Here is a 56,613-nt window from a genome sequence, read left to right as displayed (position 1 = left end):
AAAAACTTCGAAGACACCGTTTCTCCCATTAAAAATCATAGAGACGAAGTATATAAAATAGCCGTGTCATATATTGAAGATCCGGTTGAGCGAGACATTTACGAAACCTACATCATCAATAAACTTCAAGCCAAATACAACATCGACAAAGTTTTCTTTAAATAAATAGGGAGGTGCCTGTCACTCCCCGGATTTTGTCGACAAGACCGCTGCATTTCAAAAGGCAGCGGTCTTTTTTATGTTAGATAAAATAGTCTTTGTAGTAAAAGAAGGTTAGGGCAGCAGCTACTACAGTGTAGAAAATCGCAGCATAAAAAGAAATCGTCGGATAAAATTTTTGTTTCTTTTGCTGATCCACTTTGATTCCCGTTTGTGACTGGATTTTCATTTCAACGTTTCTGCTTGCAATCCCTCCCGAGGTGTTAAAGAAATACACGGCAACCATTCCCATTAATCCCACAACAAAGGAATAGTCTATGAATGGGACATCGAATGCTTTCATGATGATATAATTCATGATAGCCAGTATTACAATAGTAACAATAAAACAGAGTAACTTTTTCACAATACTCCCCCTTTTAACTTAGCTGTTCTCATTTTCTTTTCAGATAAATGTAACTGAAAATTACAAATATTACAAATTAATTACACATTAAAATGCTGACCTTTACAAAACTTTACCTTTTCTCATTAAATGAACCTCCAATGAAAAATATATTGAAATAACTATTTTGTTAATCTTTATATTTTATTTGTTATTTATATGACACAATATGCGAAAAAAAGATGAAATGGAAATTATTTTTCCTTTACATTTAATTCACATAAATTCCATTTTGATACCTATTTTGTAATGATTAACTTACAATATTGAATCTTTTGTGACATAGCGATTTTTCAATTGTCTTTTAAATCAAATGCGAATAATATATATGACACAGATATATTTCAATTAATTTACATCTATGATCCATAGAGAATTATTGTGAAATATTTAACAATTTAAACTTATTGTTTGACAGTGATTCATTATGTTTAAGGAAGGAGTACACAATGAAGATGAAATGGGCTTTTTTATTCGTTATTTTCACTATTTCCACAGTGCTTACAGGTTGTGGAAATTCTTTGATGGTCTTAGATCCAAAAGGACCATCTGCCAAGACACTATCTGATACGATTATTTTGTCAATCATCGTAATGGCAGGTATCTTGCTAGTTGTTTACGTGCTTTATGCGTATGTACTCACAAAATACCGTGCTTCAAAACTAGATAAGGATTATGAACCTCCGCATGAGGAAGGAAATCACTGGCTGGAATTGACTTGGACTGTTATTCCAATCATTATCGTTATTTTCTTATCTGTTGTGACTGTAAGAACAACAAATGAAGTGGAAACTACTCCAAAAGGCTATGCCAATGAAAAGCCGTTAGTGATCTATGCTTCATCCTCTAACTGGAAATGGCATTTCAGCTACCCTGAAGAAGGAATTGAAACGGTGAACTACGTAAACATTCCAACTGACCGACCAGTTGAATTCCGATTATATTCATTTGGCCCAATCACTAGCTTCTGGATCCCACAATTAGCTGGACAAAAGTATGCGATGAGTGACATGGTCACAAAAATTCACCTTGCTGCTGATACTCCAGGATCTTATATGGGTAAAAACTCGAACTTTAACGGTGAAGGATTCGCCCACATGGAGTTTGAAGCACAAGCAATGCCAAAAGCTGATTATAAAGAATGGGTAAGCGATGTAAAAGAAACAGCACCAAAATTATCAGAAAAAGAGTTTGATAGTCTTTTAGAAGCCGATCATGTAGGACGCAAAACGTATACATCTACTCACTTAGAGTTCCGTCCGGCTCCAGAAGGCGAACATGCTGGACATAATCATGGAACAAGCGCGAAGGAGAAAGAAACATGTCCTCCGACTGCAAGCAACAACATGCCTCAAGATGAACAAAAATAATAACTTTTATAGAGCACGAAAGGAGTCACACAGATGAAATGGGACGAATTTTTCGTAACCGGTGAACCGATGATCTATGCTGCGATGGCTAGCATTGTCTTGGTTTCCGTTGCTATCGTTGCCGGGCTCACCTATTTTAAAAAATGGGGATACCTTTGGACCGAATGGTTAACGACTGTCGATCATAAACGTATTGGTGTCATGTACATCATAGCTGCTTTATTAATGCTTTTCCGTGGAGGCGTTGATGCCGTATTAATGCGTGCACAAACAGCTGTGCCGGAAAACGGACTTTTAGATGCACAACATTACAACGAGATTTTTACAACACATGGGTTGATCATGATTCTATTCATGGCAATGCCTTTTATTATTGGATTGATGAACGTCGTTATTCCGCTTCAAATCGGAGCGCGTGACGTAGCATTTCCGCGATTAAATGCCGTAAGCTTTTGGTTATTCTTTTTCGGGGCGATGCTATTAAACATTTCCTTCGTGATCGGTGGATCACCAGATGCAGGTTGGACAGCATACTTCCCTCTAGCTGGTACAGAATTTAGTCCAACAGTAGGAAATAACTATTACGCTATTTCTCTGCAAATCGCTGGTCTTGGTACATTAATGACAGGTATTAACTTCATTGTCACGATTTTAAAAATGCGTGCCCCTGGCATGACATTAATGAAAATGCCAATGTTTACTTGGTCTGTATTAATCACAAACGTCATTATCGTATTTGCTTTCCCTGTATTAACGGTTGCACTTGCACTAATGACACTTGACCGTCAATTCGGCACACAATTTTTCGCGATGAGCAATGGCGGAATGGATATGCTTTGGGCCAACCTTTTCTGGGTATGGGGACATCCTGAAGTATATATCGTTATCCTTCCAGCGTTCGGAATTTACAGCGAAGTCATTTCTACTTTCGCTCGTAAAAATCTATACGGCTATAAATCAATGGTTGCCAGTATGGTTGTTATCTCTTTATTATCTTTCATTGTATGGGCGCACCACTTCTATACAATGGGACATGGAGCGATGGTTAACAGCGTCTTCTCCATTACAACAATGGCGATTGCGGTGCCAACTGGGGTTAAAATCTTTAACTGGCTATTCACATTGCGTAAAGGAAAAATCAGCTTTACAACGCCAATGCTTTACTCATTAGCCTTTATTCCGATCTTTACGATTGGTGGAGTAACTGGGGTTATGCTTGCAATGGCAAGTGCCGATTATCAATATCATAATACAATGTTCTTAGTTGCTCACTTCCACTATGTATTAATTCCTGGTACGGTATTTGCCGTGATTGCCGGATTCCATTTCTGGTTCCCGAAAGTATTCGGTTTCCGTTTAAATGAACGTCTTGGCAAAATTGCATTCTGGTTTATTGCTATCAGCTTTAACATCACATTCTTCCCGCTGTTCATTCTTGGACTAAACGGAATGACACGCCGGATGTTTACGTATTCAGCTAGCACAGGCTACGGCCCATTAAATATGCTTTCATTTATTGGTGCCATCGGTTTAACAATCGGGTTCATCGTTCTTGTATACAATATTTATTGGAGCATCCGTTATAGCCCACGCGAAACAACTGGTGACCCTTGGGATGCAAGATCATTGGAGTGGAGTACACATAGCCCTGTTCCATTCTATAACTTTGCAAAAGTGCCAAAGATCAATTCTCTTGACGCATTCTGGTTCTCTAAGAAAAATAACGAGCCGCTCACTGATGATGGTCCATATGAACCGATTCATATGCCAAACAACAGCGGACAACCATTTATTATGGGTGTAGCCTTCTTCTTCTTAGGATTCTTTATCGTCTTTAGCTGGTGGGTTCCAGCAATCCTTGCTGCACTAGTTGTTTTTGGAACAATGGCCTACCGCACATTTGAACAAGATCACGGCTATTACGTTTCTGTTGAAGAAATTGAACGCACTGAAAAAGCATTGCGAGGTGAAGGATAATGAAAATAGATAACTCGCTACCTTTAGAATATAGTACAGAGGAGAATAAATTAAAGATCTTAGGATTTTGGATCTTTTTAGGGGCAGAAATTGCCCTCTTCTCCACCCTCTTCGCTGTCTATTTTGTTTTAGAACATCGAACAGGAAATGGTCCGGCTGGTTCTGAAATTTTTGAAATGGGACCAGTTATGCTTGAAACGATTATCTTATTAACGAGTAGCTTTACAATCGGCCTTGGTATCAACGCGATGCGCCTTGGTGCGAAAAAAGCGATGATGACCTTCTTTGGTATCACTCTTGTTTTAGGCTTAGCCTTTTTAGGAGTAGAAATCATGGAATTCGTCACATACGTTCACGAAGGAGCTACAATGCAAACAAGCGCCTTCTTATCTAGCTTATTTACTTTGCTTGGTACTCACGGAGCCCACGTAACATTCGGCTTCCTATGGGGAACAGCGATTTTAATGCAAGTGAAAAAGCATGGATTAACGCCTGAAACAGCCAATAAATCGTTTATCTTTTCTCTATACTGGCATTTCCTTGATGTCGTATGGATCTTTATCTTTAGCTTTGTATACTTGAAAGGATTGATGTAATGATGAAACAATACTTCCCAAGACATCATGTGATGGGATTCGTTTTCTCACTAGTCCTTTCACTTGCTGCCCTAACAGTTTGGTACTTTGACATGACATTTACAGCTGGCATGACCGTACTGCTCGTTACAGCAATCGCTCAAGCTAGCGTTCAATTATTACTATTCATGCACATTGGAGAAACATCTGACCGAGCTACTCTCTACACAAATATCGCCTACGCTCTATTTGTCGGAGTCGTAACAATCCTTGGCTCAATGTTCACAATGATTTGGGGTTATATGTAAGTTGCCTTTCCCCAGACTTTGATCAACACCCATCGAAAAAACCGCCAATCCTTCGCTAGGATGGCGGTTTTTTTAATAGAGAAATCAATGATACTCGAAAACTACTTATATTTACTAAAACAAAATTAGATCTCCCCCTGTAATCCAGAAGCAATTATCGGTTCATTGAATGGACAACCGACAACGAATCAGAGCACTCGTTATCAAATTGCTGATGCAGCTTTCGGATTAGATCAAACACCAGAATGGTATATTAACTCACCTACACGCGGCATTTATGATTATCAAGGTCTTCCAGGAATCACGACATTTGATGATACCAGAAAATATATGAATGAACAGATCCCAGATGCTGGACGAAACGTGCCAAATCATGGATTAAAATTCCAAGTAATTGGTGAAGCAAAAGATAACTCAGCGGGTGCTGTCTGGATTCGTAAATAATAACCAAATAGGCTGACTTACAAAGAATGTACTCCTGCCACCTTCAACAACTTAAGCTTTTTGAGCAGTGAAGGTGGCAGAAATCTATCCCTTTTTAAGTCAGCTTTTTGACGATCTATCTTAACTAAAGATCTTTCGTTTTATGTATGTTCAGCCAGTCCATTTAATATCTTTCGCTGAAAGCTTCTGTCTCTTGAATCGAAACGAAGAAACAATGATAGCTGTAATGACCACCATACCGAGATAACCGACGATTGGATAAAGCGTGCCGACTAGCTTGACAAAGCCCACGAAACTAGCACAAAAAGCAACAAGAGTAAATAAACTGACGGACAGTTTAAATGATTTATGTTGAGCGGGAACCATTCTAGCTGTAAAAGCGTAAATCATGCCAACTGTTGTATTATAAATCATAGCCAATAATACAAAAGACATGAAATATCCGATAACCGGAGAAATCTCATTAGCGATATAAACAATAGGCATATCTACAGATTGAATCTCTTTAAAGTTCATGAGCATTGAGACATTAATAAGCAAGATTAAGATTCCTAGTCCCGCTCCTCCAAAAAGCCCTCCTAAACGAGCTTTTCTTTCATTTTTTTCTGCTCCTCCAATTAGAGTTAGCACGGCAGCACCGGCAGCAATATTGTAAGAAACATATAATACCGCACTAACCATCCAATTAGAGGTAGCTGTGTTTTCTGTTTTTCCTAATTGAAATAGCTCTACATCTCCTCCATATTGCATGAATGAATACACAGCAACAATTCCAATCATGATAAATAAGAAAGGTGTCATTAAGCTAATAACTGCAATCATTTTTTGAAAGTTAAAACAAACCGTAATAATTGTCAAAAGTGTCATCAACAGGCTGCCATATAGCGGAGGGATACCAAATTGCTGCTGAAAAATAGAACCGCTCCCTGCGATCATGACAGCAGCGACACCAAATAAAAAAAATGTAATGACAACATCAACCCCTCTGCCTAATACTTTCCCACAAATCAAATCAATCACATGTTTATGAGATTGTGTTTGAAGTCTCGAACCAAGTTGTAAAATTTGCATCCCTAAAAAAGAAAATAGTACAGTCGCAACAAGCGTTCCTAAAATGCTTATCCAACCGAAGCTTGTGAAAAACTGCAAAATTTCTTGTCCCGATGCAAACCCTGCCCCAACTAAAATACCAATATAAGCCCCAGCAATTTGCAAAACTTTTTTCATGATAACCCCTCTTTTTGTTTTGAATATTCTGACTAATGTTCATTTAAGAAACACCCGGAATTCCCAGGTGCTATTTATACCTATATCCTTAGTATACTTTCTTCTTTAGCGTAAATTGTTCTACAGCCTCTAAATCGATCTCATAACCAATTCCCGTTTCTTCTGGAACAGTAATTAATCCATCATGCACAGTGACTTCTGGCTGAATAATATCTTTCTCCCAATAGCGAGAGGAAGCAGCTGTATCCCCTGGCAATGTAAAATTACTCAACGTCGTTAATGCAATATTATGGGCTCGCCCGACTCCCGCTTCAAGCATTCCACCGCACCACACATCAATTCCCTTCTCCTTACATAAATCGTGAATTTTCTTCGATTCGGTTAAACCGCCTACTCGGCCGACTTTAATATTAATAATTTTGCAACTTCCTAGTTGAATAGCTTTACGGGCATCTTCACAAGAATGAATGCTTTCATCTAAGCAAATCGGCGTATTTAATTCTTTTTGAACCGTTGCATGATCAACGATATCATCCGATGCTAACGGCTGTTCAATCATCATTAAGTTAAATTCGTCCAGCTGCTTTAATAGTTCTAAATCTTCTAATCGATAAGCGGAGTTGGCATCAGCCATGAGAGCTATATCTGGATAAATGCGGCGAATTTCTCGAATCACATCGACATCCCATCCTGGCTTAATCTTTACTTTAATCCGTTTATATCCCGCCTCAACATGCTTTTTCACAATGGCAAGTAACTCTTCAACAGAATCTTGAATGCCAATACTGATTCCAACTTCAATAGACGTTCTTTCACCACCAAGACATTTGTACAAAGGCATTTTTTGTCTCTTCGCATATAAATCCCAAACGGCTCCTTCAATTGCTGATTTAGCCATATTATTTTTTCGAATAGAGGCAAATAGTTCAGATAATTCATCCGGATGAGAAATCTCTGTTCCTTTTAGCATAGGAATCAAAAAATCTTCTAGCATATGCCAATTTGTTTGAAGCGTTTCTTCGCTATATAAAGGTGACATAAAGGCTACAGACTCCCCCCAGCCCGATACACCTTGCTCATCTTTTACTTCTACTAAAATAAACTCTCTCATTTGTATCGTGCCAAAGCTAGTCGTAAAAGGAAACTTCAATTCCATCTTTAAATGTCGTAACACAACTTCTTGAATGTTCATATTATCCTTTCCTCTCTAAATCAATTAAATTCTTTTGGACAAATAAATAATAATGCACCGGCTCATCAGGCCTTTGGAGTAGCTTAACAACGGCATATCCTTCAGCAAACAGCTGCATAAAGATCTTTCGCATGTTCATCCGCCAATCCATGGCTAAATCCTTATCTTTCGCTTTCATTTCCTGAAAGCTTTTCGTCACAGGAACGAGCACATGATTTTTATTGCTTATATCTTCAGAATGAATCCGTGATATTTTCGGAAAGCCCGCTGGCGTTATTTCATAATCAGCGAAGGTTGTTGCTTGCTCATCAGTAAATGTTTGATCTCCATTTACATAAGCGCTTTGAATCCACCAGTCTACTTTCAAGCGATCAGTAGGCAATCCTTTATTTAATCCATCCTTCATTTCACCGTAACAGTTCACTTTATATGTATCGCAGATGGCTTTTAATTTGGTTAAGTTTAAGTAAGCATTCACGCTTTCTAATGGGTCAAACGTCCATGTTAACAAATCATAGCCTAATTTCATGGCTTCTTGTTTTTGGGCATCCTTTAAGGCTTTACCGATACCTGTTTTTTGATAATCAGGATCAATCGCTAGCATATGTGAGCATAAGTAAGTATGACCATTCGAAAATCCCGTGAAGCCATAACTAAAGCCAATTAACTTTTCTTCTGCAAAAGCACCAACTAATAAGCCTCCATGCTGATGAACAGTTAATGTTTGCGGAATAGGCGTCGGTTCACTTCCCCATACCTTTTGTTCTAACATTTGCATTTGTTCAAAATCAGTTCGATCTTGGAATGGTCGAATCACGTAATTGTTCAACATACTCATCCTTCCAGTTGTTCAAATGTACTCATGATGGTTTGCGCCAATATTTCAATGCCTGAATAAATCACTTCTTTGTTAAACGTCATATGAGGGTGATGTAGCCCCGGTTGCAAATCGCAGCCAAGCCCGAGCATCGTTGCCTTTAATTTGGGATTTTTCAATGTGTAAAAATGAAAGTCTTCTCCTCCGGTCGTCACAATCGGCGCGACAACATTCTTCTTACCAAGCACTTTAGCAATAGCTTTTCCCATAATGTCAGACGCTTCATCTGATACCATCGCTGCGGCCGTTGTTGATTTCGTTTCAAGCTGAATCGTTGCCTGATGAATCCATTCTAATCCCTTACATACTTGAACGACTTTCTCCGTTAATTCATCCATCACTTCATTTGTTTGTGCACGAAGATCTAAAGAAAAGGAAGCTTTTCCCGGGATAATATTACTTGATTCACCCCCACTTTGAAATTTTGTCATTTTAATCGAAGAGGGAATCGCCGGATCGATATGAATTTGACTTAAAGATTGCACTAAATCAGCACCAATCTCAATCGCATTTTTTCCGAGATGCGGTCTCGCTGCATGGGCATCTTCCCCAATAATTTCTCCGGAGATAAACTTAGCAGCCCCATGTTGAATGCCCGAAGATGCCTTCCCATGTGACAATTCTTGAATCGGTCGTAAATGAACACCATATAAATAATCCAGCTCATCTATTACACCTTTTTCAATCATTTTTAAAGCACCGGTTCCTTGTTCCTCAGCCGGTTGAAAAATGACCACTAATTTTCCTTTTGGCTGATAGGACAATTTCTTTAACAGCAATAAAGTCCCAACAGCCATTGTCATGTGAGCATCGTGCCCGCAAGAATGGTTAGCAGTGAAAACTCCATCCACTTCCTGCCATAAAGCATCGATATCACAACGTACTCCAACAGCGGCTTCCCCTTCTCCCACTTCAACCACTAACCCCGTGCAATCATCAAATGTTTGCGGGTGAAATCCGTAACTCGTTAATAGGTCAGCTAAATGCTTGGTCGTCTCTATCTCTGCCCAGCTAGTCTCAGGATGAGCATGTAGATGATGATACAGTTGCTCAATAGCTGGTTTTAACTCTTCTAGCTGTTTCTTCACAACAAGACTTCCTTTCTCTCCTCTATTGAAAAAATAAATAATCGGAACTAAGCCGTTCGTATTTTTCTTGCCGCTCTTTGATTGATTCAGCGTACTTTACAGAAATACTCGCCATTAGAGCATTTAACAATGAAAAAAGTGGAGGAAACACATCTAAAGTAGCATCTTTTCCCTCTCCGATAACGAATGTCCTATCACAAAATCGTGCAATTGGAGCTAGTTCAGAATCCGTTATACTGATGACAAACGCTCCTTGCTCTTTGGCCATTTCAGCTAGCTTCACTGTTTCCTTTACATAGCGATGAAAAGTAATAGCTACAAACACAGATTGTGAATTCAACTGCTGAAGCACAGCCATTAAATCATCTGTCGCTGGCTGATATAAATGAACATCATCCCGGGCTAAACCTAACACAAACGAAAGCCATTGAGCGGGCGCGAAAGACGTTCGCATGCCGGTAATATATACTTTATTAGCTTCCATAATCTTCATTACGGCTTGCTCCATATCCTCTTCCCGGATACTATCCCGCGTTTTTCTAATATTCTCTGCATCTTTCTCCATCACCTGTGCGTATAAATGTGGCTCTCGAGCCATCTCTATTTTGGAAGAATAATAGTTGTTTAAATGGCTTTTTTGATGAATCAAATGCTCCCGCACCATTGCTTGCAACTGCGAATATCCGCTTAAACCTAGTGAATAACATAAGCGAATGACCGTCGTTTCACTCACACCGATGCGATGACCAATTTGACTTGCAGGCTGTAGCGCAATTTCTTCCGGATATTTCAGCAAATACTCACCAACTTTTTGCTGTCCTTTAGATAGCTGTAAATAATTTTTCTTTAATTCACTAAATATCTCCATATTCAGGCTCCCTTATATGAAGTCTAAATTACATTTAACCAATTATGAAGTTCAAACTTCATAATTGATTAATAACTTATCACATTCATTTTGGATAATCAATATTTTTTCTGAAAATTCCGTTTTATAAATTAAGAGAAGGTGCTAACAGATTCCTTTGTTTTTCTTGTTTCTATGCTTACAAGAAAAAATGACTTTAGCAATGAAAACTAAAGTCATTTTCCTTAAATTATGTATGCGTTTCTATTTCATTTTTCTTCTTGACGCTTTATCTAAAAAGATATTCATACATCCAAACTCTCCTTTTCGAATGGGAACGCTCCCAAATAAAACAGCTGAATTCCATCTAGCATGACTTCAGATACGGCTCCATTAAATTCAAAATGATAAATTAACAGAGCCATATTCACGCTTTCCGTTAATTGATCATCGAAGCGCTGAAGCAGCTTGGGCAAAAAAATATCAGAATAAGAGTGTTCCTCTAACAAGCTAGCAAGTGACTGAGTGAAAGCTTGAAACGAAACCTCAACAAAATCCTCATCTATATAAGCATCATCGATTCCGCTAATCCGCAAAAATTCTGAAGGAATCGCCTCTCCCTCTTCATCATAAGCATACTCCATAAGCTTATCTACCTTCTCTTCGTCTTCTACTCTGCCAATCCAAATGGAGACCATATGATTCTCTTCCATTAACATCGTTTATTTACCTCTTCAAATATCAAACTTCGTACGGCCATTAAACATCCACCATGTCTCTTGCTCTTCTGCTTTCATTTGCTCTAATAATTGCTCGCTACCATGCTCCATCGCATAGTGATATTCTTTTTCTGTTAAAGGAATCATCCATAACAAGTTAATATCATCTCCTCGAAACGGTTCAAGCGAAATTTTTTGGGATGTTTTTGGAGCGTTAGCCAATAAAATAGCAGAGAAATGCTCTTGATCCGTTTGGAATTCGTCGCAAACCAGTGTATGACCATGCGCTAAAAATGTGATAAAGTGCCACGGGACACTTGTCTGTGCACTGATGTACTGAAGAATTCCTTGTTCATTCTTTTTCAATAAAGTAGTTGGAATGGCTAATGCCAATTCAAAGCGCCGATACTTGTCGGGTTCCTCAACATAAAGTTCGACTTGAGGCTGCGAAAGAAGCGAAGTGCCAAGCGTTACCGCGTATGTGATCTCTTCCTGTTCAAACGTAACAAGTGCTCTCGGCGGCCAGTATCCACCATCAATCGCATAATATTTTGTATGCTTTCCTAGCTTGCTTTCGAGCGCTTGCAATTGACTTGTTTGAAAATGGGACCAGCTGTTTTCATCCCAGCTATTCCAATAATCTTGCGCTTTTTCTATCCGTGCAAATAATACATTTTCAGATGGGTCCCCTAAAGGCAGGGCATAATGATAAATATCTGTACAATCTCTCGCATAACCAGGGTATTGTTCTGTGCCGCCCCATCCAGGAATGACCGCTAACACTTCTTGCTCATACAGTAAAGCCGCTCCATCACCTTCTTCAAACCAGATCAGTTCAACCTTCTCTGGGTCTAACTTTTCTGCTCCATTTGGATGGGCACAAACAGAAGCTGGCAGCAACGGCGGTAATCCTTCACGCATATCTTCAACCTCTAATTGTTCAGGCGCTTCTCCATAATTGCGTACCCATACAGCTCGGATATTTTGTTCTTCTCCTTGATCTTCTATTAAATAAAAATAAACACATTCATTTGCTTCTTCAACTAATGCTGTAATTGGGCAAAGCGGCGATTGTTCTTCCAATAAAATAACCTTCTCCATCGTATCATCCTTTTCATCCTATTTTTCCCTTATTAAATTTTCGCCATCTTTCCCCATTTTTCCTGCTTATGTATCCAAATGAAAATGAGGGTGTCTTCCAAAGCGACACCCCCATTATGTTACCTTTTTGTATTGCTATGTTTCGCTATATTTTCTAAGCGTGACTTTGGACTAGTATCTCCTTTGCCTCCACCAGAATATCCTTGAGGATTGACACCGCTGACTGGATTGCCTCGATTTTTACTTTTTCCCACAAGAAACACCTCCTGCTTTTACTATTTACCAAAAATCGATTGATAATCCGAGCGAAAAGCGGAAAAACTATGGAGGATGGATTTCATCAATTTCCGAGTGAGGAGATGGTTCATGTGGCAACAAGACAAGCGGTTGAACAATTTTTGGCTCAATGTAAGGAAACGCTCCACTTGGCAGAAGAACAATATAAAGAAGCTTCTACTCAAGAGCATGACAATGACACCGAATTCACCCAGTCGCAGCTTATGCTTGAACAATCCATCAATGAGCTGGATAAATTAAGCCATAGTGCCAATGCTGAGCAAAAAGAGCAACTAAGACGGATGAAGCTGCAAATTCAGCAAATGCAAAATCAAATGATCTTGCTCGATCACTAACTCCATCTCTCCCCTCTTTACTTCGGAGGGGAGGTTTTGTCACCAACATAAAAAACATTTAATAAATCCGTTGGTTCCACTTTGACGTTTGCTTAATAAACCCAGCAATAATTTTTAACAACGTCGTTTTGCCAGCTCCATTTCGCCCAATTAAACCGGTAATTTTGTTTTCCTCAATGGCAAACGATATATGATTCAAAGCTTTAGATCGTCCAAAAACTTTCGTAACATTCGTACATTCTACTGCTTTCACTCTTCCCCCTCCTCGTGTTTTGCGGCCTTAATCATAGCGATTAATTCCTCTTCGCTGACATGAAGCTGTTTCGCTTCCTTGACGATATCCGACACTAATTTCTTTAATGTTTGATTTTTTCGTTTGTCGATAATCGAGGCTTTCGCTGTAGCTGCAACAAACATTCCAAGACCACGCTTTTTGTATAAAATATGTTCATCCGCCAATAAATTGAGTCCCTTGGCTGCTGTCGCTGGATTAATATTGAACATTTCTGCTAATTGATATTGGGAATACATTTTTTGATCTGTTTCAAATTTTCCATTTAAGATTTCCACTTCAATCCATTCGGAAATCTGTACATAAATAGGTTTCATTCCATCTGCATCTAATATCAAGTATCTGTCACCACCCTCTACCACAGTAAATTACTGTTGTAATGGACTATATATTCTATGAGCAAATAAATCAAGATATATCCAAATATTTTTAAATTTTTTCCCTGAACTAGCAGACAAGATATAAAAGTCTAAACATTTTAGCTAGCATTTCATACTATGTATTATTCCAATCTTCAAGGAGGTGGAAAGTATGGGTTACGGTGGCGGATACGGATACGGCGGCGGCTTTGCTTTAATTGTTGTGTTGTTCATTTTGTTAATTATCATTGGCGCTTCTTTCTTCTACTAATAAGATAAACCATAGCTCACACTCTTTGTTATCCCTTCGCTATTAAAAGGATTAGGCTTCTTCAATGCAGAAGAGCCTAGCCTTATTTTACAGAGAACACATCTTGTTCTCTTTTCATTCCTTCAATGAGTGAAAACTCCATATTACGCTGAGACAAAGCAATAAAAAAACACGACCGCTACAGTCGTGTTTTTTTATTGCTTCAAATTCATCCATCCTTGTAAGGAGTGAATAGAAAATCCGCCAAAGCTAGAGAAATGTTTGTAAGAAGATTGGACAATTTGTAATTGTTCCCACATGTATTCTTTCCCTTCTTCATAGAAAGAGATAAACTCTCCTTCTTTTGAAGGCAGTGTTTCCACACCGATGGACACTCTTTTATTTACAGATGCGGCATAGTTGATTTCATCTTGAACTAATTTGATGATGCCATTTGAACCAAGTGCTTGATCGCGGTACGCCATAATTGTGACAGAGTTGACATGAGTAATCACCCAGTCAGACAGCTTCCCTGTTCCGAATTGATTATCATAAAATCGCTTATCAAACCAAAATGGAATGTCTACCGCTAAAGGCACTCCTAACTGCTGAGCAAATTGATTAGCTTGTATCAGCAATGATTGATAAGATCGAACAGTTTGTTGATATTGCTTTTTCCACCCTTTATATAAGTAAGGCTCTACATCTAAATGAACACCTGAAAATCGCTCTTCAGGTAAAGCGTGTAATTGATAATTATTTAGCCAAGTAAAAAACCTTTCTTGGTAAACAACCCCATTGCTAGATACCCAGGATGGTGCCCCATCTAAAGCATGAACCTTTATGTGTTTGGCACTAGCCTGCTTAATAAAAGCTTTATAAGCACTTGCCGAAATGTCTTTATTTATTTGTAAATAGACATCTGTTACTTGATTTTGCTGCATAAAGTTTAACAATGACTCTTTATTCGATACAATCTCTTTTGTATGCCATAACCATGTTGCCTTTGATAGCGGTTGTTCATTTGCAGCAGCACGTGGCTTCACCATAGCAAAACCTGCACTTTCTAAAACGAATACAGCAATCAGCACCCATATAAACTTTGTTAACTTATTCATGTTGCCCATCTCCTCATTAAAGTTGCCATCTCACTTCAAAGAGGAGAATGGCAGCCCGGCGGCCATACAGCTGTAGCTGCTTAGGTCCGTGGCTTTGCGTCCTTGACTTTCATCAAGTTTGCCTTTTACACTCTTCATATCGGCATAAACAAGCAGTTACTTTATACCCTTAGCTAACATTTACAAGTTTTATTTTGTGAATTTCTATGGCTTATTGTTAATTCGTTCTAATTCTTTCTTTAATAACTCTACTCCGTTTGGACTTAAATGGATTTTTCCATCAAATAAACTAATATTTTCAGAGGTTACTTCCCCCGTAATGATACAAGCCTGTTCAGCTTTATACTTTCTTAAAATGATTTTATCCTCATCTACAAAAATTTCCATGGCATCTTTTATATCGATCGATAAATTTTTTCGTAATTCTTTCGGAACAACAATTCTTCCCAACTGGTCTACTTTTCTTACAATTCCGGTTGACTTCATTTCTCGTCCCCCCTTTGCATTCATTATGGAAATTATATCATATTTTCTACTACAACTGTAAATAAAAAGCAATTCATACAACAAAAATTTCTAGCAAAAAATGAATGTTAATAGAAAAAGAGCTGACTATAAGTGTCAGCCCCTTAGTTCCTAAATTGACTATTCTTTTATTTTGGTTGCATGCGAATGGCTCCGTCTAATCGAATCACCTCTCCATTTAGCATGGAGTTTTCTGCGATCGCCTGCACTAATTGAGCGTATTCTTGCGGCCTTCCAAGTCTTGATGGGAAAGGAGTCATCGCTCCAAGCGCCACTCGTGCTGCTTCCGGTAAAGTGTTAAACATCGGTGTTTCGAATAGCCCTGGTGCAATTGCCATGACTCGAATACCGTCTTTGGCCAATTCTCTGGCAATAGGTAATGTCATGGCGACTACCCCGCCTTTAGAAGCACTGTAAGCCGCTTGACCAATTTGACCTTCAAAAGCAGCTACAGATGCTGTGGAAATAATTACTCCGCGCTCTCCGTTTTCATTTACTTCATTGAGGACCATTCGTTCTGCCGCTAGTCGAATGACATTAAAGGTTCCAACTAGGTTCACTTGAATGATTTGATTGTAATCTTGTAAACTAGTGGCTCGCCCTTTTGATAACACTTTCTGCGGTGTTCCAATTCCGGCACAATTCACAACAAGATTAATCTTTCCAAAGGCTTCAATCGCTTGGTCCAAAGCATGTATAACCTCTTTCTCGTTCGTCACATCTGTTTTTACGAATATAGCATGTTCACGCCCTAGCTGTTCAACAAGAGCCGCTCCATTCGCTGCATTCATGTCTAAAATAACGGCTTTGCCACCATGTTCCACAACATGTCTAACTGTCGCTTCGCCTAAACCTGAACTTCCACCCGTTACAATTGCCACACTTTGATTCAATTCCATCTTCATTCCCCCTTTGTTCTTTATTAGACAAGAAATTAATCGATCCGCTCAATGATCGTTGCATTCGCCATGCCATGCCCCTCACATACCGCTTGCAAGCCGTAACGGCCATTTGTTCGTTCTAATTCATTCATTAACGTAATCATCAATTTTGCCCCTGTGGCACCAAGTGGATGGCCTAAAGCGATCGCTCCGCCGTTCACATTTAACTTTGCTGGGTCTGCACCCGTTTCAGCTAACCAAGCGAGTGGAACAGAAGCGAACGCCTCATTCACCTCATATAAATCAATGTCATGGATCGTTAGTTCGGCTTTTTCTAAAGCTTTTGCCGTCGCTTCAATCGGTCCTGTCAGCATCAAAGTGGGATCGGAACCGACGACGGTACGGGCCACGATTCGAAAGCGAGGCTTTAACTGTAGCTGCTCGGCTTTTTCTCGAGACATGATCAGCAAGGCAGCAGCTCCATCACTCATTTGGCTCGCATTTCCTGCATGTATCTTCCCATCTTCTTTAAAGACAGGTTGTAAACTCTGTAATTTTTCGATCGTTGTTTCTTTTCGAGGACCTTCATCTTCACTAATCATTTGCTTAGATCCATCCTCAAGTGTGACCTCAATCGGCAAGATTTCGTTATTAAATCTACCTTCCGCTTGAGCCTGGAGTGCTTTTTGATGGCTATTGTAAGAAAACTCATCTAGTATCTCACGGCCCAAGTCCCATTGATCAGCTATTCTTTCAGCTGATAAGCCTTGATGAATAATTTCGTGCTTAGAAGTGAGTTTGTCGCTCCATTCAGCCTCTAATCGATTAGAAAACATTGGTACTCGTGTCATGCTTTCTACTCCACCAGCAATAACAATATCCATGTCACCCGATGCGATGGCCTGAGCGGCAAAATGAATGGCCTGCTGACTTGAACCACATTGACGATCAATCGTTGTTCCTGGAACGCTTACCGGAAAATCTGCCATCAATGAAGCAAGCCTGGCGATATTAACGGATTGCTCGCCTACTTGTGACACACAGCCAAAGATCACATCCTCTACCATATCCGCTGAAATACCTGCCCGAGAAACAAGTCCTTTTAATACTTCTGCTGCCAAATCATCTGGACGAGTGCGACTAAATGCTCCTTTTCGTCTGCCGACTGCCGAACGAACACCTTCAACAATGACTACCTCTCTCATTTCACTGACACACTCCTTTTATAATTCAAAATTTTTAGCAATGATTTGCTTCATGATTTCATTCGTGCCTGCGTAAATCGATAGCACAGGTATATCTCGATATCTGCGAGCGATTGGATATTCTTCCATATAACCGTATCCTCCATGCAGCTGCATGCACTCTGCTGCTACTCGCTTCGCCATATCTGTCGTCCACCATTTCGCCATTGATACTTGATTGATAACATCTTTTCCTTCCATATGATTGACGATTAAATCATCGATAAATGTACGGCCAATTTGAACCTCCGTTGCCATTTCTGCTATTTTAAATTGCGTATTTTGAAATTGGCTAATTGATTTTCCAAATGCTCTTCTGCTCTTCACATAGTCAATCGTAAGCGCTAACATTTCTTCAGCACTAACAACAGCTTCAATCGCAACGACGAGACGTTCTTGCTGAAGTTTATTCATCATGTAATAAAAGCCCTTACCTTCTTGACCAAGTAAATTAGCAACAGGAACTTTGGCATCCTCAAAAATTAATTCCGCCGTATCTTGTCCCCATTGACCGATTTTCTCTAGTTTTTTCCCTCTTTTAAAACCTGGTGTCCCTCGTTCAACGACAATTAAGCTAATTCCTTTATAACCAGGCTGTATCTTTGTATCTGTTTTGCAAGCTACAATAATTAAGTCCGATTGAATTCCGTTCGTGATAAATGTTTTTTCTCCATTAATAATATAATGATCGCCTTCTCGGACAGCGGTCGTTTTAATGTTAGCTAAATCAGACCCTGCTCCCGGTTCCGTCATCGCCAGCGCTGTGATGTATTCTCCTGTTACACATTTCGGTAACCAGCGCGCCCTTTGCTCGTCATTTCCATAGGCTTCAATATAAGGTACGACAATATCATTATGTAATCCGACACCGACTAAACTCGTACCTATTCTCTCTAACTCCTCTGTAATGACAACCGAGTAGCCAAAGTCCGCATTCATCCCGCCGTATTTTTCATCAACTGCCGGGCATAAAAAACCTTGTTCTCCTAACTTCGTCCAAAATTCACGAGGGATGATCCGGTTCTTTTCCCACTCTTCAAAGTGAGGTTCTGCTTCCTTCTTTAAAAACTTTCGAAATGACTCGCGCAATATTTGATGTTCTTCCGTCAAATAACGATGGCTCATCTAGCTCTCCTCCTATCTGAAATATAGATGCACCAACAAGCATTCTCACTTGTTGTTCCTAACTACTCTTTTATTTGCAAATTCCATGCCAATTTATTTTCTACAAAAACTAGCTAGAAAGACGTCTTCAATGTATAAATATCGGACACCGTTGCACAATTTCTGTATACTTTCAAAGCAAAAACGATGAAAGCACTGGAGACAATTTCTCAGTGCTTTCATCGTTTTCATCAATGATATGCAAATCACCATGTGAGAGCTGTTGATGGACTTAAATAAGATAAAGAAAGATTTATCATTTATTCGTCTGCTAACCGCCGTTGAAAAGATTCATTAACTTTACTTGCATACAACAGCCGTTCATATTCCTCTATGTGCCTTTGATGCTCGGCGTACTCTATTACTTCTAAAGGTAAACAATCGATATGATACTTGTGAAATGAACGAATATCGGAAATAGGGTAAAAAGTCGCTTCTTGTTGACAATGAGGGCATACTTCTGTAACAGCACCCATAGACTCTCCTTTTAACAAACGATCATAATGAGCAAGTTCTCGTTGGTAATTTCGGCTGAAACGACCACAGTAGTTGCATGCTTTCACTTCATTTAACTTATCTACAGTCGTTTTCACCTTCTCCTTGGTATCCAACCACCCCATCCAACGGTCAAGTAATGTGTATACAATGATTCCAGCTGCAGGCATAGCTAACAAAAGTATCATCCATCCTGGCACCAGTCCCCCTCCTCGTCTGTGCTCACTTTATTTTTTCACATCTATTACTTCAAAACGCTCACAAACTAATATCTTTTTCATTTAGTATAACACAATACTTAACAAAAAAAGGAACCTGCTCCTTTAATAGGCAAGTTCCTTCATTTATGATTTAAGTCTCTTCACTTGTCGTTTGATTGGCGGCCATCATACGGTCTTGAGGGTCCGTATTCATTGTGCCGTTGGGGCGTTTAGAAGCATTTTTCGATTTCGCTCTTGCTTCTCCCGCTTCGCCTTTCATGCTCTTGATTGGAAAATCCTTCGCTTTATTTCTCATAGAACCTCCTCCTAGTTCCTCGATTAAGGTTTGCGCTGATACATCCACACTCGATCCCGATTTGTAGTGTCCGGAAAGTGATCACCTGCTTCAAGCTTCACTTTCTTTGGATCATTGACCATGCTTCCCGTTTGACCAATTTCGATATAGGATCCGTTATTAGGAGCCTTTTGCCCAGGCTTAAAAATGTGATTTTGTCCCACATCATTCACTCCTTTTCAACGTTACTTTTTTAGCATATCCGAATAGCGACTTCTTTATGAAAAACGAGCAAAAATGTATAAATCACGCTTTCAAGAACAGATTATAAGGTGAAACTTCAATCAGTGGAGGTGAACGTTGTGGGTAAAGACCGTCAAGAAAAAAAGCTTAAAAACAAAAGGCAAGTGGAATCAGACCGGGATCAAGCCCTGCATTATGGAGGCGCCACTCGCTTTGAAAAGGAAGGAGAAGCAGGAAAAAGCATTCGGGAATAATAAGGTCAAACGGAGAAGTTCACTGAACTTCCCCGTTTTATGAAAAAAATTTATTGGATCTTTAAAGACCTTTCTCCAAGTTTCTCTAACATTTGCTTATCAATCTTTCCAACATGTGTTTTCGGAAGTTCTTCAATGAAAAGAAATTGTTTAGGGATTTTATATTTGGCAAGAGCTTGCTCGCAATGTTTCTGAATATCTTCAAGAGGGACTGGTTGCTGATTGACTGTAACAAGGAAAGCCACCATTTTCTCGCCCCACATTTCATCCGGTAATCCGATCACAGCTACTTCTTCAATACAAGGAAATTGCAATAAACATTGCTCGACTTCCAGAGGGTAAATATTCTCTCCGCCTGAAATAATCATTTCCTTTTTCCTTCCAACAATAAAGCAATAACCTTCTTCGTTCACCTTTGCTAAATCTCCTGTATACAGCCAATCATCCCGCAACACTTCAGCTGTAGCTGTGTGATTATTCCAGTAAGTAGAAAATATATGCTGACCTTGGATTAACAGTTCACCAATCTCTCCCACTCTTGCTTCCGTCCCATCTTCTCTCAACAATTTAATTTGATTAAATAACATCGCCTTTCCGACTGAACCTCGATGTATTTTTGCTTCTTCCGGATCAATATAAAAGTTATTCGGCCCCGCTTCTGTTAATCCGTACCCTTCTTTAAAAGCAATTCCTTTTTTTACAAATGCATCATACACATTGAAGGGACAAGGAGCTCCTCCAGATAGAAATACCTTCATTGATGGAAATGAACTTTCAGCAAATTCTCGCTCGTGAATCATCATTTGATACATCGTCGGAACGAATAGTGCAATGGTGCAATGATATTGATTTAGCGCTTGAATCGCCTCAAGCGGATCAAACTGGCTTCCGATGACCACTGTGCCGCCGGCCATCAAAAGCGGTGTCGTTAGCGCATTCAGCCCTCCTGTGTGAAACATTGGCAAATACGTAAGTGTCGTGTCTTCCGCTGTTACATTCCAGCTAACAGCTGTGTTCAGCCCATTCCATAAAATGGCCCGATGAGACAAGACCACCCCTTTTGGTTTTCCCGTTGTTCCGCCTGTATAAATCATCATGAATGGATCTTCCTGTTCCATGGAAAGAGACAATAACAACGGCTCTTCATACTCGCTCATTCTTTGTTCGTATTCAAGAGCTGAAACACAAAAACAGCATCCTTGATGAAAAGAAAGCTTATGAATCATCTCTGTAAACCGATCATGATAACCGACTAACTTTGGTGAACAATCCGCTAAAATATCGTTCAGTTCTCGGCTTGACAAGCGCCAATTAATCGGTACAAAGATTGCTCCGATTTTGGCACAAGCAAACATTAAATCAAAATAGCTTATATGATTAGGAGAGATTAAAGCGATACGATCTCCTTTTTCCACGTTTTGTTCCAGTAAAAAATGAGCCAAGATTTGCGCTCGGCGGTTGATTTGCTGATAATTCCATTGCTGATTTGATCCGGCATGAATCACCGCTGCCTTCTCTGGCGTTAATCTTGCTCTATTTTCAATCCAATCTAATTGCCATTCCACATTACTCCCCCTCACTTCCACCAAAAATATCAGCCATTTTTTCATCCTATGATGGATTCATCATACCGTTTAGGAGTTACAGCAAAGTTACAAGCGGAGGAGGGTTGCTACCCTTTCATGCGGCACAAAAAAACAGAGGAGAACCCCTCTGCTTTTTAAACTAAATTTTCACATCATAATTCCGCCATCGACATGAAGCGTGATTCCATTCACATAATTGGACTCATCAGAAGCAAGAAACAGATAGGCGTTCGCTACATCTTTCGGACTTCCTAAACGACCGAGCGGAATCGTTGTCTTTAACTGATCTAAAATTTTTTCAGGTACAGTCGCTACCATCGAGGTTTCAACAAAACCAGGAGCTACCGCGTTGACATTGATTCCTTTCCGTCCAAGCTCCTTCGCCCATGATTTTGTCATCCCGACCACACCCGCTTTAGCTGCTGCATAATTCGTCTGCCCAACATTTCCATACACTCCGGATACAGATGATGTATTAATCACCCTTCCGCTTCCTTGTGAAATCATATGAGGAATCACCGATTGAGTACAATTAAATACACCTTTTAAATTCACATCTAACACCCGTTGAAAGTCTTCTGGCGACATCTTCCAAAGCATTCCATCCCGCGTAATTCCTGCGTTATTGACTAAAATATCCACACGACCGTAGCGATCCGTTGTCAGCTTCACCATGGCATCGACACTATCACGATCAACGACATTAACTTTTGAGAAAGCGACCTCATAGCCTTTTTCAGTCAACTCTTGAACACGTTTTGCGCCCAGCTCCTCATCAAAATCAGCAATAACAACTTTTGCTCCCTCTTTCGCAAAAAGCTCCGCCGCCGCAAGACCGATCCCATTAGCTGCTCCTGTAATAATCGCTACCTTGTCTTTTAATCTCATTCTTTCTTCCTCATTTCTCTAAAAATTTAGTCATTTCTGAAGTTAATTGCTCCAGATCATCTATCAGTGGGGAATGACCACAGTTCGTTAATTCAATAAACTCTGCATGACCACCTAAATCATTGATAATTTCTTCTGTCATTTCCGCTGTCACCACAAAATCCCGATCTCCGCGCAGCACTAAAACAGGAATCGTAATATCTTTTGCTTGGTTCGTTCCTGCCACAGCCCCATTATAATCGTTGCTAATATTGAAAGTATTTAAAGAATGATAGACTTCAGCTAAATTCCGCTGCGTGAGCATGTCATCGATATATTCCTCATAACGGGCAGGTTCAGGCTGATTCTCCGTGTAAATCAACATATTCCAAAGCCCTTTCAGCAGTTCTCGATTTTTCATATCGTAAGCTTTTTGAATCATGATAGTTTTTGTGGGATCCGCTTTTATTTCCTCATAAGTAGTTAAACGATTCGATTCATCAGGCAATCCCTCCGGAGTCGATCCAAAAAACGGGTATCCTCGAGTAGATGCAGATGCCAACAATATCAGTCTATCACACAATCCTGGATAATCAGCCACAAACTGCATGGCAACAGCTCCACCTGTCGACCAACCAACGATCGAAAAATGATTCAGCCCAATCTCATCTACAAAGTGTTTCACGTCATCAGAAAAATCTTTAATTGACTGAATTGGCTTATGATACGTCGATCCTCCAAACCCTCGTAAATCAACTGCGTACACTTTATACTGCTTGTCCAACTGATCAATAAGCACATCCCAATGTTTAGAAGAGGTCATATTTCCATGAATCAATAATAATGGTTCTATTCCGCCTTCGCGTTCCAGATACGACAATGTTTCCCCATTAGCTAATGTTACTTTATTTAATGCAACAGTCGTCATGTTTATTCCCCTTTTCCTCATTGAATTGTTTTCACTCCTCTTCTCTTCCACTATATAGCCAGAAATCCCTGCCTTTAAATCCATTTATCTCCATAAATTATTACTTAGAAAAATAGATAATGTTAACAGTGGCTCGCTTCTCTAGCTTGCTATATCTTTTTTCTGTTGAGGAATGGTTTGTTTACCACTACTTCTCTTCCTTTTCATTTTTATCAATGTTCCAACGATGCCTTGAGGAAAGAACATAACAGCTAAAATATAGATAATCCCAAAAAAGATAATCCATCGTTCAAAAATCCAATGCACTTTTGCCAATTCTGTTAACCAATGATGAGCAAATTCAATTAATCCAGCTCCAATAATCGCTCCGACTAATGTTCCTACTCCGCCGATGATCGTAATTAATAAAGCATCTAGCGTCACATCCATTGCAAATACACTTGTATTGACAAACCGCAATGACACCGCATATAAACTTCCAGCTAATCCAGCTATAACACCCGCAACTACCGAAGCAATAATTTTATAATGAATCACTTCATAACCAAGTGATTCTGTCCGTTGCTCATTTTCACGAATCGCTTGCCATACTTTTCCTAATGGAGAATGAGTAAACCGTTGCAACAAAATAAACACAAGTATCATCGTAACTAAACAAATGAGATAAAAATCGGTACGGTCTTTCACAACATCGGGCACTCGAAACGTAAACCCATCATTTCCAAATGTTAATGTCCGCCACTTCTCGGCTAACACTAAAAATAAACCGGAAAGAGCCAATGTAAGCATCGCATAGAAATGACTTTTCAACCGCAATGTTAATAACCCAACGACATAACTTAATAATCCAGTAAAAAAGACTGTGGTGAGGATTGCTAGTAAAAAATAAATAAGTGTGGGTTCAAACTGTTTCATAGAGATCCCCATCGTGTAAGCACCTATCCCAAAAAACATCGCATGTCCAAAAGAAACAATACCGGTATAACCGAGAAGAATATCATAGCTCATCGCAAAAATGGCGAAAATAAAGATCTGAGTACATAAAATTAACATACTTCTAGAATCATAAATAAACGGCAACAACAGCAGAAAAGCGCCGATGATCGAATACAGCACCGACTGTTTGTTTTGCTGATACCAAGTCATACTGCCTGCCCCCTTGCTCCAAATAATCCTTGCGGCCGAAATACCAATACGATCGCCATTAATAACATATTGGCAGCCAGCGCTAAATCAGGTACATAATAAGCCATTAGTGAGCCGGACAAGCCGACTAAAATCGCCGCAAATAATGAACCACTAAAGCTTCCCATTCCGCCTATGACCACCACAATGAAAGCGAGAATTGCAAACTCCATTCCCATCCCTGCATGAATGACACCAGAGTATGGTCCAAATAAAACACCGCCGAGTGCCGCCATTCCTGCACCAATCATGAATACAAGCATAAATACCTTCTGAATATTAATTCCAAGTGCTTGCACCATTTCCTTATCCATCACTCCCGCACGAACGACCAAACCAATTTTTGTGTTTTTCAATACATATTGAACAAGGAAAAAGACAAAAAAGCCAATCAGAATAATAAACACACGATATTTAATAATTGTTATCCCAGCCACCTCCCAGCTTCCGGTTAAATAATCAGGAGGTGCGGCCGAAATTTGGTTTGGTCCCCAAACGACTTTAAGCATTTCAGATAACACAAGCATCAGACCAAGTGTGATTAAGATTTGCTGTACATGGTTCCCATAAACCGGTTTGATAATCCATTTTTCCGTTATTAAGCCTAATAAGCAACCTGTAATAATAGCACCGATTATGCCGATAAAAAAACTTTCCGTTATCGAGTAAAACCAAACACCGCTATAAGCTCCCCAAGCAAACAAACCGCCATGAGCAAAATTCAACACATCCATCAGGCCAAAAATTAGCGTTAACCCTGCAGCTAATAAAAAGATGAGCATCCCCGTCGCCAGTCCATTTAAAATAAGGTTCATTAAAACATCCATGGAAATCCCCTCTCTTTAAGCAATTCCTAAATATTTTCTTCTGAGTTGTTCATCTTCCTTCAATGTCTTCATTTCTCCATCTGTTACTGTTTTCCCATCATCTACAATGTAAAAGTGATCACCAATTGTGCTAGCCATATAAAAGTTTTGTTCTACAAGAACGATCGTGGTCTTTTCCTTCATTTGCATAATCGACTCCATCACCTTATCGACCACAATTGGCGCTAGTCCCTTGCTCGGCTCATCAATCAGAAGTAAGTCATTTTCATTAACGTATGCCCGAGCAATCGAGAGCATTTGCTTTTGTCCTCCGCTCAACAATCCACCCGGCTTATTCCAAAACTTTTTTAAATCAGGAAAAAGCGCTAATATCCATTCTAGTCGTTCCTTTATGACATCATTTTCTTTCCTCATAGCTACCTTCATATTTTCACCAACGGTTAAATCATAAAAAATCCCCTGATCCTCTGGAACATAGCCAATTCCATTTAAAGCAATCGTATAAGTGGGTAACTGTTGAATTTCTTTATTCTTAAAAAGAATCTGGCCGCTGGCCGCTTGATTTAAGCCCATGATGGTACGCAACGTCGTCGTTTTTCCAGCACCATTTCGTCCAAGTAGCACCGTGACTTCTCCCTGTTTGACCTCAAATGAAACACCTTGCAATATATGAAATTGGCCAATATACGTTTCAATCTGATCAACTTGTAAAAGTGAACTCATTCATATAGACCTCCTAAGTACGCCGTTTGAACGGTTTGATTTCTCATAATCGCTTCCGGTGTGTCATCTGCAAGCAAACGACCATTAAACAACACCATAATAGAATCGGATAAATCCATAATCATCTCCATTTTGTGTTCGATTAAAATAATCGTTCGATCGCCCTTTTCTTTAATCTTTTTCACCGTTTCTAATATCGCTGGCACCTCTTCAAGTGACATACCAGCTGTTGGTTCGTCTAGAAGTAAAACATCGGTTTCTAGTGCTAGAAGCATCGCAATTTCGAGTTTTCTTTTTTCCCCATGTGCTAAGTTAACCGCTAATGCATCTTTTTTATCCGCTAAAAGAACGAGTTCTAACCATTGAAGTGCTTTATCCGTCATGCTTTTATACTTTTTCGAATGAACGAGCATTTGATACCGTACTCCTAACTGCGACTGAACAGCTAAGCGAACATTTTCTAGCACAGTTAAATTCGGAAAGACATTGGTGATTTGAAAAGATCGTCCAATACCAGTTCGTGTTCTTTCAGTTGGAGATAAGTTGGTAATATCTCGTCCGCGATAATAAATCTTGCCGCTACTAGGCATTAATTGTCCACTGAGCAAATTAAAAAAAGTCGTTTTCCCCGCTCCATTCGGACCAATAATCGACTTAAATTGATTTTCAGGCATTTCAAAAGTCACGGCATCCACCGCAGTATGTCCACCAAAACGAATACTTAAATCCTTCGTTTCAATCAAGGTCCTCACCTTATTCACCACCCATATGTTCAATTTAGAGCAGGCTGTCCCACCTGTATGATTGAGACAGCCTACATGCAGATTATTTATTTAAAATAGGAGGCGCCGTTTCCTCAGGTGTTAACTCTCTCATCAAAACCGGCACCGGGTAGTCTACTCCTTCTTTTTTCTCAAGCTTGATCGCATATAAAGTTTGTAGCGCTTGATGATCTTCCGGGCGGAACGTCATTTTCCCTTTCGGAGACTCAAAGCTCATTCCTTCCATTGCTTCAATCAGCTTTTGAGCATCCGTGTTTCCTTCCGTCTTTTTCAGTGCCTCAACAATGGCGATAGCAGAAGTCATTCCTCCAGGTGTGAATAGATCGGGTACTTCCCCTTTAAAGCGCTTCTTATGCTCTTCGACAAGCCAATCATTCACTTTATTTTTCGGAAGTGTATGATAATAAACGGAGAAGCCTTCCATGCCCACTAGTGGTTTCATTAAAGATAAGGCAGCAATATCTGGGGCGCCTGTTGAGATTTTGATACCTTTTTCTTGCAGTTTCATATCAGCAATTTGATTCCAAGGAGAGTTTGCTCCTGCCCAAACGACAAATAAATAATCAGGCTTCGCATCAATAATTTTTTGAATGTTGGATGTGAAATCTGTTGCTTTTTGATCGGCATATTCCTCGTGAACAATTTCAGCCCCTAATTTTGTCGCCGCGTCTTTAAACGCTTTAATTCCATCACGACCGAACGAATAGTCAGGTGCAAGCGTAGCAATTTTCACTCCTTTTTTCGCAATGGCTGCTGCTCCGGCAATCGCATCCTGAGAAGAGTTGCGCGCTGTTCTAAAAATATAAGGGTTGAATTCAGAACCTGTAATACTATCAGCTACCGCCGGCTCAACAACCATGATTTTTTCATATTCCTCCGCTAATGGTAAAACGGCTAATGTATCTCCTGAACTTGAAGATCCAACTAAGAAATCCACTTCATCTTCTTCTAACAGTTTCGTTGCTTTTTGAACCGCTACTTCGGGCTTCGTCTCTGTATCTTCAACGATAAATTCAATGTTTCTTCCAGCTACCTCCTGCGTGCCATCCGTCGCATAATCTAAACCAAGCTCAAACCCGTTCAACGTCTGCTTTCCATATGCTTCAAGCCCGCCTGTTAATGAAGCAAGAACGCCCACTTTAATTGGCTCATCGCTTTTTCCTCCTCCATCACTGCTGTTTGTATCACTAGAAGTACAAGCGCTAGCAAAAACCATAACAAAAGCGATCATTAGCAAAAACAACGTATGACGCGTGACCCTCTTCATCCCTCTTCCCCCTTTTACATATTCAAAATACATTCCCCTTTATGTTCCTATCATAAATAAAAGCAGTTACAAATGAGTTACATCGAAAAGTGGAAATCTCTATTCAGACAGGACATAGTGAAGCCGATTCAAACATCCCCATCACCTTGCCACCGCAAGACAGTAGCTGCCCAAGTGTATCCCGTTCCTGCACTCACAACTACAACAAGGTCGCCCTTGTGCAAAAGGCCTCTTTTTTCCGCTAAATACAGACCGAAACAAGGGTCTAAAGCAGACATGTGACCATAGTCTTCTAGGTAAAAAGCTTGATGTTCTTTTAACTTTAAAGAAGTCAAAAGTTCTTGAAACATCGAGCGTTTCGTGTGCAGCGGCAAAAGCATCGAGATATCTTCTGCCGAATAACCACTTCGCTTCAAAGCTTGTTCAACTACAGAAACAAAGTTAGGTACAGAAACAGGATCTAATCGTTTTTTCATGCTGAAGGGGTCTTTTACATCAATATAATGCTGACGTTCAACTACTGTTTTAGCACTTGAAACTAGCACAGACCCTCCAGCGGGAATTTTTACATCATCATGAAATGACCCATCTGTGATAATTGCTGAGGACAAGATTGTACTCTTCACACGATTTCTTGAAACTAAAGCTGCCGCACCTCCATCGGCAAAATTGAACATAAAACGAGAACGAGGGTTTTCATAATCAATAATTTGTGATTCCTTACAACCGCCAACCAACAAAATATTCTTGATACTTTCGTCAGATCTCAACATATCCTTTGCTACTTTTAAGGCAAGTGGGAAGCAGGAACTCACATTCATCAGCTCAAATGCATAAGCCTGTTTGCATCTAAGCTCATGCTGTATTTTAGGGGCTATAGGCCAAACATAATAATCTTTATGAGGACTACCAAAATAAATAACGACATCAATATCATTCGGGTCAACAGTCCTTAAAATTTCCTTTCCTGCTTTAATGGCCAAATCCGATGCATGTTCATTCTCTAAAGCGACATGTTTCTTTCGCAGTCCAAACTTCTCAATAATTATTTTTTCAGGGATATTTGTTTTTTCTGCTAAATCAGCAGCTGTTTCAGTATTTTCCGGTGTATAAATAGCGGTAGCTGAAATGCCTATCATCCTCATTCTCCTTTCGAAACATTTGTTAACAATGCTTTTAATTGTTTTTTATCGACTTTCCCTGCTGCATTTTTTGGCAATTCAGACAAGATGACAAATGATTTAGGAATTTTATATTTTGCCAGCTTGCTCAAACAGGCTTGTTTTAACTGTTCTTCTGTAATTACATGCTTGTCTTTTACAACAATAAAAGCAAAAGGAACTTCTCCCCATTTCTCATCAGAAACACCAATCACAGACACTTCATCAACTGCTGGATCTTCTTTTAATACTTGTTCGATTTCAAGGGGGTATACATTTTCTCCACCTGAAATAATCATCTCTTTTTTACGCCCAATGATATAAATAAAGCCATCTTCATCTGCCTTTACATAGTCTCCAGTATAAAACCATCCGTCTTTTATCGATTGATTCGTTTCAGCAGGCAATTGCCAATACTCCTTGATCACATTAGGACCCTTAACAGCAAGTTCTCCAATTTCACCCACCACTACAGGGTTATTATTTTCATCTACAATATTGATATCGGTGTATAAAACAGGCTTACCTACCGAACCTATTTTTCTCTTGTAATCTTCTTTAGCCAGCATAAAAACAGTCGGTGATGCTTCCGTTAGACCATAGCCTTGATAAAAGGGAAGCCCTCGATGTAAATAAAACTCTATTAGCTCTTTAGGACAAGGTGCTCCTCCGCTGCAAAAAATACGAACGGAGCTTAAATTTGCTGTCATGAAATCATTATGTTTTCGAATAGTATCAAAAATGGTCGGAACTCCCATAATGACGGAAATTTGTTCTTTCTCAATCATGTTTAACGCTTCTTTCGGATCAAATTTGCCTAATATGGCTACAGCCCCACCGGCAAAAAATGTCGGAAAAGCAAATAGTCCAATTCCGCCAATATGAAAAAGCGGCAATAAGACAAGTGTGGAATCATTTGAATTGATATCAATACTCGTGCAATTATTTACCGCATTCCAAAACATATTTTCTTGTGTTAAAACGGCTCCTTTTGGACGACCAGTCGTACCTGATGTATAGCAAATAATATAAGGTGTGGAAGCATCGATGATTGGAAAATCATGTGAAATGTAGGTTTCTTGAAGTGGTGGCAAGGTGACGGATTCAATTGATCGAGTGGTTAATTGTGGATGTTTGTTTTTTAATGTCTGTACTGTTATATGAAACTCATACTCATAGATCAGCATGCTCATTTCACTATCTGTTATTTGATACGATAGTTCTTCAGAAGTAAGTCGTGTATTAAGCGGAACAGCGACCGCTCCAATTTTAGCAATCGCAAACAGCAATAAAATGTAGTCTATTCGGTTATTGAAATAAAGACCTATTCTATCTCCTTGTTGAAGCATTTCTATTTTTCTCAAATAATAGGCCAGTCGATTCATTTCGTTATTCATTTCAAAATAGGTGAGCCGGCGCCTTAGATCCAATAACGCTAGACGATCCGGACTCATGCTTGCTCGTTTTTCAATCCACGTCGAAATTTGCTTCATCCTTTCTTTCATCTCCTTTAATGGTTGGTTGCTTTAAACCGTGAAATATCATGTCCATGGCACTTTCGAACACGTCATCAGGTACTGATTGCTCTTCCCAATATACCCATCTCATCCCTAAAAATTGGCCGATTCCCATTAAACAATAAGTGATGGCCTCTTTATTTAACGATTTAAATTCACCTTCCTCCATCGCTTTCGAGAGCGCTCTCATATAACCATTGGCTAATCGATCATAGTAATAACGATACAATTTCACATCAACAAGAAGAGCTTGCTGCACGATACTATATAGATTTTGATGATTTCTCACCCATAAGAAAAATGTTTGAAAACCAATTCTTTGGGCCTCTTCATGGCTTTTGGCAGAAGCAATGGCCTTTTTAATTTCAAATCGCACATCTCTACTTAATTGCATCATTAATTCTTCAAAAATCGCATACTTAGTTGGAAAATAATTATAAAATGTTCCTTGCGAGACACCCGCTTGCTGCGTAATATCAACAACGGACGTTTCATAATAGCCCTTTTCTCCAAAAATTATTTCTGCTGTTGCAAGCAGCTTTTCACGTGTCATCTGACCTTTTGTTGTTAGCTTTATTTTGGCTGATGTATTTTCTGACAACTGACTCACCTCTCAGTTTTTATTATAAAAAACGTAACTCCTTTTAGACAATAGATCAAAAGAATGAAATTTCTGATTTTTCAAAACACATCTATTATGAGCACCGCTATCACAAATGGAATAACTGATAAACTCAGAGGAGTGCTGATAAAAGCAGAAAGTTTACCGATAAATTCACTCCATATCGAATAAGCCCGCAAACAATGCGGGCTTATTGTCATTTATTTCGCTTCCATAATCATTTGATACATATGCAGGGTAGGTTCAAGCGGATGTACACCAAGCTCTTCCTTTAAAATTTGGTTGCATTTTTTATACCATTTGATAGCTTGAGGGCGATTGTTTTTTCGATAATAGCTATACATGAGTAAGCGATAAGCTTCTTCCCAAGTGGCATCGCGCTCAATAATTTTTTCACACCATTGTATAGCTGCCTCGTAATTTTCATTGCGAACAGCCAGCTGAGCCAGCTTTTCTGCCCCCCGCAAATAATAGACAAGCAAGCGTTCCCGTTCGTTAATACACCATTCATCATAACGACGGTCAGCTAAAAAATCGCCATTGTAGTATTTCATCCCTTTTTCAAGACAAGATAACGCTTTTTCTTTATCCCCTTCTTCTAACCCCATTTCGATCCATTGTTCGAATTGAGTCACATCCATTTCAAGTACAGCATCGGGATTGAGACCATAAGATGTCCCTTGCCGCTTAATAAAAAATGAGGCTGAACGCGCCTTTCGCTGTGGTTCTAACACATTATTCACCGCATTTAATGCCACTTTGAAGTCTCTGGCACAGCTGACTTCATCTTGATCCGGCCATAACTTTTGAAAAATTTCTTCTTTAGGCAACAACTGCTTGTAGTGAGTAATGAATAATTGAAATAGCTCTTTTGCCTTCCCTCGTTGCCATTGACGTTCCTCTACTTCTTCATCTCCAAGCCAAACTCGGAAGGAGCCAAGCGCCTGCACACGCAGCGTATAACCAGGATGAGATTGCAGCTTGGCCAATCCCATTCGATGCAGGAGTCTGGCAATATAATCAGGATAAATATTTTGTTTGGAAGCCTCCATAAACAAATGAGGAAATAATTGCAAATCAAGCGGCCCAAACATCGTCCGATGGCAAAAAATAAATTCATAATCGCGCAGCTGAACCAATTTCAGAAAAGGTGAAAAATGTTTTATAAACCGTTCATTTTCTGCTCGATCATAATAAATAACTGCCTGCCAAAAATGGCAAAATGTTTTAATGTAATCATCCTCCGTTAACCGCCCCAATTGCTCTGCCTTTTTCAGAAATTCAAGAGCTTCTTCCACTCGACGATTGTGAATGGAGGCAATTGCCATACTTAACGTAATCAGAGCTGATAACCAAACATCATGTACACGCTCCGTTTCCTTTAATGCACTTCTGCCAGCTTCCATCGCTCGTTCATACTCTCCGCTTCTTCCAAATAAAAGGCATAACCCCATTTGAGGCTCGGCTTTTCCACGGCTTATGTGAAGTGCATCCATCATTTGCAGAGCTGTTTCATAACATTGCTTCGCTAATGAAATCTCATATTGGTCCGTAAGCTGCACGGCGTGGCCCATTCGAATCCATCCACAGGCTTCTACAAATGGAGCTCCTACATTTAAACCGAGATGAATAGACTCTTGAGCGAGTTCTTTCGCTTGTTTCCCCTCTCCTATAAATGATGCAATTAACGAAAGCAGCAGCTCTGTTTCGCGATGAGATTGCGGCAATTCTTTTTTCTCATCTTCCTCCATGACCAACTGCGTTTCTGTTAACATCTCTTTTGCCCGCTTAAATCGTCCGGTCCGTAAATATAAACGCGCTTCTAAATGACGATCTTTTATCGGCACATTTAACCCTTTGGCCCGCTGAATCCACTTTTCTGCTTTCGAGGCTTTCCCTGCATTAATTAAATTCTCAGCAAGAAGCTGATACAATTCCGCAATTTCCTTTGTCGTGCTACCCTCGTTCTTTTCTCTTAAATCAATCGCTTGATACAAAAGACGCTCGGCATGATAAGGCTGAATCGTATCTAAATAAATGCGTGCTTTCCCTTCTAAAGCACGGCTTTTTTCGAGATAATCCTGCTTTGCTTCAGCATATGTAATTGCTTGATCATAACAATGCTCCGCTTCTTGATAAGCTGAACGATAGCGCAACACCTCTCCTTTTAAGTGCCAAAGCTTATAGTAAACATTTAATTCTTTTTCTGGTACAAGCAAAAGCCACTCATACAACCCTTCTAACTTGCCGCTTTGAAGCATGACAAAGCCGTATTGATTTAAAATGGAAGCGATCGTTTCAAACTTATTTAATTTCTTATAAAAAATTAACGCTTGCTCCCACTGCCCACTTTGCTCAAAAAAACAAGCGATTTGTTTCTGCAGCAACTCATATTGCTGTGGCTGCTTCGTCCGAAACTGCTCTTCTAAAAACTCGCGAAATAAAGCATGATATTTATACTTATCCTCACCAACTTTTTGGATAAATAAATTTTTACTCGTCAATTCTTCAAGTATATCTCTTGCATACGGAATACCTAATATTTGTGTGCATTTCTGTTCGGAAATTTCTTCAAAAATACATGTTTGTTCCAAAAACTGCTGGATCGTTGGCGGCTGTTTTGAGAACACTTCATACAACAAATATTGAAATAGCTCCTGAAGAGATTGAGATGCTTGAGTCGATACATTCATTAAATTCCCATTCTCAGCTAAATGCTGTGCCATCATTCCGAGCGCAATCACCCAGCCATCAGTCAATTCATCAATTTGCTGCAGTTCCTTTTCCGTTAACAACACGCCATATAATTCTGTTAATAATAATTCCATCTCCTCAAGGGTCAACCTTAAATCCTTTTGAGTGATCTCCAGCAATTGCCCGCTCACCTTCATTTTCGTCAGCACTTGCCAATTTGGACGACTTCTGCTCGCAATCACAATATGTAGCTGATGAGGGCGGTGCTCAATCATCTTTTCCATCCAGCGGTTAATCGCTAGTGAATGTTCCACTTGGTGAAAGTCATCTAAAATAATGACTAACTTTTCTTGTAAAGAAACAATTTCATTAATAAATAATGAGCAAAGTACATTCAGCTCATCCTCACGTATGTAGCGATCCATTTGATCCATATATTTCAATAATTCTTCTCCAAACATCGGAAACTTTGAACGTACCGCATGAATCAAGTACGTTAAAAACGGGATCATGTCATCATCCATGGCTGAAACCGTATACCAGCAACATCTTTCATTCCCATCTTGCGCATATAGAGCAAGAGCCGTACTTTTTCCATACCCGGCTCCTGCATGAATCAGCGTTAACGGATAATCTGATATCGTTTTCAGCTTTTTAAACAATCTTGCCAATCGAATAAAATCTCCATGAACTGTTGGAACCATTAACTTCGTCTTCATAATTGGAACAGACATGACATCCTCCTTTTTCGCAATTATGTCAATATTCTACCATGAGAAAACTAAAAAAAGACTCGAAATAACTCGAGTCTAAAATTAGGAATTTCTCATTTATTTCTCTTATCTCTCCTATGATTTTATCGTTTATTATCGATTTTTGTCATTCCTTATTAACTTGTTGCTTCAAGAGAAGGTTGATTCTCATTTACCTTCTTTATATTCTGACTAGCTGCCTCATCTAGTTTTTCAATTCGCTCAAGCTCTAATGCTTTCGGAACAGAGATGCGGTACGCTAACAGAATGGCTAAGATCGCTCCTAAAAACTTGCCTAGCATTACCGGGATAATAATAGTCGGCTGGAAGTTTGCAGGAAACGCTAACTGATCGCCAATCATCCATCCTCCGCTAATGGCGTAGGCAATCGTTAAAACTTTATCCTTTGCCGGCATGTCTTGAATAATTTTAAACAGAGCAAGCGGATTAGCTGTCGCAGCGATCACTCCCGCACTTCCAATACTGCTCAACCCTAATTTCTTGCCAAAAAACTCAAGCGGCTTCGCCAAATACTTCTGAATCGCATACACCATCGGAAATGCTCCGGCAAGCATAATCCCTATATATCCAGCAATCTCTAATCCTCTAAACTGATCTTTCGCATCGGCAATAATCGGATCAAAGCCCCAGCTTCCGAATACCGTTGAGAATACGCCAGTAAAATATTCAACAATGGAACACACAAGAATTAAAATCATAGCCGTTCGCATAAACCAGCCGATCGCCATAAACCCTTTAATCATCGCATTCGGGAACATCCGCAGCCCAATAGCGATAAATATTCCAACAGCTATTAACGGAAGAAGGTTAATCAAAATCGTGCTGATCGACAGCGACAATTGATAAGTTGAATCTGCCGTTGTGCTAATCGTATCCCGGATTTTTGCATCCGTTAACGCCAAAATGCTTGTTGTAATAAATACACTGATAGGAACCGTCAACACACCTGACATCATCCCAAGCGCTAAATACTTATGATCACGCTTTTGTAGCATCGCAAGTGCAACCGGAATCGTAAAAATAATATGAGGACCCATAATAATGCCATTTACCGTCGCAATAATCCAGTTCTCACGATCACTCGCCAACACATCCGCTAATTGATAACCGCCCATGTCACTAGAAATAAACGTGGTGGCCGCCATCGCTGGATCTGCACCAATTGCCGAAAACAACGGCCCAAAAGCAAAATCAATAAATTTCGATAAATACGGAATTGAAGCAAGCGTTGCTGCAATTGGAATAAAGATTGGACCAATCGTATAAATCCCTTCCATAAACTCTTTTCCCATTCCCTCTTCTTCATTACGAATCGCCGCAAACGCTCCCAGCATTGCAAAGGCCATAATCACATAAATGACGTAAGTCCCTAAATTCTCCATAGAACACAACCCTTCCTGAAATAAAATATGACTCTGTAAAATATTTAATTTAAAAAATATTTGCAATATTTGTGCCATTTTCACAAAATAGACAAATTTAATCGGCATTTTCCTTACCCTTCTGACTTCTCTTTATGAACAACTGAGAGAATGGTGTGATTTTTTATGCAAATGGTCATAGTTTATTTCAGAATGAATAAAAACTTATTCACCTATCCAAGCCTTTTATTCACTTATTTTAAAATATTCACTTTTAAAAAAATCCTCAAATAGTAAAATATAGATAAAAAGGGAGGGTAAATTATGAATAAACAATTTAGTCAATTAATTATGTCAGCGATGATCCTGTTACTTGCTTTCACTGCTTGGCATCCAACTGTTGAAGCTGCTAACCCAATCAATCCAAAACAAAGTCGAGTCACACATTTACTGAAGGATGCTAATGGAAAACAATACAAAGTATATTTTTCAGGAATAAAAGAAAAGAAAGCCTACGCTTCTTTTGAGCATGACTGGGCTTTAGTATGGGCAGGTGCCAGCGAAGGTGATTTACTATATCATGGAAACTACAAACTATACATGCAAAAAGTAGGTGTCAGTCATATTCAATCGACCAAGTACAGCTATCCAGATTATACGTTAAATTCTACTCGCAAAATGGTACATATGTATCCCTCTAAACAGAAAGGACAGCCGGATCTATTAGCAGTAGCTGAAACAGGTAGCTCCAATTCAGAATATGCTGATTGGTATTACATTAAAAATGGAGTCTTAACAAAAATTGCGAATGTAGAATACACAAAGAGAGCACAAGTCATTGGTAAAAACACATTCCTGACCGCTAATTATGATAACTCAGTAGGAAAATGGTTTTTTTACAAAATGAGTTTTAATCCTTCTAAAAATAAGCTGACAACAACAAAACAAACTTACAAAAACCCAGAACAAGTAATAAAAAACTGGAAAAAGCATTGGAAATAACAATACAAACGAGACATGCATAAATAATTGCGCATGTCTCGTTGTCTTTCACTCTATATTCGACACATTAGCAGAAGCAAAGGTCGCCATTTCCTTTACCATTAACGTCGCCGATTGTAAGATTGGAAAAGCAACAGCGGCTCCCGTTCCTTCTCCTAGTCTCATATTTAACTGCAACAGCGGCTGTTTTTGTAAATAATTCATCGCTTGCACATGCCCCGGTTCAACGGAATGATGCGATAAAATCATGTAATCTGCAGTTAACGGCTCCATTAATTTCGCTACACACGCCGCTGTTGAACAAATAAACCCATCTAATAAAATTGGAATCCGACGTTCGGCTGCCGCAATCATCGCTCCCGCCATCGCCGCAATCTCCAAGCCGCCCACTTTTGACAAAATGTCCAAGCCATCTTCAGCATCTGGCTGATGAAAAGCAAGCGCTCGTTCAATCACTTCTGCTTTGTGCTTTAATTGCTCCGTTGTAATGCCTGTTCCATGCCCAACAATTGAAGCAGGCTCACATTTGGTGATACTTGCTAAAATCGCGCTACTTGTCGTTGTATTAGCAATACCTACTTCACCGACAATTAAACATTTAATTCCTTTTTCAATTAACTCGACCGCTTCTGCATAACCAACTTCTAACGCTTGCTGCGCTTCCGCTTTTGTCATCGCCAGTTCCTTTGCAAAATTGCCTGTTCCGTATCGAATTTTCCGATTTAGAACTTCGGATTCTTTCACTTCGCCTGCTACGCCTACATCAACAACTTTAGACATCGCCCCTATTTGCCGACTAAACACATTAATCGCTGCCCCGCCATGAACTAAATTGCTCACCATTTGCACCGTTACTTCTTGTGGAAAAGCTGATACTCCTTCCGCCGCAATTCCGTGATCAGCCGTAAACACGATCACCCCAGGTGGTGTCACTTCCGGAAAAGACTGTCCGGTCATTTCAGCAAGCTGAATCGCCAATTCCTCTAAACGGCCAAGGCTTCCTTTTGGTTTCGTTAACGTGTCAATATAATCAGCCACTTGCTGTCCTACTTCTTTGTTTAATGGAGAAATTTTCTGTTTTAACATCTATGTTCCTCTCTTCCCTGATAAAAATACCGAATATTCTTATCATACCAGCTACCGATCGTTGTTTTTATTATTTTTCGAAAAAACGAATAAATTTAAAAGTTCATTCTCGATTGGCCACCATCGACATTGATGCTAGTACCGACAATCCAAAAAGCTTTTTCCGATGCCAAAAAGACCGCTACATTCGCTATTTCCTCAGGCGTACCAAAACGTCCTGCTGGAATTTCCTGATCAACAAACGCTCGGATGCCCTCAGGATCGGCTTCTAACCGCTTTTTCCAATTGCCCGTTTCATGCAAAATACTACCTGGCGCAATGCTATTCACCCGAATACCATCCGCAATCACTTCATCCGCCAGCGACTTCGTAAAACTAATTAACGCCGATTTCGCATTATTATACGTCGCCTTCCCGCCGCTCTCTCTGCCAAAAATCGACGTAATGTTCACAATCGCCCCTGTGCCTGCTTTCTTCATATGTAGTACCGCTAACTTACTTAAATGAACCGCAGAAAAATAATTCAGTTCCAGCGCCTCATAAAACAAATCCATCTCCGTCTCCATCGCTGTGCTACCATTGCTTCCACCTGCATTATTAATCAACACATCCACCGTTCCATGCTTAGCAACAAAAGACGCTATTAGCTTTTCACGCTCCTCCGCCTTCGTCAAATCCGCTGCATAAATAACGACCTTCCCGCCAAGCTCCTCTTTCGCCTGCTCTAATGTCTCTAGACCACGAGCTGCAATCGACACATTTGCCCCCTCAGCCAAAAACGCCTGAGCAATCGCCTTGCCGATTCCTTTAGAGCCGCCAGTGATAAGTACGTTTTTCCCTTGTAATTGTAGATCCATTGAATAGCCTCCTAGACATTTTGATGATAGGTTTATTATAACCTTTTGGAGGACAAGGGCTAAATGAAAAAGCCCGATTCCTTTTAGATGAAGGCGTTCGGAGCTTTGTTCTTTAATTTTGGAAAGCTCACCTTCATGAAAGCCGGTTAAACAATAGATTGCTTTAAATGTGGTCCTTCCTGTTTTTCTGTAACAATGCTATTCTCATCAAAGCCATTACACACAGCAAAATAACCGTCTTCTAGCTGGAATCCTACTCCGAATAACAAAGAGTCCTCTTCTATAATTTCAATTTCCTTTACCTGTTGACCGATAGCAAACTCAAGATTCTCCATTTTATCCTTTGTCCAAATAAGCTTGAATTCAGTGCCAGGCAAATCAGGTTGCTGGCGAATATCAATCTGATTAAACGAAATCGCGAACGCGCCCATTTGATAAGCACATAACTCCATTTGAGCATTTTCGAACTGGATAATTACCGGGCAATCGACAAACCATTCATCATAAAATTGATCCCAGACGACCCAGATTTTCTTTATTTTTTGACCTTTGAGATCTTGAAGGTCATGTTTGAGGTCGTGTAAAATAGCGGTTGAGTTTTCATATAATTTTGGTAGGTATTCTTTTATGCCGAACATAGCATTCTCCCTTGATCGTTTTTAATGCTATTATTATTCAATGAATGTTAAACAGCAAACAAAAAAGCATCCGAATGGAATACTAAAGCGATACGCCTCTATTTTTTGTCCAATTTAACACATTTCTAATTTGTCTAAATCTAACGTAAACCCAGCATCTAATAAAATATCTAGCCCTAATAAGCCATTAATACCTTCATAATACATTCCACTGAAATCAATCGCATACTCTCTTTTTTGAAACGTCCCTAAAGAAATAGAGTCAACTTGTTTGGTAAAAGCGTGCTCTTTTCCACCAATTCCATAATAGGTAACAACATGATCTCCCATCTCTACTCGAAGATCCATATCCTCTACAACATTTTGAGAAATTAATGTTATAGCTGCACCTGTATCAATAACCATATTGTCAATAATCTTAGGCTTCCCTCGATAAATAATCACCATTGACGTAAACAATAAAAAGAAAACTCTACTGGATTCGAACGAACTAACGACTTCTACCCTGTCAAGGTAGCTCTCTCCCAATCATGATTGCTTATGCTGAAACACTTTCAAAGTACTAAACACAACTATTAATTCACTTTTCTAATTATTATTTTCCTATACATCCCATTCAGCATGACTGGTATATCTTCTTCTACTTTTATGTTTTGATTGTTTTTTAGAGATATCTCTTCAAAACTCCGACCAATATCGGTTCCCAGTACGCTAACAATGGGTCTTAAAAGCTTTTTAAGTAACGAAAGTTTTTCATTTTTGGGGACAAATTTATCAAAAATAATGATCTTGCCTTCTGGTTTTAAAACTCTCGTCATCTCTTGAAAGCATTTATTTTCATCAGGAACGACTGAAAGGATAAGGCTTGCTACTACATAGTCGAACGACTCGTTATCAAATTCCATATGTTGAGCATCCATTTCTAAAAATCTAATCTTGGAATTTTTAAACTTCGCTCTTGCCTTTTCAAGCATATCCGGTGAATAATCAATGGCCGTTATATCAAGGGTAGAGTAATTGATTAACTCTAAATCAGCCCCCGTTCCTACACCAACAAACAAGATTTTTTGTTTATTATTGAATGGTATTGTTTGAAATATCTGTTTTCGGGCCTTTAAAAACCTACCCGAATTAAAAAATTTATCATAAACTGGAGAACCGATTTTATATATGAATTTATTCCAAGAATTATTCAAACCCCTTCACTCCCAAATCACTCTTCATTTTATTATGAAATGCAAATTCATTAACCACCTAGTTTCTTATCATAAATCAACACACGCCTCAAAATCCACCAAATATTACCGATACAAATAATTAGGAGGTGAAAACAAAATGAAAATAAAAAACACAAATCCTATATCATACAAAACCATGAGAAACGAAAACAAACCCTATACATTCGAAGATCTTCAACTAGCAGAGGATAAAGATGGGAAAGGCAAAAAGGGGAAATTTGAAACCCGAAGAGAAAACGGCTATATTAGCCAATACATCATTAAGCAAGATGGCTCAAAAATATTAATTTCAGAAATAAAAGAATCTAAAACTGAAATTTCATCAGAAAAGGCAAAGCGTAGTGCCCAACAATCAAACACTAAATATCTAATGGACTTATTAGCTACGTCAGCTAGTGCAAACACCCCTATAAAAATCAAGCCAAATTTCAAACAAAAATGACATAATAGCAAGTCTTTACAAAAACCCGCTACCTATCAATCAGTAGCGGGTCATGAAAATAATTTATTTATCTCTTAATCTCTATTTGGAATATGTTCAGGCACTAGCATCACTGGACATGTCGCAAGTTCTAATACTTGCTTACTAACGCTTCCAATCTCTTCTTGGCGCCCTTTGCCGATCGCCATAACGACACATCGCACATTCGGATCTTTTGCTTCTGTCACAATTTCCATAGTTGGGATTCCCACTCTAATTTTTGTGGAAATAGGTCGTTCGCTCTCGCTGATCATGCTTCTTGCCTTCGTGATCGCTGACATGCCTAGTTCCTTTAATGTCGATTGGATGTTGAGCAACAGAAGATTATCTCCATATACTTTAGCTAATTCAACTGCATAAGGAATCACTCTTAGTGCTGCGTCGGAACCATCTACGGGTACAATAATCGTTTTCGCCATTTGAATTTCCTCCGTCATTTTGTGTATGCAATACCTTCATCTTAGTTATTTTGTCTTAAAGTGGCAAGAAAAGTCACTTCGATGATCCAACCCGCTGCTCATTCGTTCTCGATTCGAAAAGATTTTTCCAAAAAACCATTGACTTTCCTTCTTATTTTTCATAAAATAGGACTTGTCAGTTAAACGATTCCGTAGCTCAGCTGGGAGAGCGCTACCTTGACAGGGTAGAGGTCGCTGGTTCGAACCCAGTCGGAATCATACTTATTGGGAAGCCACAAACCTTGGTACATAAGGGTTTGTGGCTTTTTTATTATTTGTTGCACTTGTCTCAGTTTTTTTTAAGTCTTCAAGTCACCCCTAACATCAATTATCTGTACCAAACACTCCTCTAACTGATACAATCCTCTTAATGAAGGGTTGTTGATATGAATGATGAAAAATCGTCAGCTTGAAATTTTATTTTATTTGCTTAAAGCGAAGAAAACGACACATCGAGAGCTTGCTAATGAATTTGGCGTAAGCATCAAGACGATTCAAAGAGATATTGATGATTTATGTGCCATAGGCGTACCGATTACCTGTAAGCAGGGGAATCTGGGTGGAGTTTATATATCAGAGAGTTATAAATTATCTAGAACGTTTTTAAACGATCAAGACATGCAAAGTATTATTTTCGCTTTATCCATGTTCGATAGTATTTCAGCAAAAAAACAGAAAGAAAGTATCGTGAAAAAGTTAGCGCTACTTGCTCCAGAGTTAGTTCATTTACTAGCGCATGATGCTCAAGAATATTTTATTGTCGATGTTTTCGATGATGCGGTTGATATGAGCGATGATATTTATTTAAAAATCAATGATTGTTTAGATGAAGAGTATTTTCTGAATGTCATGTTTCGAGGAAAACGGCTCATGGTTGCGCCTATTAGTTATGTATTGCGTCCCGATGGCATGTATTTATATGCCTTTGCAAAGGAATATGTATTACTCAAAATTTCCGATTTGAGTGATCCTCAGATCACCGAGATGACATTTGAAAGAGATTTTATCCCCTATAAAGAAAATAAAAAGATAGCATCCAAATAAGACATGTTATGTCTTGTTTGGATGCTATCTTTTTTTAGAGGTGATTATATGCACAATACTATATTCGAGAAATATTCTATTAATCGATTAATACTGACTTTTTCATTACCAGCCACACTCTCATTAATCATTGAAACATTGACAACTGTTGTCGATACGGCTTTTGCAGGACATATTAAGGACAATAGTTTATATGCCCTTTCTGCTTTAGGATTGTTGAACCCTTTACTGGCTATCTTTACATCTTTGCAAACTCTTTTCGCCTTTTCAACGGCGCTAATGATCACAAAATATTTAGGACAAAATAATCAATTAAAAGTAAACAATCACTTTATGAGTGGCTTCTATATGACACTCTTAATCAGCAGCCTCTCATCATTGATTAGCTTTTTATTTATGAATTCAATTTTCTTTTCACTAGGTATTACCGGAAAAGTGAATGAAGTTGCTTCCGATTATTTAAACATCATTTTGATCAGCAACGTGTTTAGTTCGATAGGGTACACCTTGACAAGCTGTATAAGAGCCTTTGGTCATCCTGTTGTGGAAATGGTCATTATCTCTCTATCTGTATTGATGAATGTTGTCTTTAATAGTTTATTTACTTTTGTTTTTCACTTAGGAATTATAGGCATCGCGGCAGGAACATTAATCAGCGAAATGGCGTGCGCGATAATATCAATCATGTATTTACGTCGATATAAGCTATGGTTCAAATGGAATAAACTCCCCTTAAAAGAACATTTCACAATGGTCTTTCATATGTTCAAGTTGAGGATTGCTCAAACGATCATCCAATCATTAGCAGGAATGACTAGCTTTTTTATCAACAATCAGCTGCTTTCTTTAGGAGGAAATTCAGCCATCGCTGTGTGGAATATTGCTAATAAGTTATACATGCTCGCCTTAATGCCGATCATTGGGATGACACAAGGCATTCAAACCATTATTGCTTATTTTGATGGTAAGCGAGAAGAGACAAAGAAGCAAATAGTCATCAATAAAACCATTGTTTACTGTATCGTTTACGGAGTTTCAGTCGCTATCTTTATTTTTAGCTTTGGCGATAAAACTTTATATTTATTTACAGCCAATAAAGAATTACTTATTTCTGTAGTACCTGTCATTCGAGTCATCTTCATCACCTTTCCGTTATTAGGAATCACATATACTCTCATGACTGTATTGCAAGTAACCGGAAAAGAGACACAGGCAGTCTTATTAGGAGTGATTAGGCAACTGATCTCCTTTATTCCTTTAATCCTTTTGTTACCTATTGTATGTAGCAAGGTCAATATATTTCACATAAGTCCAGTGTTCTCTATTTTTTTCGCAGTCCCTTTGGCGGATCTGATTACATTGGGGTTTGCCTTTCTTTTCTTTCAATCCAGCTCTTTATCCAATCAAACAAAGGTGATAAGAAAGGCTTAAAAACTAAAATCGCTTCCCTCTCCTAATCAAAAAGAGCCTTTTCCTCACACACAGAAAAGGCTCTCATTTTTTCATTTCTTCTTTCGCCACATCATATAAATCGTAATTAAAAATAACATTGTAATCATAAAGGCCGTGGCTAAGACGATTTGAAAGGTATAATTGTCGGTTAATTGCGAATGGTCGCCGCTAATTTTTATACCGATAATAATGCCAGCGATGATAATGCTGAAGGCGAGCATCATAATGCTGAGAACAAGCATGTGGGCAATGCGCTCAATGCGGTTCATCATACCTTCGTCCGGTTTGATGTTCATTTGCAAGTGCGGCTCGCCGTTTTCCCATTTTCTAATCGTCTCGTTAATGACGGTTGGAAGTTTGCGGGCGGAGATTTGGACTTGCCGAGTAAGCTTGCGTGTTTCGCGCAACAATCGCTTCGGATGTAGCTGTTCCCACATGAGCCGTTCGCCGGTATCTTTTAAAATAACATTGAAGCGAATATCCGGGTCCAATGCAGAAACTGTTTGTTCCACTTTTAAAAACGCTTGGCCAACTTGAATAAATTCGCGAGGGACACGAATACCATGTTTCGCAGCTAGTGCGAATAGCTCTTGAAACATCGTACCCATTTTCACTTCTTGCAAAGCCCGGTCTAAGTACGTATTCATCCAAGCATCGAGGTCGCGGCGCATCGCTTTCGTATCCACCTCGCGATTCGCTCCTAATGATTGAATCGCCATCGTTAATGAAACAGAGTCACGGTCGTTTAATGAAAACAGACACTCTGCTAACAGTTGCTTCATCTCTTCAGGCAACCGGCCTGTATTCCCAAAATCAATGAGTGCCAACGTGTCATCCTTTAATAAAACTAAATTCCCTGGATGAGGATCGGCATGGAACACCCCTTTTACATATACTTGCTCTAATACTGATTCCGCAAGGGCTTCCGCTAATTCTTTCCTTCTTTGCTGATTGATTTGCGCGATAGTTTCGGGTGTTAGTTTTTGACCCTCAACAAGCTCCATCACGAGGACGCGTTCCGTTGTATAGTCTGGAAAGATCGCCGGCACGTGAATCCAGCGATTATCAATTTGTTTCTTCACACTCAAGGCTTCCGCCGCTTCTAAGCGATAGTTCATTTCTTTTACTAAAGAAGCAGCAAATTCATCAATCGTTTCTTTCATGCTAAATTGGCGAGCTAAGGCGGAATTTTTTTCAGCAATCGCTGCTAAATGGCGCAACACTTGAATGTCTTGATTCACAACCGTTTCGATATGTGGCCTACGAACTTTAATGGCTACTTTTTCTCCGGAATGCAAGATAGCGCGATGCACTTGACCAAGAGAAGCTGTGCCAATCGGCGTTTCCTCAAATTCGACAAAGGTGTCGGCTAACGTGCCTCCCGATTCGAATTCAATAATTTGCTTAATCTCTTCAAAAGGGATTGGAGGTGCATCACTTTGCAGTTTGGACAATGGTACTGTCCATTCCGGCGCTAGAATATCGGTCCGAGTGCTCATAAATTGACCAAGCTTCATAAACGTCGGACCTAACTCTTCAAATGCCACTCGCAGTTCTTCACCTTTCGCATGCTCTTTCCTCTCTTCTGCTTCTCCTCGCTTATGAAATGGGATTTTTTCACTTAATCCAAGATCTTTTAAATAACCGGTAAAACCATGCTTCATTAAGACAGTGATAATTTCAGGCAGCCTCGTTAAGGCATTCCAAGTTGTCATAAGTTTCCTCCTGTCCACCATCTATTTTTTAAGAATGATAGCAATCATTCTATGGAACTACGAATACAAGATGTTTCTTATACGCCTGTACGCTCTCTTCTTAAAAACAGCACAACGAGTAAAAATAAAGAAAGACCCACATAAACGAAAGCCCACATATTCCCTGTCACACCTGCTCCAACACATGATACGGGCGGCAACAAATAAATCAGCCAGGCTAGAGAGGGTGGCAATGTCTCCATTACAGATTCACCCACGATCGATGTACATGTCAAGAAAGCAGCAGCAACCCAAGAATATTTTTTCCCCGCCAAGTTCGTCATACTAAATAAGCCGCCAACCCATAGGCCAAAGAAAAGAAATAGAAGATGGCTAGACAAGAAGGAGCCAATATGCTCTATCGTTAACGGTTCTGTAAATGTACGAAGAAGGAGCGGAACACTAAGCGATACGGCCATTAAACATAAGCCACTAAGCACAATAACGATCATTTTTCCATAAAGAAACACTTGTTTATTCCGTGCATACGACAGCAACATCCACTTTTCGCTTCCTTGTTCTAAAGAAAACAGCTTCATTGAAATCCATACCATGGTAGGAAATAAAAAGAGAGCCGATATAGAAAAACTTTCGCTAATGGGTAAACCTTGATAATAATACTGAGTAAAAATCCAGCAAGTATATAAAACGACTGGTGCGATCCATTGAAGCGAATAAAAGAAGGAAAGGAGCTGGTATTTGATGAATGATTTCACACGTTTCTCCCCACTTTCACTTCAACGATATGCGCACCTTGCTTCAGTAGCTCTGCTAACACAAGGTCAGATTCTGCTTCTGCGACTGTTAGACTCATTTTTTGTTCCGTCACTTGCTTTACCTTTTGTTGCAGCTGTTTTGACAAAGGCTGTTTTGCTGTAAAGGTAATATGTACATGGCGCTTTGTTGGCTCTACGGCTGAAAAATTCACGAGGCGGCCATTTTCCAATTTCGCTAGATGCGTCGCTAGCTTGCGAGCGGGCGATTCCTCATGTAACACAAAGACCATCGTTTTCTCCCCTTTTAATTCCAGAAATAGGTCGATGACTGTTTCACAAGCTACTTTATCGAGGCCAGTCAATGGCTCGTCAAGGAAAAGCACATCAGATCGCTTCATGAGCGCCTGAATAATTCCTGCCTTTTGCTTCGTTCCTTTCGAACATTTTTTCAGCGGTGTATGTAAAAAAGGTCGTAAACCAAGTCGTTCAATATATAGATCAAGCCTTTCTTGATGAGTGTTTCCTCCCATCTCCATCATAAGCTTCAAATACTTATCAACGGTAAATGGCAAATGCTCAGGAAAATGTTCGGGTATATAAGCATAGGATTGAAATTCTTTATTGACCTTTCCGTTTTGCGGTTCATACATACCTGCTAATAACTTAATCAACGAGCTTTTCCCTGACCCATTCGCTCCGGTGATCACAATGGACATTCCTTCAGAAATCTTTACGTCTATATGAGATAAAATGGGTTGCCCATTCCGGATAACATCTGCTTGAATCGATTCAATAATCGTTCGCATCTTTTAGCTCCTTCATTTCTTCTGTCCCTACTTACAATTATGTTACATTCTCAAATTCTACCATAATGATTGATTTTTAGTCATGTTAATGAAAAAGGGACCCCTTATAAAAGGTCCCTATTATGTATTATCCGATTAATTCTTCTTCCTCTTTCTCGACCATCACCTCTTCAGATAGGCTATCTTCATAGTCGCGAATGCGATGGGCGATTCGAGAAGCGGCATTTGCCGCAATGGCTCCCACGATATCATCTAAAAAGGTGTGAACGCTGCTGCCTGTTTTGGTATCAAGCTTGCGAATAATTCCTTCTTTGTTTTTATCTAAGAAACCATAAGTAGTGACCGCAATACTGCCATAGCCGAGCGATGCACCAAGAGCAATCGTTTCGTCAACTCCAAACAACCCTTCATCTGTTTCAATAATCGTTTGCAGTGGCTCAGATAGCTTTCTTTGTTCAGCTAATACATCCAGTTCCACGCCAACAAGGATGGCATGCTGCATTTCTCGCTTCATTAATACCTTTTCCACACTTTCGATACATTCAAGCAATGTAAGATCTTTGTTGAACGGCTGCTGCATTTTCAATACAATTTCAGCAATATCGTCAACTGTGACGCCGCGTTCAAGCAAACGCTGCTTGGCAGCTTCGGTTACTTCCTGGGAATGTACTCTCTTTTTCATCTCTAGTTCTCTCCTCCCATGACCATTATAATTAAAACGAGTGAACAAGTCATGTGAAATTCACTTTGATTCGTTTTATGCTAAAATTGGGTGAACATGTTGAAGTATTGGGAGGACGAATGATGACGATCAAACGCGGCACAATTCAAGATGAAAAAATTTATTCCAAAGAGCTGGGAGAAGAGATAGAACTGCTCGTCTATCTTCCGGCAAATTTCTCACCGTTATATAAGTATGCCTTATTAATTGCTCAAGATGGAAAAGATTATTTCCAAATGGGTCGCATTCCACGCATAGCTGATGAATTGCTGGCAGAAGAAGAGATTGAAAATTTGATTATCGTCGGCGTGCCTTATGCCGATGTACATGACCGCCGGAGAAAATATCATCCCGATGGCGAACAGCAAGAAGCCTACATCCGCTTTTTAGCTCATGAACTCGTTCCGTTTTTAGATGAGAAATATCCAGTTTACCATGTGGGGTATGGACGAGCATTGGCTGGTGATTCACTAGCAGCAACCGTTTCCTTAATGACTGCATTACGTTACCCCCATACATTTGGTAAAGTGATCATGCATTCCCCTTATGTTGATGACAAAGTGCTTCATGCCGTTGAAGCAGCAGAAGATTATAAACATTTAAGTCTTTATCATGTCATCGGTACTGGAGAAACAGAAGTGAAAACAACGAATGGTGAAATTGCTGATTTCCTTACACCCAACCGCAAGCTTCATGCCCTGCTAGATGAAAAAGGATTTGACTCATTTTATGACGAGTTTGATGGCGAACATACGTGGAAATATTGGCAGCCTGATTTAAAGAGAGCGCTCTTAAAAATGTTTGAGTAATCATAACTATTTGCGATAGAAAATTCACTTTTCTATCGCAAACCTGAAAAATTTGATATAATATTCAAATAATGCAATTCAATTTTTTTACTTTTGAGGAGAGTGAAATTATATGAAATTTGGCGTAGTTGTTTTCCCATCAAAAAAGACACAAGATTTAGTTAATTCTTATCGTAAACGGTATGATCCTCATTACTCCCTGATTCCACCACATCTGACTTTAAAAGGTCCATTCGATGCGGAAGAAAGCGACCTACCAAAGCTAGTCGACCAGTTAAAAGGTATAGCAAAAAAATATCAGCCATTCACGTATCATCTTAGTAAAGTAAAATCCTTTCAACCACTAAATAACGTCATTTATATTAAAGTCGAACCTAATGAAACATTAACAATGATGAATGAAGAGCTCCACGGCGAAGATGTAGTAGGCGGGCCAGCGGAATATGCTTACGTTCCTCATATCACGGTTGCTCAAAAGCTTTCAAATGCTGAACATGCGGATGTTTACAATTCATTAAATATGCTTTCATTTGATCTAGAAGAAAAAGTAGATCGCTTCCACTTGCTTTATCAATTAGAAAATGGTACTTGGACAGTCCATGAAACATTTTTATTAGGGAAGGAATAAGACAACTCGTGAAAGTAATCATAGCTAACACTCCAAAAGAGCGGAATGATGCTCTTGAGATTCGCAAACTAGTATTCGTAGAAGAACAAAATGTTCCTCTCGAATTAGAAATTGATGAATTCGAAGACTCCTCCACCCATTTTGTGTTATATAGTAAAGAGCAGCCATGCGGAGCTGGACGTTTTCGCACGAAAGATGGAATGGGCAAGGCAGAAAGAATTTGTGTCTTAGCTAATGTTCGAGGCAAAGGAGTCGGACAGCTCATTATGAATGCGCTTGAAGATTTTGCAAAAGAACAAGGTCTGCCAGGAGTCATTTTAAGCGCCCAAATGCACGCTATTCCTTTTTATGAAAAATTAGGATATGAAGTGATATCCGAAGAATACATGGATGCGGGCATTCCACACAAAACGATGAAAAAAATGTTTTAAATGAAAAAGGCTTATTCTCTAATCCATGAGAATAAGCCTTTTCACAAATGTTCTTCTATAATCAAAGTAAAGCTCCTTTCTGGTTTAAGCAAGTTTGTTTAGCTTCATGCCTTTGCCACTAATTTTCGCTAATTGGGCTTCAAACCGATCGTATGACTCTCTCTTGGCTGCATTTGGACTAGCTTTAGCATCCGGCCAATGAACACCGCTATCTAATGCTTTTTGAAAGGCCACTTTTTGAACAGGATCGATAACAGCATATCCCGCTTCATGCGCCTTGACTACTCGCTCACGATATTGTTGATATTGATAATTGGGAATTGGTAAGATATAGCTCATGGTTCTCGCCTCCTTTAATCATTTGTATCTCTTACTTACCTTTACCCGTTTCCTTGCGAAATGAAACAAATTCAAGCCCGAAATTTCGCAAACAGGAATCGGGCTTGAACAATGAGATTATCCTCTTTTTTTGTTAATCATATCAGTAATCGTTTGGATGTCTAGCTTGCTTCCGTCTTTGATAATCGTCTGTACAATCTGGTTTTCTAACTCTTTCGGAACGGACTTATTAGCTAATCTTGATACTTTTTGTATGACACCTCTTACTGTCTTTTCATCCTTAAAATTAGCATGTTGCAGGGAATTAGCCAGTTCAATGACATCTCTCATATTCACGCCCGTCTTTTTCTCAATGTTCTTAAATAATCCATTATCCATTTTTCCGCCTCCTTTTTCTCCTTTTCATCTTATGCATGAAAAGAAAAATGTTGAAAACAAAAAACAGACTTAAACGACAAGCCGATTAAGTCTGTTTTTTCTTTTTTTATTAATAGAAGCTCGCTCCAACAATGATTAATAAAATGAAAAGCACAACGATTAACACAAATGTAGATGTTCCGCGATATCCGTAACCGTAACCGCCGCAGCCGTAACCGAAGCCGTAACCCATCCTGTTCACCTCACTTTTTCTTAACTCACTGTTACTATATGAAAAAAGCTCCGTTTTGTTTGGGCTAATTTTAATCCTGCTTATCCCTTCGGCTTGAATAGTAAAGCGCCCATAAAGCCAAAGACAATGGCTGCAGAGATCCCTGAACTGGTGACTTCAAACATACCAGTCAATACTCCAACAAGCCCGTGTTTTTCAGCTTCTTGCATTGCTCCAGCTACAAGTGAATTTCCGAAGCTCGTAATCGGAATTGTAGCTCCTGCTCCAGCAAAATCAACTAGCGGTTCATATAGATCAAAACCGGCAAGGATTGCTCCAATGACAACTAATAGGCTAAGTGTATGGGCTGGCGTCAGTTTTCCTACATCCATTAATAACTGACCAACGACACAAATGAGCCCCCCAATCACAAATGCCCAAAAAAACATTCCAAACATTGACAGATACTCCTCTCCTTAAAGTCCGCCCCATTGAATAAGAATTGTTTTAATGGAAGCAACTACAAATGCCGCAAATACCCCAAACACAATCACTGAACCTGCTAACTTAAAAATATTCCCTCCGACACCAAGCACAAACCCTTCCGTTCGATGTTCAATCGCTGCTGAAATGACTGCGTTTCCAAACCCAGAAACCGGTACCGCACTTCCTGCTCCCGCATATTGTCCAAGGTGGTCGTAAACCCCAAAACCTGTAAGTAACATAGATAAGAAAACAACTGTAGCAACGGTTGGATTGCCAGCGGTCTGCTCAGTAAAATTAAAAAAGTAAATGTAAAAATAAGTAATGGCTTGACCAAGCGTACAAATGACTCCCCCCACAAAGAAAGCCCTTAAACAATTTTTAAGAAGCGGTCTTTTCAGTTCATGCTTTTGACTTAGTTTTTCATACCTTTGTTGAGTAGGAGTCTTTTTCTCATTATTGTTTGCCATAGCGTCCTCCCTCTAGGCCATCTCTTTCTTTAACTCAATAATTTCATTAAATCGTTTCTGCGCTTCTTTTTTACTGATTGTGCCTGCATCAATTTTTTCCCTCAGTCTAACGGCCTCAAGGAAAATTTTATAATCACTCGAAACGATAAACTCTTCATCTTTATATTCTTTTTCTAGCCGCTCATTTAACTTCTTTTCAATTTTCTTCATCCGAAACCGCTGTAAATGTTTCACTTTATAAGCGATCAAAATATGATGATCATCTTTAATGACAGCTACATCATATATCTCATCGATCCGTTCGACTTCTTTTTTTATCTCCTCTACCTTAGGTCCTTTTTTCTCTAACTGAATAGGCGTCGGATTTGTTGTTTTAATAAGAGCCAATTTGCTATCTTGTTGCTCTTCTTTTGTATTGCAGCCCATTAATATGACCGCACTCACGAAAAAAACGACCCATTTCATGCTGATTCCTCCATTCCACCCGCCGTTTATCTTTTATATTTTGCCTATTCTTTCATTTTTATTTATAAAATTCTCCTCCTTCTATAAAAAAATTGTTGAATACTCCGATACTAACGATTGGGGATTTTTTAACATTATCACTATATAAAGAGGGAAAATAATATGACGATTAAAACAAAGTTAATATCTATTATTTCCATTTTTATCATCACCCTTGTCTGTCTCGGATCCTTTTCTATCTATATCATCAGCTCTACCATCCATGACAACAGCGTGTTAAAAGACAAAATGGAAATGCAAAAAAATGTCAAGCATATTCAATTTCGGTTAGCTGGTTTATCGAATGATGAACGTGCCTACATCATTACGGGAGAGCAAGAGTTTGCCGATGGAGCAACAGAGAAAGCTGAAAATATTCAACAAACAATCAACCAATTGAATCAAAATTATTATTCACAAGAAAGACAGTTGTTAAAAACAAGCTTTCAGCAATTTTGGACTCTGAATCAGCAAGTAATAAAAAGCTATGTTTCAAAGCCAGAGACAGCTAAAGCTTTACACTTTGGTGAAGAGCGCCAACTAAGAAAAAAAGTATTAGACCCTGCTGTAGACGATATTGTCAATCAGTTAGAGCAAGATGTGAATCACCTAAAGGAAACAATTGAAAAGAAAGCAAGTTGGAGCAAAAAAATGTTGTTAGCAGTCACACTCCTTGCAACTATTGCTGGTGCGATCATTGGCGGCTTACTGATTCAATCGATTCTTACACCCTTAAAACGGGTGAATCATCAGCTGGATGAAATCGCTCGCGGTGAAGCCGATTTAACAAGAAAAATGGAAATCAATCGAGCGGACGAATTTGGACAGCTGGCCCTTTCTTTTAATTCATTTATCGACTCTTTAAGGAACTTTGTTATACAAATTGGGCATTCATCTGATCAAGTAGCCGCTTCTTCCCAACAGTTAACAGCCAGTGCTGAACACTCGAAAGATACCGCTGAACAAGTCAGTCATTCGATGCAATTAATTTCTAGTAGCAATAATGAACAACATGCCGTAATGGAAAATAGCTTAGCTACATTGAGAGATTCGTTTCAAAGTATGACTTATGTTGCTTCTAATACTCATCATGTGGCTACACTCTCTACAACTATGAAGGAACAAGCAAATGCAGAAGCCAATTCAGTAAACGAAGTACTGGCACAAATGCAATCGATTGATCAATCCGTTACGTTAGCGGATCAAGGACTTCACTCTTTAGTAACAAGCGCGAAAGAAATCAGTGAAATATCCTCATTAATTACGGATATTTCGGCGCAAACAAACTTGCTAGCACTTAACGCTGCTATCGAGGCAGCAAGAGCTGGAGAACAAGGGAAAGGATTTGCTGTTGTAGCAGAAGAAGTAAGGAAATTAGCAGATGAAACAAATCAATCTGCCAGTCACATTCATCAGCTGGTGACGACAATTCAAAATGAATCAGCTGATACCGTCAACAGTCTTCGATTTGTAAAAGAAAATGTCTCATCTGGTATCGAACTTTCTACACAAACAGTAACTGGGATTAACACTATCCTTCACTCTATAGATGAAGTAACTGCGAAGATTCAAGAAGCAGCTGCAGCAACCCAACAAATTTCTTCTAGTTTTGAACTTGTCCAGCAATCGATGGAACAAATCGGGGAACGTTCAAAAGAGACAGCTAACAATACAGAAGATATTGTTGCCGCCACGGAGGAACAATTTGCCTCTGTACAAGAGATTACTCAAGCCGCTTTTTCCCTTTCACATTTATCAGACGAATTACATACTATGATTTCAAAATTTAAAGTTTAATAAAAGACGCAAATGACCATTGAGTTGATCATTTGCGTCTTTTATTATTCCTCATCATTGATTAAATATTGCACCACCGTTTCGATCAATGCCGCGCCTCCAGAAACCGCAAAAATTAACAGAAACGGTTGAGCAATCATCGGGAAGTAAACGTAAAGGAACACGCAAAATAACGATACCCAAAATCCTGTACACCAGTAACAGTTGAGCATCCGCCCAAAAAACCCAAGAATTCCGCTTTCTTTCGGCATAACAAATGTTTCCTTTTCCCCATTCTCCGACCACTCAATCACTTCTGAAAAAAATGGCTGCCGAAATTTTTCTGTAATTTCATCGAATACAAGCAATCGGGTCAGACGAAAGGAAGCAAAAATAAGAATAAATAATTCAATTGTCGTCATCTCCATCATTCACCTTTAAAAAATATTATTTTCTAGGTTATTTGTCCGTACCTCTTTTCTGCTTTACCCATATGTTAATAATGTAAGAAAAACCAGGAAAGGAGTTTTTATATGGGTTGTCATAATAACAACAATAATAACAATGTTGGCTCTGCTAACACAGGCTGTGTTTGCGAAGTGGTGCGTGCTATTAATGATCTTCAAAACGAAAGCGTTAATGAAGATTGTTTAGATTGTAAAGATTGCTTCGTGGAGCCACTTGGCAACTTAGCTGGTCCTGTTCGCCGTAATGCTGACACTCGTGTCTTTACATTAACAACAAGAGAGGGAAATCCATTCTTCGCTTTCTTTGGGCCAATTCACGACTCACAGCATCCATGCCACGATGTTTGTGTATCCATCTTCTTCCGCGTAGAAGAAGTGTTCGATAATTGTTGCGCTCGTCTCCGTGTATTGGTACCTCTGGATGATGAAAGAGATCCAGTGGATATTACAGATGACTGCTGCATTGACTTGAGAAAAGTATGTAAAGTAGAAAACTTCCGTGCGACACGTAGCTGTGTAACAGTTGACTTAAATTGCTTCTGTGCAGTGCAATGCATTAAAGACGTTGACTTAAATATTTGCGATTGATGCGAATAGGCAGCGGGCAATGACCGCTGCCTGCTTTTATCTTGGACCAATAATTCTAATACGTTGCAGGTCTTCTCGGTCAATGATCATGATCTCTTCTTTAAAGCTTTTCACCTTAATTTCTCTATCATTCCATTCCTTTAAAATTCCTCGGTGCGATTGTTCTTTACAAATAAACTCACATGGAAAAGGAATGAATTGTCTAGATAAATGATTTAACTTTTCATCCATGGTCATTTCTTGAAACGGTTTTACTGGCTTAATTCCTAGCCAAGAAGGTTTTGTATTCACTTCATGTGCCTCTTCTGTCGGCTGTTTGAACTGCGCCTCCTCTTTCACTTTCGTATCAATCTCTTCATCAATATCCCACTTTTCGATGAAGCGCTCCTCTTTTACCCTTTTCTTTTTTTGTACCCCCTCTTTGTTTTCCATATTTTTCATATGAAAAGATTCCTGCATGCTGACTTCTGGATATTGTAAAGATGGCTGTTGAATATACATAAGAGGTTCATTCTTTTTCTTTTTCATATCAACACCTCCTGCAAAGCTCTTCTTAAATATATGTCCGTGACTGTTAGATAAGAATAAAAACTAGCGAGGTAAGTATCAACAAAAAAAACCGCCTCAATTGAACTGCCCCATAAATGTTAGACACCAAACTAACATTTATGGGGTGTTTTTATGTCTAAATATACAGTAGACG

The 56,613-nt window shown here is 39.3% G+C and carries 67 protein-coding genes, 1 tRNA gene, 1 pseudogene and 1 riboswitch (1 of these 70 only partly in view); of the genes and pseudogenes, 19 read left to right on the top strand and 50 right to left on the bottom strand.

From position 1 onward, the window contains the following. On the top strand, window positions 1-165 hold the 3' portion of the coding sequence (locus IRB43_RS03535; RefSeq protein WP_481748114.1) for a nucleotide excision repair endonuclease. 156 nt of this gene lie to the left of the window's left edge; only the last 165 of its 321 coding nucleotides appear in the window; its start codon lies off the left edge, out of view; its stop codon occupies window positions 163-165. 76 nt (window positions 166-241) lie between these two features. Here the strand turns inward: IRB43_RS03535 and IRB43_RS03530 are convergent, their stop codons facing one another. Next, window positions 242-565, bottom strand: a complete 324-nt coding sequence (locus IRB43_RS03530; protein WP_203362067.1) for a hypothetical protein — start codon at window positions 563-565, stop codon at window positions 242-244. Window positions 566-1,053: 488 nt separating this feature from the next. On the opposite strand from IRB43_RS03530, the gene qoxA reads away from it, so the two are divergent. The 5 genes and pseudogenes from qoxA to IRB43_RS03505 form a co-directional block, all read left to right on the top strand. Further along, window positions 1,054-1,974, top strand: a complete 921-nt coding sequence (gene qoxA / locus IRB43_RS03525) for a cytochrome aa3 quinol oxidase subunit II (RefSeq protein ID WP_203362066.1) — start codon at window positions 1,054-1,056, stop codon at window positions 1,972-1,974. Between the two features lie 33 nt (window positions 1,975-2,007). Beyond that, the gene (gene qoxB, locus IRB43_RS03520; RefSeq protein ID WP_203362065.1) at window positions 2,008-3,951 is read left to right on the top strand and encodes a cytochrome aa3 quinol oxidase subunit I; all 1,944 of its coding nucleotides are present in this window, start codon (window positions 2,008-2,010) and stop codon (window positions 3,949-3,951) included. Next, window positions 3,951-4,547, top strand: coding sequence for a cytochrome aa3 quinol oxidase subunit III (gene qoxC / locus IRB43_RS03515; protein ID WP_203362064.1), 597 nt, complete (start codon window positions 3,951-3,953; stop codon window positions 4,545-4,547). Before qoxB ends, qoxC begins: the two co-directional genes overlap by 1 nt. 2 nt (window positions 4,548-4,549) lie before the next feature. Continuing rightward, window positions 4,550-4,834 carry a cytochrome aa3 quinol oxidase subunit IV gene (gene qoxD / locus IRB43_RS03510; RefSeq protein ID WP_203362439.1) on the top strand — a complete coding sequence of 95 codons (285 nt, stop codon included), beginning with the start codon at window positions 4,550-4,552 and terminating at the stop codon, window positions 4,832-4,834. 141 nt (window positions 4,835-4,975) lie between these two features. Further along, window positions 4,976-5,278 (top strand): annotated as a pseudogene (locus IRB43_RS03505) (peptidase M6); the annotation flags it as partial. Between the two features lie 150 nt (window positions 5,279-5,428). Here the strand turns inward: IRB43_RS03505 and IRB43_RS03500 are convergent. From IRB43_RS03500 to IRB43_RS03465, 8 genes are all read right to left on the bottom strand, one after another. Next, the gene (locus tag IRB43_RS03500; RefSeq protein WP_203362063.1) at window positions 5,429-6,505 is read right to left on the bottom strand and encodes a YkvI family membrane protein; all 1,077 of its coding nucleotides are present in this window, start codon (window positions 6,503-6,505) and stop codon (window positions 5,429-5,431) included. An 88-nt stretch (window positions 6,506-6,593) separates the two neighbouring features. After that, window positions 6,594-7,697: an o-succinylbenzoate synthase gene (gene menC, locus IRB43_RS03495; protein WP_203362062.1), complete on the bottom strand. Its 1,104-nt coding sequence runs from the start codon at window positions 7,695-7,697 to the stop codon at window positions 6,594-6,596. A 1-nt stretch (window position 7,698) separates the two neighbouring features. Next, a complete protein-coding gene (locus tag IRB43_RS03490; protein ID WP_203362061.1) occupies window positions 7,699-8,529 on the bottom strand; it encodes a GNAT family N-acetyltransferase in 831 nt (276 codons plus the stop codon). 2 nt (window positions 8,530-8,531) lie between these two features. Beyond that, window positions 8,532-9,662 carry an amidohydrolase gene (locus tag IRB43_RS03485; protein WP_203362060.1) on the bottom strand — a complete coding sequence of 377 codons (1,131 nt, stop codon included), beginning with the start codon at window positions 9,660-9,662 and terminating at the stop codon, window positions 8,532-8,534. Window positions 9,663-9,684: 22 nt separating this feature from the next. Next, window positions 9,685-10,530 carry a MurR/RpiR family transcriptional regulator gene (locus IRB43_RS03480; protein ID WP_203362059.1) on the bottom strand — a complete coding sequence of 282 codons (846 nt, stop codon included), beginning with the start codon at window positions 10,528-10,530 and terminating at the stop codon, window positions 9,685-9,687. Between the two features lie 284 nt (window positions 10,531-10,814). After that, window positions 10,815-11,228, bottom strand: a complete 414-nt coding sequence (locus IRB43_RS03475) for an immunity 22 family protein (protein ID WP_203362058.1) — start codon at window positions 11,226-11,228, stop codon at window positions 10,815-10,817. 15 nt (window positions 11,229-11,243) lie between these two features. Continuing rightward, entirely contained in the window at window positions 11,244-12,329 is a 1,086-nt protein-coding gene (locus IRB43_RS03470) for a suppressor of fused domain protein (RefSeq protein ID WP_203362057.1), read from the bottom strand. Window positions 12,330-12,448: 119 nt separating this feature from the next. Continuing rightward, the gene (locus IRB43_RS03465; protein WP_203362056.1) at window positions 12,449-12,583 is read right to left on the bottom strand and encodes a small, acid-soluble spore protein L; all 135 of its coding nucleotides are present in this window, start codon (window positions 12,581-12,583) and stop codon (window positions 12,449-12,451) included. A gap of 114 nt (window positions 12,584-12,697) precedes the next feature. Here IRB43_RS03465 and IRB43_RS03460 point away from each other — a divergent pair, with 114 nt between their 5' ends. Continuing rightward, window positions 12,698-12,961 carry a DUF2524 family protein gene (locus IRB43_RS03460; protein ID WP_203362055.1) on the top strand — a complete coding sequence of 88 codons (264 nt, stop codon included), beginning with the start codon at window positions 12,698-12,700 and terminating at the stop codon, window positions 12,959-12,961. 58 nt (window positions 12,962-13,019) lie between these two features. Here IRB43_RS03460 and IRB43_RS03455 read toward each other — a convergent pair whose 3' ends face one another. Next, on the bottom strand, window positions 13,020-13,214 hold the full coding sequence (locus tag IRB43_RS03455) for an ATP-binding cassette domain-containing protein (protein ID WP_203362054.1): 195 nt from the start codon (window positions 13,212-13,214) through the stop codon (window positions 13,020-13,022). Beyond that, the gene (locus IRB43_RS03450) at window positions 13,211-13,591 is read right to left on the bottom strand and encodes a GntR family transcriptional regulator (RefSeq protein ID WP_203362053.1); all 381 of its coding nucleotides are present in this window, start codon (window positions 13,589-13,591) and stop codon (window positions 13,211-13,213) included. The genes IRB43_RS03455 and IRB43_RS03450 overlap by 4 nt, the downstream gene beginning before the upstream one ends. A 193-nt stretch (window positions 13,592-13,784) precedes the next feature. Between IRB43_RS03450 and IRB43_RS03445 the strand changes: the two genes are divergently transcribed. Then, complete coding sequence (locus IRB43_RS03445) at window positions 13,785-13,883, top strand: YjcZ family sporulation protein (RefSeq protein ID WP_203362052.1); 99 nt, start codon at window positions 13,785-13,787, stop codon at window positions 13,881-13,883. Window positions 13,884-14,077: 194 nt separating this feature from the next. Here IRB43_RS03445 and IRB43_RS03440 read toward each other — a convergent pair whose 3' ends face one another. The 8 genes from IRB43_RS03440 to IRB43_RS03405 form a co-directional block, all read right to left on the bottom strand. Continuing rightward, window positions 14,078-14,980, bottom strand: coding sequence for an amidase (locus IRB43_RS03440; RefSeq protein WP_203362051.1), 903 nt, complete (start codon window positions 14,978-14,980; stop codon window positions 14,078-14,080). A gap of 46 nt (window positions 14,981-15,026) precedes the next feature. Beyond that, window positions 15,027-15,113: riboswitch (cyclic di-GMP riboswitch) on the bottom strand. A gap of 71 nt (window positions 15,114-15,184) precedes the next feature. Continuing rightward, on the bottom strand, window positions 15,185-15,466 hold the full coding sequence (locus IRB43_RS03435; protein WP_203362050.1) for an AbrB/MazE/SpoVT family DNA-binding domain-containing protein: 282 nt from the start codon (window positions 15,464-15,466) through the stop codon (window positions 15,185-15,187). Between the two features lie 167 nt (window positions 15,467-15,633). After that, window positions 15,634-16,404 (bottom strand): 3-hydroxyacyl-CoA dehydrogenase, encoded by a 771-nt coding sequence (locus IRB43_RS03430; RefSeq protein ID WP_203362049.1) that lies wholly within the window; start codon window positions 16,402-16,404, stop codon window positions 15,634-15,636. Between the two features lie 35 nt (window positions 16,405-16,439). After that, on the bottom strand, window positions 16,440-17,591 hold the full coding sequence (locus IRB43_RS03425) for a thiolase family protein (protein WP_203362048.1): 1,152 nt from the start codon (window positions 17,589-17,591) through the stop codon (window positions 16,440-16,442). An 18-nt stretch (window positions 17,592-17,609) separates the two neighbouring features. After that, window positions 17,610-18,755 carry an acyl-CoA dehydrogenase family protein gene (locus IRB43_RS03420; RefSeq protein WP_203362047.1) on the bottom strand — a complete coding sequence of 382 codons (1,146 nt, stop codon included), beginning with the start codon at window positions 18,753-18,755 and terminating at the stop codon, window positions 17,610-17,612. Window positions 18,756-19,054: 299 nt separating this feature from the next. After that, a complete protein-coding gene (locus IRB43_RS03415; protein ID WP_203362046.1) occupies window positions 19,055-19,489 on the bottom strand; it encodes a hypothetical protein in 435 nt (144 codons plus the stop codon). A gap of 151 nt (window positions 19,490-19,640) precedes the next feature. Continuing rightward, window positions 19,641-19,805: a small acid-soluble spore protein K gene (gene sspK, locus IRB43_RS03410; RefSeq protein ID WP_203362045.1), complete on the bottom strand. Its 165-nt coding sequence runs from the start codon at window positions 19,803-19,805 to the stop codon at window positions 19,641-19,643. Between the two features lie 23 nt (window positions 19,806-19,828). After that, complete coding sequence (locus IRB43_RS03405; protein ID WP_203362044.1) at window positions 19,829-20,008, bottom strand: YjzC family protein; 180 nt, start codon at window positions 20,006-20,008, stop codon at window positions 19,829-19,831. Between the two features lie 138 nt (window positions 20,009-20,146). Between IRB43_RS03405 and IRB43_RS03400 the strand changes: the two genes are divergently transcribed. Beyond that, window positions 20,147-20,281, top strand: a complete 135-nt coding sequence (locus IRB43_RS03400) for a YpzI family protein (RefSeq protein WP_203362043.1) — start codon at window positions 20,147-20,149, stop codon at window positions 20,279-20,281. Between the two features lie 50 nt (window positions 20,282-20,331). Here IRB43_RS03400 and IRB43_RS03395 read toward each other — a convergent pair whose 3' ends face one another. From IRB43_RS03395 to eutH, 13 genes are all read right to left on the bottom strand, one after another. Continuing rightward, the gene (locus tag IRB43_RS03395) at window positions 20,332-21,846 is read right to left on the bottom strand and encodes an AMP-binding protein (protein WP_203362042.1); all 1,515 of its coding nucleotides are present in this window, start codon (window positions 21,844-21,846) and stop codon (window positions 20,332-20,334) included. 168 nt (window positions 21,847-22,014) lie between these two features. Continuing rightward, window positions 22,015-22,755 carry a 3-oxoacyl-ACP reductase FabG gene (gene fabG / locus IRB43_RS03390; RefSeq protein WP_203362041.1) on the bottom strand — a complete coding sequence of 247 codons (741 nt, stop codon included), beginning with the start codon at window positions 22,753-22,755 and terminating at the stop codon, window positions 22,015-22,017. 10 nt (window positions 22,756-22,765) lie between these two features. Beyond that, a complete protein-coding gene (gene phaZ / locus IRB43_RS03385; protein ID WP_203362040.1) occupies window positions 22,766-23,662 on the bottom strand; it encodes an intracellular short-chain-length polyhydroxyalkanoate depolymerase in 897 nt (298 codons plus the stop codon). Window positions 23,663-23,803: 141 nt separating this feature from the next. Continuing rightward, complete coding sequence (locus tag IRB43_RS03380) at window positions 23,804-24,808, bottom strand: branched-chain amino acid ABC transporter permease (RefSeq protein ID WP_203362039.1); 1,005 nt, start codon at window positions 24,806-24,808, stop codon at window positions 23,804-23,806. Continuing rightward, window positions 24,805-25,674: a branched-chain amino acid ABC transporter permease gene (locus IRB43_RS03375; protein WP_203362038.1), complete on the bottom strand. Its 870-nt coding sequence runs from the start codon at window positions 25,672-25,674 to the stop codon at window positions 24,805-24,807. Before IRB43_RS03375 ends, IRB43_RS03380 begins: the two co-directional genes overlap by 4 nt. Before the next feature lie 15 nt (window positions 25,675-25,689). Continuing rightward, a complete protein-coding gene (locus IRB43_RS03370) occupies window positions 25,690-26,397 on the bottom strand; it encodes an ABC transporter ATP-binding protein (RefSeq protein WP_203362037.1) in 708 nt (235 codons plus the stop codon). Next, window positions 26,394-27,149, bottom strand: coding sequence for an ATP-binding cassette domain-containing protein (locus tag IRB43_RS03365; RefSeq protein ID WP_203362036.1), 756 nt, complete (start codon window positions 27,147-27,149; stop codon window positions 26,394-26,396). The genes IRB43_RS03370 and IRB43_RS03365 overlap by 4 nt, the downstream gene beginning before the upstream one ends. A gap of 73 nt (window positions 27,150-27,222) precedes the next feature. Then, the gene (locus IRB43_RS03360; protein ID WP_203362035.1) at window positions 27,223-28,446 is read right to left on the bottom strand and encodes a substrate-binding domain-containing protein; all 1,224 of its coding nucleotides are present in this window, start codon (window positions 28,444-28,446) and stop codon (window positions 27,223-27,225) included. A gap of 128 nt (window positions 28,447-28,574) precedes the next feature. Then, entirely contained in the window at window positions 28,575-29,585 is a 1,011-nt protein-coding gene (locus IRB43_RS03355) for a 3-oxoacyl-ACP synthase (protein ID WP_481748110.1), read from the bottom strand. 2 nt (window positions 29,586-29,587) lie between these two features. Further along, complete coding sequence (gene menE, locus IRB43_RS03350) at window positions 29,588-31,099, bottom strand: o-succinylbenzoate--CoA ligase (RefSeq protein WP_203362033.1); 1,512 nt, start codon at window positions 31,097-31,099, stop codon at window positions 29,588-29,590. Further along, window positions 31,074-31,724, bottom strand: a complete 651-nt coding sequence (locus tag IRB43_RS03345; protein ID WP_481748109.1) for a TetR/AcrR family transcriptional regulator — start codon at window positions 31,722-31,724, stop codon at window positions 31,074-31,076. The genes menE and IRB43_RS03345 overlap by 26 nt, the downstream gene beginning before the upstream one ends. A 221-nt stretch (window positions 31,725-31,945) precedes the next feature. After that, window positions 31,946-35,173 carry an AfsR/SARP family transcriptional regulator gene (locus IRB43_RS03340; RefSeq protein ID WP_203362032.1) on the bottom strand — a complete coding sequence of 1,076 codons (3,228 nt, stop codon included), beginning with the start codon at window positions 35,171-35,173 and terminating at the stop codon, window positions 31,946-31,948. A 155-nt stretch (window positions 35,174-35,328) separates the two neighbouring features. After that, on the bottom strand, window positions 35,329-36,702 hold the full coding sequence (gene eutH, locus IRB43_RS03335) for an ethanolamine utilization protein EutH (protein ID WP_238941792.1): 1,374 nt from the start codon (window positions 36,700-36,702) through the stop codon (window positions 35,329-35,331). A gap of 195 nt (window positions 36,703-36,897) precedes the next feature. Here eutH and IRB43_RS03330 point away from each other — a divergent pair, with 195 nt between their 5' ends. Continuing rightward, entirely contained in the window at window positions 36,898-37,575 is a 678-nt protein-coding gene (locus tag IRB43_RS03330) for a hypothetical protein (RefSeq protein WP_203362031.1), read from the top strand. 48 nt (window positions 37,576-37,623) lie between these two features. Here the strand turns inward: IRB43_RS03330 and cobT are convergent, their stop codons facing one another. The 5 genes from cobT to IRB43_RS03305 form a co-directional block, all read right to left on the bottom strand. Next, entirely contained in the window at window positions 37,624-38,661 is a 1,038-nt protein-coding gene (gene cobT / locus IRB43_RS03325; RefSeq protein ID WP_203362030.1) for a nicotinate-nucleotide--dimethylbenzimidazole phosphoribosyltransferase, read from the bottom strand. A 95-nt stretch (window positions 38,662-38,756) separates the two neighbouring features. Continuing rightward, entirely contained in the window at window positions 38,757-39,518 is a 762-nt protein-coding gene (locus IRB43_RS03320) for an SDR family NAD(P)-dependent oxidoreductase (RefSeq protein ID WP_203362029.1), read from the bottom strand. A 146-nt stretch (window positions 39,519-39,664) separates the two neighbouring features. Next, entirely contained in the window at window positions 39,665-40,156 is a 492-nt protein-coding gene (locus IRB43_RS03315; RefSeq protein WP_203362028.1) for a hypothetical protein, read from the bottom strand. A 114-nt stretch (window positions 40,157-40,270) separates the two neighbouring features. After that, window positions 40,271-40,603, bottom strand: a complete 333-nt coding sequence (locus IRB43_RS03310) for a retropepsin-like aspartic protease (RefSeq protein ID WP_203362435.1) — start codon at window positions 40,601-40,603, stop codon at window positions 40,271-40,273. Between the two features lie 128 nt (window positions 40,604-40,731). Next, window positions 40,732-41,352 (bottom strand): class I SAM-dependent methyltransferase, encoded by a 621-nt coding sequence (locus IRB43_RS03305; protein WP_203362027.1) that lies wholly within the window; start codon window positions 41,350-41,352, stop codon window positions 40,732-40,734. A 139-nt stretch (window positions 41,353-41,491) separates the two neighbouring features. Between IRB43_RS03305 and IRB43_RS03300 the strand changes: the two genes are divergently transcribed. After that, window positions 41,492-41,836, top strand: a complete 345-nt coding sequence (locus tag IRB43_RS03300; protein ID WP_203362026.1) for a hypothetical protein — start codon at window positions 41,492-41,494, stop codon at window positions 41,834-41,836. Window positions 41,837-41,910: 74 nt separating this feature from the next. On the opposite strand, the gene IRB43_RS03295 is transcribed toward IRB43_RS03300, so the two are convergent. Then, window positions 41,911-42,294 carry a universal stress protein gene (locus IRB43_RS03295; protein WP_203362025.1) on the bottom strand — a complete coding sequence of 128 codons (384 nt, stop codon included), beginning with the start codon at window positions 42,292-42,294 and terminating at the stop codon, window positions 41,911-41,913. A gap of 185 nt (window positions 42,295-42,479) precedes the next feature. Between IRB43_RS03295 and IRB43_RS03290 the strand changes: the two genes are divergently transcribed. The 3 genes from IRB43_RS03290 to IRB43_RS03280 all read left to right on the top strand — a co-directional run bounded on the left by IRB43_RS03290 (window position 42,480) and on the right by IRB43_RS03280 (window position 44,808). Then, window positions 42,480-42,552 (top strand) — tRNA-Val (locus IRB43_RS03290). 171 nt (window positions 42,553-42,723) lie between these two features. Beyond that, the gene (locus tag IRB43_RS03285; RefSeq protein ID WP_203362024.1) at window positions 42,724-43,377 is read left to right on the top strand and encodes a helix-turn-helix transcriptional regulator; all 654 of its coding nucleotides are present in this window, start codon (window positions 42,724-42,726) and stop codon (window positions 43,375-43,377) included. 48 nt (window positions 43,378-43,425) lie between these two features. Beyond that, window positions 43,426-44,808, top strand: a complete 1,383-nt coding sequence (locus tag IRB43_RS03280; protein WP_203362023.1) for an MATE family efflux transporter — start codon at window positions 43,426-43,428, stop codon at window positions 44,806-44,808. A 71-nt stretch (window positions 44,809-44,879) separates the two neighbouring features. Here IRB43_RS03280 and IRB43_RS03275 read toward each other — a convergent pair whose 3' ends face one another. The 4 genes from IRB43_RS03275 to IRB43_RS03260 form a co-directional block, all read right to left on the bottom strand. After that, window positions 44,880-46,544, bottom strand: coding sequence for an ABC1 kinase family protein (locus tag IRB43_RS03275; protein WP_203362022.1), 1,665 nt, complete (start codon window positions 46,542-46,544; stop codon window positions 44,880-44,882). Window positions 46,545-46,621: 77 nt separating this feature from the next. Further along, the gene (locus IRB43_RS03270) at window positions 46,622-47,299 is read right to left on the bottom strand and encodes a hypothetical protein (RefSeq protein WP_203362021.1); all 678 of its coding nucleotides are present in this window, start codon (window positions 47,297-47,299) and stop codon (window positions 46,622-46,624) included. Then, complete coding sequence (locus tag IRB43_RS03265) at window positions 47,296-48,105, bottom strand: ATP-binding cassette domain-containing protein (RefSeq protein ID WP_203362020.1); 810 nt, start codon at window positions 48,103-48,105, stop codon at window positions 47,296-47,298. Before IRB43_RS03265 ends, IRB43_RS03270 begins: the two co-directional genes overlap by 4 nt. Before the next feature lie 127 nt (window positions 48,106-48,232). Further along, on the bottom strand, window positions 48,233-48,787 hold the full coding sequence (locus IRB43_RS03260) for a phosphatidylglycerophosphatase A family protein (RefSeq protein WP_203362019.1): 555 nt from the start codon (window positions 48,785-48,787) through the stop codon (window positions 48,233-48,235). 122 nt (window positions 48,788-48,909) lie between these two features. Here IRB43_RS03260 and IRB43_RS03255 point away from each other — a divergent pair, with 122 nt between their 5' ends. From IRB43_RS03255 to IRB43_RS03245, 3 genes are all read left to right on the top strand, one after another. Beyond that, on the top strand, window positions 48,910-49,635 hold the full coding sequence (locus tag IRB43_RS03255; RefSeq protein ID WP_203362434.1) for an alpha/beta hydrolase: 726 nt from the start codon (window positions 48,910-48,912) through the stop codon (window positions 49,633-49,635). A gap of 112 nt (window positions 49,636-49,747) precedes the next feature. Next, on the top strand, window positions 49,748-50,263 hold the full coding sequence (locus IRB43_RS03250) for a YjcG family protein (RefSeq protein ID WP_203362018.1): 516 nt from the start codon (window positions 49,748-49,750) through the stop codon (window positions 50,261-50,263). A gap of 8 nt (window positions 50,264-50,271) precedes the next feature. Beyond that, window positions 50,272-50,694: a GNAT family N-acetyltransferase gene (locus tag IRB43_RS03245; protein ID WP_203362017.1), complete on the top strand. Its 423-nt coding sequence runs from the start codon at window positions 50,272-50,274 to the stop codon at window positions 50,692-50,694. 84 nt (window positions 50,695-50,778) lie between these two features. On the opposite strand, the gene IRB43_RS03240 is transcribed toward IRB43_RS03245, so the two are convergent. The 6 genes from IRB43_RS03240 to IRB43_RS03215 form a co-directional block, all read right to left on the bottom strand. Beyond that, window positions 50,779-51,033, bottom strand: coding sequence for a hypothetical protein (locus IRB43_RS03240; protein WP_203362016.1), 255 nt, complete (start codon window positions 51,031-51,033; stop codon window positions 50,779-50,781). 117 nt (window positions 51,034-51,150) lie between these two features. Next, entirely contained in the window at window positions 51,151-51,411 is a 261-nt protein-coding gene (gene spoVIF / locus IRB43_RS03235) for a sporulation-specific transcription regulator SpoVIF (RefSeq protein ID WP_203362015.1), read from the bottom strand. Between the two features lie 109 nt (window positions 51,412-51,520). Next, on the bottom strand, window positions 51,521-51,643 hold the full coding sequence (locus tag IRB43_RS03230; RefSeq protein ID WP_203362014.1) for a YjcZ family sporulation protein: 123 nt from the start codon (window positions 51,641-51,643) through the stop codon (window positions 51,521-51,523). Window positions 51,644-51,723: 80 nt separating this feature from the next. Then, window positions 51,724-52,080 carry a stage V sporulation protein AE gene (gene spoVAE, locus IRB43_RS03225; protein WP_203362013.1) on the bottom strand — a complete coding sequence of 119 codons (357 nt, stop codon included), beginning with the start codon at window positions 52,078-52,080 and terminating at the stop codon, window positions 51,724-51,726. Between the two features lie 18 nt (window positions 52,081-52,098). Beyond that, complete coding sequence (gene spoVAC / locus IRB43_RS03220) at window positions 52,099-52,575, bottom strand: stage V sporulation protein AC (protein WP_203362012.1); 477 nt, start codon at window positions 52,573-52,575, stop codon at window positions 52,099-52,101. Window positions 52,576-52,587: 12 nt separating this feature from the next. Beyond that, entirely contained in the window at window positions 52,588-53,040 is a 453-nt protein-coding gene (locus IRB43_RS03215; protein WP_203362011.1) for a YhcN/YlaJ family sporulation lipoprotein, read from the bottom strand. A gap of 162 nt (window positions 53,041-53,202) precedes the next feature. Here IRB43_RS03215 and IRB43_RS03210 point away from each other — a divergent pair, with 162 nt between their 5' ends. Further along, window positions 53,203-54,876, top strand: a complete 1,674-nt coding sequence (locus IRB43_RS03210; protein WP_203362010.1) for a methyl-accepting chemotaxis protein — start codon at window positions 53,203-53,205, stop codon at window positions 54,874-54,876. Between the two features lie 44 nt (window positions 54,877-54,920). Here the strand turns inward: IRB43_RS03210 and IRB43_RS03205 are convergent, their stop codons facing one another. Continuing rightward, window positions 54,921-55,277: a DUF1360 domain-containing protein gene (locus IRB43_RS03205; protein ID WP_238941791.1), complete on the bottom strand. Its 357-nt coding sequence runs from the start codon at window positions 55,275-55,277 to the stop codon at window positions 54,921-54,923. A 111-nt stretch (window positions 55,278-55,388) separates the two neighbouring features. On the opposite strand from IRB43_RS03205, the gene IRB43_RS03200 reads away from it, so the two are divergent. After that, a complete protein-coding gene (locus tag IRB43_RS03200) occupies window positions 55,389-55,910 on the top strand; it encodes a CotY/CotZ family spore coat protein (protein ID WP_203362009.1) in 522 nt (173 codons plus the stop codon). A gap of 36 nt (window positions 55,911-55,946) precedes the next feature. Here the strand turns inward: IRB43_RS03200 and IRB43_RS03195 are convergent, their stop codons facing one another. After that, complete coding sequence (locus IRB43_RS03195) at window positions 55,947-56,438, bottom strand: CotO family spore coat protein (protein WP_203362008.1); 492 nt, start codon at window positions 56,436-56,438, stop codon at window positions 55,947-55,949. Window positions 56,439-56,613 lie beyond the last annotated feature (175 nt).

This window comes from Bacillus sp. REN10 (genome assembly GCF_016820555.1).
GTDB lineage: Bacteria > Bacillota > Bacilli > Bacillales > Domibacillaceae > Bacillus_CE.
Note: the sequence above shows the minus strand (reverse complement) of the source record. Positions and strands in the feature narration are given on the sequence as shown.

Excerpts from the sequence above, each read along its gene's own strand:
- cobT (WP_203362030.1), bottom strand. The coding sequence starts at position 38,661 with ATGTTAAAACAGAAAATTTCTCCATTAAACAAAGAAGTAGGACAGCAA.
- IRB43_RS03300 (WP_203362026.1), top strand. The coding sequence starts at position 41,492 with ATGAAAATAAAAAACACAAATCCTATATCATACAAAACCATGAGAAAC.
- IRB43_RS03480 (WP_203362059.1), bottom strand. The coding sequence starts at position 10,530 with ATGGAGATATTTAGTGAATTAAAGAAAAATTATTTACAGCTATCTAAA.
- IRB43_RS03360 (WP_203362035.1), bottom strand. The coding sequence starts at position 28,446 with ATGAAGAGGGTCACGCGTCATACGTTGTTTTTGCTAATGATCGCTTTT.
- IRB43_RS03355 (WP_481748110.1), bottom strand. The coding sequence starts at position 29,585 with ATGATAGGCATTTCAGCTACCGCTATTTATACACCGGAAAATACTGAA.
- IRB43_RS03215 (WP_203362011.1), bottom strand. The coding sequence starts at position 53,040 with ATGAAATGGGTCGTTTTTTTCGTGAGTGCGGTCATATTAATGGGCTGC.
- qoxC (WP_203362064.1), top strand. The coding sequence starts at position 3,951 with ATGAAAATAGATAACTCGCTACCTTTAGAATATAGTACAGAGGAGAAT.
- IRB43_RS03425 (WP_203362048.1), bottom strand. The coding sequence starts at position 17,591 with ATGAGAGAGGTAGTCATTGTTGAAGGTGTTCGTTCGGCAGTCGGCAGA.
- IRB43_RS03440 (WP_203362051.1), bottom strand. The coding sequence starts at position 14,980 with ATGAATAAGTTAACAAAGTTTATATGGGTGCTGATTGCTGTATTCGTT.
- IRB43_RS03275 (WP_203362022.1), bottom strand. The coding sequence starts at position 46,544 with ATGACAACTTGGAATGCCTTAACGAGGCTGCCTGAAATTATCACTGTC.
- spoVAE (WP_203362013.1), bottom strand. The coding sequence starts at position 52,080 with ATGTTTGGAATGTTTTTTTGGGCATTTGTGATTGGGGGGCTCATTTGT.
- IRB43_RS03285 (WP_203362024.1), top strand. The coding sequence starts at position 42,724 with ATGATGAAAAATCGTCAGCTTGAAATTTTATTTTATTTGCTTAAAGCG.
- IRB43_RS03265 (WP_203362020.1), bottom strand. The coding sequence starts at position 48,105 with ATGCGAACGATTATTGAATCGATTCAAGCAGATGTTATCCGGAATGGG.
- IRB43_RS03315 (WP_203362028.1), bottom strand. The coding sequence starts at position 40,156 with ATGTTCGGCATAAAAGAATACCTACCAAAATTATATGAAAACTCAACC.
- IRB43_RS03340 (WP_203362032.1), bottom strand. The coding sequence starts at position 35,173 with ATGTCTGTTCCAATTATGAAGACGAAGTTAATGGTTCCAACAGTTCAT.
- IRB43_RS03240 (WP_203362016.1), bottom strand. The coding sequence starts at position 51,033 with ATGAGCTATATCTTACCAATTCCCAATTATCAATATCAACAATATCGT.
- IRB43_RS03255 (WP_203362434.1), top strand. The coding sequence starts at position 48,910 with ATGACGATCAAACGCGGCACAATTCAAGATGAAAAAATTTATTCCAAA.
- qoxB (WP_203362065.1), top strand. The coding sequence starts at position 2,008 with ATGAAATGGGACGAATTTTTCGTAACCGGTGAACCGATGATCTATGCT.
- menC (WP_203362062.1), bottom strand. The coding sequence starts at position 7,697 with ATGAACATTCAAGAAGTTGTGTTACGACATTTAAAGATGGAATTGAAG.
- sspK (WP_203362045.1), bottom strand. The coding sequence starts at position 19,805 with ATGAGAAATAAAGCGAAGGATTTTCCAATCAAGAGCATGAAAGGCGAA.
- qoxA (WP_203362066.1), top strand. The coding sequence starts at position 1,054 with ATGAAGATGAAATGGGCTTTTTTATTCGTTATTTTCACTATTTCCACA.
- IRB43_RS03310 (WP_203362435.1), bottom strand. The coding sequence starts at position 40,603 with ATGGTGATTATTTATCGAGGGAAGCCTAAGATTATTGACAATATGGTT.
- spoVAC (WP_203362012.1), bottom strand. The coding sequence starts at position 52,575 with ATGGCAAACAATAATGAGAAAAAGACTCCTACTCAACAAAGGTATGAA.
- phaZ (WP_203362040.1), bottom strand. The coding sequence starts at position 23,662 with ATGACGACTGTTGCATTAAATAAAGTAACATTAGCTAATGGGGAAACA.
- menE (WP_203362033.1), bottom strand. The coding sequence starts at position 31,099 with ATGAAGCAAATTTCGACGTGGATTGAAAAACGAGCAAGCATGAGTCCG.
- IRB43_RS03470 (WP_203362057.1), bottom strand. The coding sequence starts at position 12,329 with ATGGAGAAGGTTATTTTATTGGAAGAACAATCGCCGCTTTGCCCAATT.
- IRB43_RS03195 (WP_203362008.1), bottom strand. The coding sequence starts at position 56,438 with ATGAAAAAGAAAAAGAATGAACCTCTTATGTATATTCAACAGCCATCT.
- qoxD (WP_203362439.1), top strand. The coding sequence starts at position 4,550 with ATGAAACAATACTTCCCAAGACATCATGTGATGGGATTCGTTTTCTCA.
- IRB43_RS03445 (WP_203362052.1), top strand. The coding sequence starts at position 13,785 with ATGGGTTACGGTGGCGGATACGGATACGGCGGCGGCTTTGCTTTAATT.
- IRB43_RS03490 (WP_203362061.1), bottom strand. The coding sequence starts at position 8,529 with ATGTTGAACAATTACGTGATTCGACCATTCCAAGATCGAACTGATTTT.
- fabG (WP_203362041.1), bottom strand. The coding sequence starts at position 22,755 with ATGAGATTAAAAGACAAGGTAGCGATTATTACAGGAGCAGCTAATGGG.
- IRB43_RS03380 (WP_203362039.1), bottom strand. The coding sequence starts at position 24,808 with ATGACTTGGTATCAGCAAAACAAACAGTCGGTGCTGTATTCGATCATC.
- IRB43_RS03205 (WP_238941791.1), bottom strand. The coding sequence starts at position 55,277 with ATGACGACAATTGAATTATTTATTCTTATTTTTGCTTCCTTTCGTCTG.
- IRB43_RS03295 (WP_203362025.1), bottom strand. The coding sequence starts at position 42,294 with ATGGCGAAAACGATTATTGTACCCGTAGATGGTTCCGACGCAGCACTA.
- IRB43_RS03210 (WP_203362010.1), top strand. The coding sequence starts at position 53,203 with ATGACGATTAAAACAAAGTTAATATCTATTATTTCCATTTTTATCATC.
- IRB43_RS03260 (WP_203362019.1), bottom strand. The coding sequence starts at position 48,787 with ATGAAAAAGAGAGTACATTCCCAGGAAGTAACCGAAGCTGCCAAGCAG.
- IRB43_RS03375 (WP_203362038.1), bottom strand. The coding sequence starts at position 25,674 with ATGGATGTTTTAATGAACCTTATTTTAAATGGACTGGCGACGGGGATG.
- IRB43_RS03320 (WP_203362029.1), bottom strand. The coding sequence starts at position 39,518 with ATGGATCTACAATTACAAGGGAAAAACGTACTTATCACTGGCGGCTCT.
- spoVIF (WP_203362015.1), bottom strand. The coding sequence starts at position 51,411 with ATGGATAATGGATTATTTAAGAACATTGAGAAAAAGACGGGCGTGAAT.
- IRB43_RS03430 (WP_203362049.1), bottom strand. The coding sequence starts at position 16,404 with ATGGAATTGAATCAAAGTGTGGCAATTGTAACGGGTGGAAGTTCAGGT.
- IRB43_RS03250 (WP_203362018.1), top strand. The coding sequence starts at position 49,748 with ATGAAATTTGGCGTAGTTGTTTTCCCATCAAAAAAGACACAAGATTTA.
- IRB43_RS03280 (WP_203362023.1), top strand. The coding sequence starts at position 43,426 with ATGCACAATACTATATTCGAGAAATATTCTATTAATCGATTAATACTG.
- IRB43_RS03330 (WP_203362031.1), top strand. The coding sequence starts at position 36,898 with ATGAATAAACAATTTAGTCAATTAATTATGTCAGCGATGATCCTGTTA.
- IRB43_RS03420 (WP_203362047.1), bottom strand. The coding sequence starts at position 18,755 with ATGAGCCATCGTTATTTGACGGAAGAACATCAAATATTGCGCGAGTCA.
- IRB43_RS03475 (WP_203362058.1), bottom strand. The coding sequence starts at position 11,228 with ATGTTAATGGAAGAGAATCATATGGTCTCCATTTGGATTGGCAGAGTA.
- IRB43_RS03230 (WP_203362014.1), bottom strand. The coding sequence starts at position 51,643 with ATGGGTTACGGCTTCGGTTACGGCTGCGGCGGTTACGGTTACGGATAT.
- eutH (WP_238941792.1), bottom strand. The coding sequence starts at position 36,702 with ATGCCGATTAAATTTGTCTATTTTGTGAAAATGGCACAAATATTGCAA.
- IRB43_RS03200 (WP_203362009.1), top strand. The coding sequence starts at position 55,389 with ATGGGTTGTCATAATAACAACAATAATAACAATGTTGGCTCTGCTAAC.
- IRB43_RS03435 (WP_203362050.1), bottom strand. The coding sequence starts at position 15,466 with ATGAAGTCAACCGGAATTGTAAGAAAAGTAGACCAGTTGGGAAGAATT.
- IRB43_RS03370 (WP_203362037.1), bottom strand. The coding sequence starts at position 26,397 with ATGAGTTCACTTTTACAAGTTGATCAGATTGAAACGTATATTGGCCAA.
- IRB43_RS03500 (WP_203362063.1), bottom strand. The coding sequence starts at position 6,505 with ATGAAAAAAGTTTTGCAAATTGCTGGGGCTTATATTGGTATTTTAGTT.